This is a genomic window from Streptomyces sp. NPDC059851 (assembly GCF_042732005.1).
In the GTDB taxonomy this organism is placed as follows: Bacteria; Actinomycetota; Actinomycetes; order Streptomycetales; family Streptomycetaceae; genus Streptomyces.
The window spans coordinates 57,034-105,169 of record NZ_JBHWJJ010000013.1; the positions used below are offsets into that span (position 1 = coordinate 57,034).

The 48,136-nt window shown below is 73.7% G+C and carries 47 protein-coding genes and 1 riboswitch (1 of these 48 cut by a window edge); of the genes, 23 read left to right on the forward strand and 24 right to left on the reverse strand.

All coding sequences use genetic code 11. The features are described from left to right. Positions 1-512 carry the 5' portion of a DUF3027 domain-containing protein gene (locus ACFV7Q_RS06705; protein ID WP_385424405.1) on the reverse strand. The gene continues 400 nt to the left of window position 1, outside the view, so the window shows 512 of its 912 coding nt (coding positions 1-512); the start codon lies at positions 510-512; its stop codon lies off the left edge, out of view. Between the two features lie 381 nt (positions 513-893). On the opposite strand from ACFV7Q_RS06705, the gene ACFV7Q_RS06710 reads away from it, so the two are divergent. From ACFV7Q_RS06710 to ACFV7Q_RS06725, 4 genes are all read left to right on the forward strand, one after another. Beyond that, entirely contained in the window at positions 894-2,267 is a 1,374-nt protein-coding gene (locus tag ACFV7Q_RS06710) for an MFS transporter (RefSeq protein WP_385424408.1), read from the forward strand. A 272-nt stretch (positions 2,268-2,539) separates the two neighbouring features. Beyond that, positions 2,540-3,025 (forward strand): DUF2771 domain-containing protein, encoded by a 486-nt coding sequence (locus tag ACFV7Q_RS06715; protein WP_385424411.1) that lies wholly within the window; start codon positions 2,540-2,542, stop codon positions 3,023-3,025. A 16-nt stretch (positions 3,026-3,041) separates the two neighbouring features. Beyond that, the gene (locus ACFV7Q_RS06720) at positions 3,042-3,788 is read left to right on the forward strand and encodes a futalosine hydrolase (RefSeq protein ID WP_385424414.1); all 747 of its coding nucleotides are present in this window, start codon (positions 3,042-3,044) and stop codon (positions 3,786-3,788) included. Then, the gene (locus ACFV7Q_RS06725) at positions 3,754-4,635 is read left to right on the forward strand and encodes a 1,4-dihydroxy-6-naphthoate synthase (RefSeq protein WP_385424416.1); all 882 of its coding nucleotides are present in this window, start codon (positions 3,754-3,756) and stop codon (positions 4,633-4,635) included. The genes ACFV7Q_RS06720 and ACFV7Q_RS06725 overlap by 35 nt, the downstream gene beginning before the upstream one ends. Before the next feature lie 72 nt (positions 4,636-4,707). On the opposite strand, the gene ACFV7Q_RS06730 is transcribed toward ACFV7Q_RS06725, so the two are convergent. Next, complete coding sequence (locus ACFV7Q_RS06730) at positions 4,708-5,091, reverse strand: cold-shock protein (RefSeq protein WP_385424419.1); 384 nt, start codon at positions 5,089-5,091, stop codon at positions 4,708-4,710. Between the two features lie 187 nt (positions 5,092-5,278). Here ACFV7Q_RS06730 and ACFV7Q_RS06735 point away from each other — a divergent pair, with 187 nt between their 5' ends. Continuing rightward, positions 5,279-5,545 (forward strand): hypothetical protein, encoded by a 267-nt coding sequence (locus ACFV7Q_RS06735; protein WP_385424421.1) that lies wholly within the window; start codon positions 5,279-5,281, stop codon positions 5,543-5,545. Between the two features lie 57 nt (positions 5,546-5,602). Here the strand turns inward: ACFV7Q_RS06735 and ACFV7Q_RS06740 are convergent, their stop codons facing one another. Both ACFV7Q_RS06740 and ACFV7Q_RS06745 read right to left on the reverse strand, forming a co-directional pair. Then, complete coding sequence (locus ACFV7Q_RS06740) at positions 5,603-6,283, reverse strand: HAD family hydrolase (protein ID WP_385424423.1); 681 nt, start codon at positions 6,281-6,283, stop codon at positions 5,603-5,605. A gap of 617 nt (positions 6,284-6,900) precedes the next feature. Next, on the reverse strand, positions 6,901-7,863 hold the full coding sequence (locus tag ACFV7Q_RS06745) for a hypothetical protein (protein WP_385424426.1): 963 nt from the start codon (positions 7,861-7,863) through the stop codon (positions 6,901-6,903). A 96-nt stretch (positions 7,864-7,959) separates the two neighbouring features. On the opposite strand from ACFV7Q_RS06745, the gene ACFV7Q_RS06750 reads away from it, so the two are divergent. The 3 genes from ACFV7Q_RS06750 (at position 7,960) to ACFV7Q_RS06760 (ending at position 12,915) form a co-directional block, all read left to right on the forward strand. Further along, entirely contained in the window at positions 7,960-10,497 is a 2,538-nt protein-coding gene (locus ACFV7Q_RS06750) for a helicase C-terminal domain-containing protein (protein WP_385424429.1), read from the forward strand. A gap of 185 nt (positions 10,498-10,682) precedes the next feature. Next, positions 10,683-11,306, forward strand: coding sequence for a DUF4291 domain-containing protein (locus ACFV7Q_RS06755; protein ID WP_385424432.1), 624 nt, complete (start codon positions 10,683-10,685; stop codon positions 11,304-11,306). 328 nt (positions 11,307-11,634) lie between these two features. Beyond that, positions 11,635-12,915 carry an LPXTG cell wall anchor domain-containing protein gene (locus tag ACFV7Q_RS06760; protein WP_385424435.1) on the forward strand — a complete coding sequence of 427 codons (1,281 nt, stop codon included), beginning with the start codon at positions 11,635-11,637 and terminating at the stop codon, positions 12,913-12,915. 77 nt (positions 12,916-12,992) lie between these two features. On the opposite strand, the gene ACFV7Q_RS06765 is transcribed toward ACFV7Q_RS06760, so the two are convergent. After that, positions 12,993-13,460 carry an N-acetyltransferase gene (locus tag ACFV7Q_RS06765; RefSeq protein WP_385424438.1) on the reverse strand — a complete coding sequence of 156 codons (468 nt, stop codon included), beginning with the start codon at positions 13,458-13,460 and terminating at the stop codon, positions 12,993-12,995. A gap of 165 nt (positions 13,461-13,625) precedes the next feature. On the opposite strand from ACFV7Q_RS06765, the gene ACFV7Q_RS06770 reads away from it, so the two are divergent. Further along, entirely contained in the window at positions 13,626-15,269 is a 1,644-nt protein-coding gene (locus ACFV7Q_RS06770; RefSeq protein ID WP_385424441.1) for a DNA repair helicase XPB, read from the forward strand. Here ACFV7Q_RS06770 and ACFV7Q_RS06775 read toward each other — a convergent pair. Continuing rightward, positions 15,227-16,123 carry a glycosyltransferase 87 family protein gene (locus ACFV7Q_RS06775; protein ID WP_385424444.1) on the reverse strand — a complete coding sequence of 299 codons (897 nt, stop codon included), beginning with the start codon at positions 16,121-16,123 and terminating at the stop codon, positions 15,227-15,229. The genes ACFV7Q_RS06770 and ACFV7Q_RS06775 overlap by 43 nt on opposite strands. A 152-nt stretch (positions 16,124-16,275) precedes the next feature. After that, complete coding sequence (locus tag ACFV7Q_RS06780; protein WP_385424447.1) at positions 16,276-16,470, reverse strand: hypothetical protein; 195 nt, start codon at positions 16,468-16,470, stop codon at positions 16,276-16,278. A 345-nt stretch (positions 16,471-16,815) separates the two neighbouring features. On the opposite strand from ACFV7Q_RS06780, the gene ACFV7Q_RS06785 reads away from it, so the two are divergent. Next, the gene (locus ACFV7Q_RS06785; RefSeq protein WP_385424450.1) at positions 16,816-18,978 is read left to right on the forward strand and encodes a HelD family protein; all 2,163 of its coding nucleotides are present in this window, start codon (positions 16,816-16,818) and stop codon (positions 18,976-18,978) included. A 30-nt stretch (positions 18,979-19,008) separates the two neighbouring features. Here the strand turns inward: ACFV7Q_RS06785 and ACFV7Q_RS06790 are convergent, their stop codons facing one another. Then, positions 19,009-19,704 carry a copper homeostasis protein CutC gene (locus tag ACFV7Q_RS06790; protein WP_385424452.1) on the reverse strand — a complete coding sequence of 232 codons (696 nt, stop codon included), beginning with the start codon at positions 19,702-19,704 and terminating at the stop codon, positions 19,009-19,011. A 168-nt stretch (positions 19,705-19,872) separates the two neighbouring features. On the opposite strand from ACFV7Q_RS06790, the gene ACFV7Q_RS06795 reads away from it, so the two are divergent. Both ACFV7Q_RS06795 and ACFV7Q_RS06800 read left to right on the forward strand, forming a co-directional pair. Continuing rightward, on the forward strand, positions 19,873-20,571 hold the full coding sequence (locus ACFV7Q_RS06795; protein WP_385424526.1) for a hypothetical protein: 699 nt from the start codon (positions 19,873-19,875) through the stop codon (positions 20,569-20,571). A 160-nt stretch (positions 20,572-20,731) separates the two neighbouring features. Then, positions 20,732-21,970: a Cmx/CmrA family chloramphenicol efflux MFS transporter gene (locus ACFV7Q_RS06800; RefSeq protein ID WP_385424528.1), complete on the forward strand. Its 1,239-nt coding sequence runs from the start codon at positions 20,732-20,734 to the stop codon at positions 21,968-21,970. A 7-nt stretch (positions 21,971-21,977) separates the two neighbouring features. Here the strand turns inward: ACFV7Q_RS06800 and ACFV7Q_RS06805 are convergent, their stop codons facing one another. The 4 genes from ACFV7Q_RS06805 to ACFV7Q_RS06820 form a co-directional block, all read right to left on the reverse strand. Continuing rightward, positions 21,978-23,531, reverse strand: coding sequence for a caspase family protein (locus tag ACFV7Q_RS06805; RefSeq protein ID WP_385424455.1), 1,554 nt, complete (start codon positions 23,529-23,531; stop codon positions 21,978-21,980). 3 nt (positions 23,532-23,534) lie between these two features. Further along, on the reverse strand, positions 23,535-24,695 hold the full coding sequence (locus ACFV7Q_RS06810) for an esterase/lipase family protein (protein WP_385424457.1): 1,161 nt from the start codon (positions 24,693-24,695) through the stop codon (positions 23,535-23,537). Positions 24,696-24,886: 191 nt separating this feature from the next. Continuing rightward, positions 24,887-25,153 (reverse strand): DUF4031 domain-containing protein, encoded by a 267-nt coding sequence (locus ACFV7Q_RS06815; protein ID WP_385424460.1) that lies wholly within the window; start codon positions 25,151-25,153, stop codon positions 24,887-24,889. A gap of 7 nt (positions 25,154-25,160) precedes the next feature. Then, positions 25,161-25,553 carry a hypothetical protein gene (locus ACFV7Q_RS06820; RefSeq protein WP_385424462.1) on the reverse strand — a complete coding sequence of 131 codons (393 nt, stop codon included), beginning with the start codon at positions 25,551-25,553 and terminating at the stop codon, positions 25,161-25,163. Between the two features lie 517 nt (positions 25,554-26,070). On the opposite strand from ACFV7Q_RS06820, the gene murQ reads away from it, so the two are divergent. The 3 genes from murQ to ACFV7Q_RS06835 are packed head-to-tail and all read left to right on the forward strand — an operon-like array spanning position 26,071 to position 28,933. Continuing rightward, on the forward strand, positions 26,071-26,967 hold the full coding sequence (murQ, locus tag ACFV7Q_RS06825; protein WP_385424531.1) for an N-acetylmuramic acid 6-phosphate etherase: 897 nt from the start codon (positions 26,071-26,073) through the stop codon (positions 26,965-26,967). Positions 26,968-27,021: 54 nt separating this feature from the next. Beyond that, on the forward strand, positions 27,022-28,530 hold the full coding sequence (locus ACFV7Q_RS06830; RefSeq protein ID WP_385424465.1) for a PTS transporter subunit EIIC: 1,509 nt from the start codon (positions 27,022-27,024) through the stop codon (positions 28,528-28,530). A 28-nt stretch (positions 28,531-28,558) separates the two neighbouring features. Beyond that, entirely contained in the window at positions 28,559-28,933 is a 375-nt protein-coding gene (locus ACFV7Q_RS06835) for a hypothetical protein (RefSeq protein WP_385424468.1), read from the forward strand. 33 nt (positions 28,934-28,966) lie between these two features. Here the strand turns inward: ACFV7Q_RS06835 and ACFV7Q_RS06840 are convergent, their stop codons facing one another. Both ACFV7Q_RS06840 and ACFV7Q_RS06845 read right to left on the reverse strand, forming a co-directional pair. After that, complete coding sequence (locus tag ACFV7Q_RS06840; protein ID WP_385424471.1) at positions 28,967-29,674, reverse strand: hypothetical protein; 708 nt, start codon at positions 29,672-29,674, stop codon at positions 28,967-28,969. Continuing rightward, positions 29,671-29,892 carry a hypothetical protein gene (locus ACFV7Q_RS06845; RefSeq protein WP_385424473.1) on the reverse strand — a complete coding sequence of 74 codons (222 nt, stop codon included), beginning with the start codon at positions 29,890-29,892 and terminating at the stop codon, positions 29,671-29,673. Before ACFV7Q_RS06845 ends, ACFV7Q_RS06840 begins: the two co-directional genes overlap by 4 nt. Before the next feature lie 621 nt (positions 29,893-30,513). Between ACFV7Q_RS06845 and ACFV7Q_RS06850 the strand changes: the two genes are divergently transcribed. Continuing rightward, a complete protein-coding gene (locus tag ACFV7Q_RS06850; RefSeq protein WP_385424475.1) occupies positions 30,514-31,092 on the forward strand; it encodes a Uma2 family endonuclease in 579 nt (192 codons plus the stop codon). A gap of 19 nt (positions 31,093-31,111) precedes the next feature. Here ACFV7Q_RS06850 and ACFV7Q_RS06855 read toward each other — a convergent pair whose 3' ends face one another. The 3 genes from ACFV7Q_RS06855 to ACFV7Q_RS06865 are packed head-to-tail and all read right to left on the reverse strand — an operon-like array spanning position 31,112 to position 33,446. Continuing rightward, positions 31,112-32,557 carry a PQQ-binding-like beta-propeller repeat protein gene (locus tag ACFV7Q_RS06855; RefSeq protein ID WP_385424478.1) on the reverse strand — a complete coding sequence of 482 codons (1,446 nt, stop codon included), beginning with the start codon at positions 32,555-32,557 and terminating at the stop codon, positions 31,112-31,114. A 20-nt stretch (positions 32,558-32,577) separates the two neighbouring features. Beyond that, positions 32,578-32,823, reverse strand: a complete 246-nt coding sequence (locus ACFV7Q_RS06860) for a hypothetical protein (protein ID WP_385424480.1) — start codon at positions 32,821-32,823, stop codon at positions 32,578-32,580. A 20-nt stretch (positions 32,824-32,843) separates the two neighbouring features. Continuing rightward, positions 32,844-33,446 carry a phosphoribosylanthranilate isomerase gene (locus ACFV7Q_RS06865; protein ID WP_385424483.1) on the reverse strand — a complete coding sequence of 201 codons (603 nt, stop codon included), beginning with the start codon at positions 33,444-33,446 and terminating at the stop codon, positions 32,844-32,846. A gap of 59 nt (positions 33,447-33,505) precedes the next feature. Between ACFV7Q_RS06865 and ACFV7Q_RS06870 the strand changes: the two genes are divergently transcribed. After that, complete coding sequence (locus tag ACFV7Q_RS06870) at positions 33,506-33,937, forward strand: GNAT family N-acetyltransferase (RefSeq protein WP_385424486.1); 432 nt, start codon at positions 33,506-33,508, stop codon at positions 33,935-33,937. A gap of 149 nt (positions 33,938-34,086) precedes the next feature. Continuing rightward, complete coding sequence (locus ACFV7Q_RS06875) at positions 34,087-34,671, forward strand: Uma2 family endonuclease (protein ID WP_385424488.1); 585 nt, start codon at positions 34,087-34,089, stop codon at positions 34,669-34,671. 78 nt (positions 34,672-34,749) lie between these two features. Here the strand turns inward: ACFV7Q_RS06875 and groL are convergent, their stop codons facing one another. The 4 genes from groL to thrC all read right to left on the reverse strand — a co-directional run bounded on the left by groL (position 34,750) and on the right by thrC (position 38,958). Continuing rightward, positions 34,750-36,369 carry a chaperonin GroEL gene (gene groL, locus ACFV7Q_RS06880; protein WP_179175858.1) on the reverse strand — a complete coding sequence of 540 codons (1,620 nt, stop codon included), beginning with the start codon at positions 36,367-36,369 and terminating at the stop codon, positions 34,750-34,752. A 371-nt stretch (positions 36,370-36,740) separates the two neighbouring features. Continuing rightward, the gene (locus ACFV7Q_RS06885) at positions 36,741-36,944 is read right to left on the reverse strand and encodes a cold-shock protein (protein WP_005315736.1); all 204 of its coding nucleotides are present in this window, start codon (positions 36,942-36,944) and stop codon (positions 36,741-36,743) included. Positions 36,945-37,326: 382 nt separating this feature from the next. Next, positions 37,327-37,605, reverse strand: a complete 279-nt coding sequence (locus ACFV7Q_RS06890) for a MoaD/ThiS family protein (protein WP_385424491.1) — start codon at positions 37,603-37,605, stop codon at positions 37,327-37,329. A 33-nt stretch (positions 37,606-37,638) separates the two neighbouring features. Then, entirely contained in the window at positions 37,639-38,958 is a 1,320-nt protein-coding gene (gene thrC, locus ACFV7Q_RS06895; RefSeq protein ID WP_385424494.1) for a threonine synthase, read from the reverse strand. A gap of 17 nt (positions 38,959-38,975) precedes the next feature. Beyond that, a riboswitch (SAM riboswitch) is annotated at positions 38,976-39,129 on the reverse strand. A 196-nt stretch (positions 39,130-39,325) separates the two neighbouring features. Here thrC and ACFV7Q_RS06900 point away from each other — a divergent pair. Together ACFV7Q_RS06900 and ACFV7Q_RS06905 are read left to right on the forward strand one after the other, a co-directional pair. After that, complete coding sequence (locus ACFV7Q_RS06900) at positions 39,326-40,303, forward strand: glucosyl-3-phosphoglycerate synthase (RefSeq protein ID WP_385424534.1); 978 nt, start codon at positions 39,326-39,328, stop codon at positions 40,301-40,303. Between the two features lie 106 nt (positions 40,304-40,409). After that, positions 40,410-41,876 (forward strand): trehalose-6-phosphate synthase, encoded by a 1,467-nt coding sequence (locus tag ACFV7Q_RS06905; protein ID WP_385424497.1) that lies wholly within the window; start codon positions 40,410-40,412, stop codon positions 41,874-41,876. Positions 41,877-41,945: 69 nt separating this feature from the next. Here ACFV7Q_RS06905 and otsB read toward each other — a convergent pair whose 3' ends face one another. The 3 genes from otsB to ACFV7Q_RS06920 all read right to left on the reverse strand — a co-directional run bounded on the left by otsB (position 41,946) and on the right by ACFV7Q_RS06920 (position 44,634). Next, complete coding sequence (gene otsB / locus ACFV7Q_RS06910; RefSeq protein WP_385424500.1) at positions 41,946-42,794, reverse strand: trehalose-phosphatase; 849 nt, start codon at positions 42,792-42,794, stop codon at positions 41,946-41,948. Between the two features lie 92 nt (positions 42,795-42,886). Beyond that, positions 42,887-43,123 (reverse strand): DUF3263 domain-containing protein, encoded by a 237-nt coding sequence (locus ACFV7Q_RS06915; protein WP_385424503.1) that lies wholly within the window; start codon positions 43,121-43,123, stop codon positions 42,887-42,889. A 218-nt stretch (positions 43,124-43,341) separates the two neighbouring features. Beyond that, complete coding sequence (locus tag ACFV7Q_RS06920; protein WP_385424506.1) at positions 43,342-44,634, reverse strand: extracellular solute-binding protein; 1,293 nt, start codon at positions 44,632-44,634, stop codon at positions 43,342-43,344. 175 nt (positions 44,635-44,809) lie between these two features. Between ACFV7Q_RS06920 and ACFV7Q_RS06925 the strand changes: the two genes are divergently transcribed. The 3 genes from ACFV7Q_RS06925 to ACFV7Q_RS06935 all read left to right on the forward strand — a co-directional run bounded on the left by ACFV7Q_RS06925 (position 44,810) and on the right by ACFV7Q_RS06935 (position 47,964). Further along, entirely contained in the window at positions 44,810-45,742 is a 933-nt protein-coding gene (locus ACFV7Q_RS06925; protein WP_385424509.1) for an ROK family protein, read from the forward strand. Continuing rightward, complete coding sequence (nagA, locus tag ACFV7Q_RS06930; RefSeq protein ID WP_385424511.1) at positions 45,742-46,890, forward strand: N-acetylglucosamine-6-phosphate deacetylase; 1,149 nt, start codon at positions 45,742-45,744, stop codon at positions 46,888-46,890. The genes ACFV7Q_RS06925 and nagA overlap by 1 nt, the downstream gene beginning before the upstream one ends. 153 nt (positions 46,891-47,043) lie before the next feature. Beyond that, the gene (locus ACFV7Q_RS06935; protein WP_385424514.1) at positions 47,044-47,964 is read left to right on the forward strand and encodes a 1-phosphofructokinase family hexose kinase; all 921 of its coding nucleotides are present in this window, start codon (positions 47,044-47,046) and stop codon (positions 47,962-47,964) included. Positions 47,965-48,136: the final 172 nt, after the last annotated feature.

Here is a 48,136-nt window from a genome sequence, read left to right on the forward strand (position 1 = left end):
ACGGCGGCGATCGAGCCGCGGGCGGGGACGACGGTGCGGCGGTCGGTGACGTCGGCGTCCTCGGCCTCGACCAGTTCGGCCATCTCGTGGGAGACCGGGGAGTTCGGCGGCGGGACGTCCTCGCCGGAGTAGCCGGGCTCCAGCCGCAGGTCGTCGGCGTCGGTGGGCAGCAGGTCGCCGGGGCCCATGTCGCCGGGGCGCAGCCGCTCGCTCCACGGCACCCACTCGGGGGCTAGGAGGGCGTCGGAGCCGGGCAGGAGCACCGTTTCGTCGAGGGTGACGTTCTTCGCGCGGGAGGCACGGGTGACGGTGACGGCCCACCGCCAGCCCCGGTAGCCGGGGTCCCCGCACTCGAAGAAGTGGGTGACGACCCGGTCGCCCTCCGCGATCACGGACACGTGCTCGCCCACGACTCCGGGCGCGGCGATCTCCTCGGCCGCCGCACGGGCGAGGTCCACCGCCTCGGCGCACAGGCGGTCGGGGGTACGGCTTCGCGTCGTCGCAGCACTCACAGGTCTCGTTCTCTCCTACGCCGTCTCACGAGTGCGCCGTCCGTACTGTCGTCCACAACGACCCGTCGGTCCTGTCCGTACGTGGCGCGAGCGGAGCGGACCTGAGGGCCGCGTCGACGTCCGCACCCGATCGGCCTCGGGCACACCCACCTGCAATCCATTCTGCGGGATCGCGAAGAGGCGCGCGGCCAAGAGCAACCGCCGGTGGCGCGCTACGCACGCTACCTCCTTCGACGCCCGTGGCCCACATGCAAGGTCCGATTCGCGGACAACCCCGCTACGCGACCGTAACCGGAACGCGATTCCGGGCTCCTGCCGCCGGCGGCCGACCGCGGTTCCGGAGCGCGCCGGGACGGGACCGCGGCAGACCGGTGGGGCACTATGTCGAGTGTGGCACCCGCACGGTCGTCGCGTGAGGGCCCGGGACCGGTCAGACGGGCCGGCCGGGCGGTCGGGCGTGCCCTGCACCTCCCCGTCACCGGTACGGCCCGCGGGATCCGGCGGGCGACGCACGCGCACGGGGCGGGTGAATCGGGCCTCGGCAAGCTGATCGAGCTGCACGCCGTCAACGGCGCCGGCGATGTGATGATCACCGTGGCACTGGCGTCCACGGTGTTCTTCTCGGTCCCCACGGACGAGGCACGCGGGCGGGTCGCCCTCTACCTGGCCATCACGATGGCCCCGTTCGCCGTGCTGGCGCCGGTGATCGGGCCGCTGCTGGACCGGCTGCCGCACGGGCGGCGCGCGGCGATGGCCGCGGCGATGCTGGCGCGGGCGCTGCTCGCGCTGCTGATGTCGGGGGCGGTGGCCACGGGCGGCCTCCCGCTGTATCCCGAGGCGCTGGGCGTGCTGGTGGCGTCGAAGGCGTACGGGGTGGTGCGCAGCGCGGTGGTGCCGCGGCTGCTGCCGCCAAACTTCTCCCTGGTGAAGGCCAACTCGCGGGTCACGCTGGCGGGGCTGCTCGCGACGGGTGCGGCGGCGCCGGTCGCGGCCGGGCTGAACACGATCGGGCCGCAGTGGCCGCTGTACGGGGCCTGCGTGATCTTCCTCGGTGGTGCGTTCGCGGCGTTCACCCTGCCGCACAAGGTGGACGAGGCCAAAGGCGAGCGGCGGGCCCGGCTGTCCACGCACGAGCCGCACTCGAAGCGGCCGGGGCTGCGCACGGTCAGCCGGTCGGTGCTGTGCGGCCTGCTGGCCAACGCGTCGATGCGGGCCCTGTCCGGGTTCCTGATCTTCTTCCTGGCGTTCCTGCTGCGCGAGCAGCCGCTCGCCGGGCAGAGTGCCGCCGTGTCGCTGGGCATCGTCGGCGTCTGCGCGGGCGTCGGGAACGCAAGCGGAACGGCGGTGGGCGCGTGGCTGAAGGCGCGCGCCCCGGAGGGCATCATCGCGGCCGTGCTGGCGCTGACCCTCGTGGTCGCGATCCTCGCCGCGGTGCTCTTCAGCGGGCCGATGGTGGCGGTGCTGGGGGCGACGGCCGGGTTCTGCCAGGCGCTGGCGAAGCTGTCGCTGGACGCGACGATCCAGCGGGACGTGCCGGAGGCGGTGCGGACCTCGGCCTTCGCCCGGTCGGAGACGCTGCTGCAGATGGCGTGGGTGCTGGGCGGCGCGATCGGCATCGCGTTGCCGCTGAACGGGGCGCTGGGGATGGCGGTGGCCGCCGCGATCGTCGCCGCGGGCACCACGATGGCCGTACGCGGCCTGCTGTCGGCCCCCCGCCACCACCACACGGGCTCCCCCCGCCCCCGCGTGGCCTGACGGTGCCGGGCCGGGCCGGGGCGTCCTGGAACGGGGGGAGCCGGGAGCGGGCAGGAACGGGCCGGGGGCGGCCCGCAGCGGGCCGGGCACGGGCCGGGGGACGGTGCGGACGCACGGGGGTCGGCTGGGGTCGGGAGCGGGCCGGGCGGGGCGGGTCCGAGGGAGCACGGGTGGGGCGGGCGGGCCTGGCCGGGTGGGCCCGGGGCGGCGCGCCGCAGGTCGGCGGGACCCCGTGCGGCGGGGGAGCCCATGGGCCCGATAGCCTTCGGCTCATGACCGCACCGCTTATCTCGGGTAAGGGCCGCCGCAGCGTCGCGGCCCTCGGAGCCGTGTCCGCCGGCCTCCTCGTCCTCTCCGCCTGCGACAAGCCGACGCCGCTGGCGACCGTGACGGTCGGCACCTCGTCGGTGTCCGCCGAAGCCGTCTGCCGGGACAGCGCGGAGCTGTCCATCGAAAAGGTCCAGGAGTGCCTGACCGAGGCGAAGGACGCCAAGACCGTCGAGTACGGCCGCGGTGACACCCTGCGTCTGGGCGTCGAGCCCGAGATCGTCGAGGACGGCAACCGCTGGCAGGCGGTCCTGGACGGCCAGCCGATCACCGAGCCGTCCTCCAACACCTACCGCAGCTTCCCCGGCGCCGACATCTTCGCCACCGGCGGCCAGGGCGAGGCCCCGTCCTCGAAGAAGCTGAACATCGTCCAGGTCAGCGAGGACGGCAAGCCCCTCGCCGTCTGGGCCTACAACATCAAGCTCAAGTAACCCCGCGCAGGCGACCGTGCGCGCGCTCATCGTGACCGCGGTGGCGGCGGAGGCAGACTCCGTCGCCACCGGACTCACACCCCACCCGGACCCCGCCACGCCGGAGCCGCGCGCGCTCCCCGGGGGCTACCCCCTCACCCGCCGCGACCTGCCCGGCCTCGCCGCCGACGTGCTCGTCGCCGGTGTCGGCCCCGCCGCGGCCGCCGCCGCCACGGCCACGGCCCTCGCGCTGGCCGACTACGCGCTCGTCGTCTCCGCCGGCATCGGCGGGGGCTTCCAGCCCGCCGCACCGCCCGGCTCGCTCGTCGTCGCCGACGCGGTCGTCGCAGCCGACCTCGGGGCCGCGACCCCGGACGGCTTCCTGAGCGTGCAGGAGCTCGGCTTCGGCCGCAGCGCACACCTGCCGCCCGCCGAGCTCGCCGCCCGCGCAGCCGAGGCCACCGGGGCACTGCTCGCGCCCGTACTGACCGTCTCCACCGTCACCGGCAGCGCCGACCGGGCCGCCGAGCTCGCCGCCCGGCATCCACAGGCCGGGGCCGAGGCCATGGAGGGCTTCGGGGTCGCCGAGGCCGCCGCGGCGCACGGGCTGCCCGTCCTGGAGATCCGCGCCGTGTCCAATGCCGTCGGGCCGCGGGACCGGGCCGCCTGGCGCATCGAGGAAGCGCTGGCCGCCCTGACCGCGGGATTCCGCGCGCTGGGGCCCGTACTCGTCCACTGGGGAGAACGCCATGAGCACCGACCTGAGCACGGCCGCGCGTCCTGACGGGGCGCACCCGCTCAAGATCGCCTACTCGCCCTGCCCGAACGACACCTTCGTCTTCGACGCGTGGGCGCACGGACGGGTGCCGGGCGCGCCCGCCCTCGACGTCACCTTCGCCGACATCGACCTCACCAACGGCATGGCCGAGCGCGGCGAGCTGGACGTGCTGAAGGTGTCGTACGCCGTCCTGCCGTGGGTGTTGGAGGAGTACGCGCTGCTGCCGTGCGGCGGGGCACTGGGGCGGGGCTGCGGGCCGCTGGTCCTGGCCCGGGACCCCGGGCTGGACCTGGCCGGGCGGACGGTCGCGGTGCCGAGCGAGCGCTCCACCGCCTACCTGCTGTTCCGACTGTGGGCCGCCGACGTGCTGCCGGACGGCGTCGGGAAGGTCGTGGTGCTGCCGTTCCACGAGATCATGCCGGCGGTGCGGGACGGCCGGGTGGACGCGGGGCTCGTCATCCACGAGGCGCGGTTCACCTATCAGGACTACGGGCTCCACTGCCTGGCCGACATGGGCGAGCACTGGGAGAACGCCACCGGCCTGCCCATCCCGCTCGGCGCGATCATCGCCAAGCGGTCGCTGGGCGCCGAGACCCTGCGGGCGCTGGCCGAATCGGCCCGCACCTCGGTCCGGATGGCCTGGGACGACCCGGAGGCCTCCCGCCCGTACGTGCGTGCGCACGCGCAGGAGCTGGATCCGGCCGTCGCCGCCCAGCACATCGGGCTGTACGTGAACGAGTTCACCGCCGACCTCGGCGACGACGGCTACGCGGCGGTGCGCGGACTGCTCACCCGGGCTGCGGCGGAAGGGCTGGTCCCGGCCATCGCACCGGACGCGCTGGCCTTCCCGTAGACCGGGCCGTCGGGAACGACGGTGCCCCGCCACTCGCGGGAGCGGCGGGGCACGATCAGACGCGTCGGAGCGTCAGACGTCGAGCTGGTCGGCGACGGCGCGGAGCAGGTTGGCGATCTTCGTGCCGTGACCCTTGTCGGGGTAGCGGCCGCGCTCCAGCATCGGGGTGATGTTCTCCAGCAGGGTGGTGAGGTCCTGCACGATCGAGGCCAGCTCGTCCGGCTTGCGGCGCTGTGCGGCAGCCACCGACGGCGTCGGGTCGAGCACCGTCACGGACAGGGCCTGGTCCCCGCGCTGACCTGCGACGACGCCGAATTCGACGCGCTGGCCGGGCTTGAGTGCGTCGACCCCGGCCGGGAGTACCGACGAGTGGACGAAGACGTCCCCGCCGTCGTCTCGGGAGAGAAAGCCGAAGCCCTTCTCACTGTTGAACCACTTGACCTTGCCGGTGGGCACGTCTGTCCTCTGTCCTTGCTCGTCGGGTCCGGGCGGCCGCCGCGGCGGCTCCGGATAGCAGCGCAGCGGGCCATGGGTGACCCGCCGACTCCAGGCTAGTGGGCGATGGGCAGGTGACAAGACGTTCCCCGGTCCTTCGCCGGCTCTCCGCTGTCGGCTGCTCAGGCCAGGGAACTACCCTGGTCGGGTGACTGTTACTCCTCACACCGACGAACCGCGGCCCGGCGACGGCCTCGTGCGGGCCGGTGGCATCGTCTTCATCCTCGGCGCCGTGGCCACCCTGGCGACGATGGCCCCGCTGTTCCTCCACACCGAGCCGCTGCCGTCGTACGCGTGGGCCATGTGCATGCTGATGGGCGTCGGCTTCGCGATCTCCGCGGCCGGGGTGCTCCGCTCGGCGGCGGCCCAGCGGCGGGCCGCCCGCGCGGCGACAGCGGGCCCTGCGGAGGACTGAACCGCAGGCTCAACGCACGTGCGGCTCAGCCCGCTTGGGGCACAGCACGCTTGCGGCTCAGCCCGCTTGGGCCGGAACCGTGCGGCTGCTGCGGACGTACTCCGCCAGCCAGTCCGGCAGCGCGGTGAGGTCCGGCAGCACCACGTCCGCGCCCGCCTCCCGCAGCTGCGGCTCCGGACACGGTCCGGTGGGGACCGCCACCGACAGCGCGCCGGCGGTCCGGGCGCCGCGTACGTCCCCGACGTGGTCGCCCACGTAGACCTGCGCCCCGTACGCGCGCAGCGCCTCCGCCTTGGCCTCGGCCCACAGCCAGCCGACGACCGCGTCCGGGCGGATGCCGAGGTGGTCGAGGTGGAGGCGGGCGTTCGGCTCGTGCTTGGCCGTGACCACGATCGCCCGGCCGCCGAGCTCCTGCACGGCCGCGATCGCCTCCCGGGCACCGGGCATCGCCCGCGTCGGCTCGATGGCGTACGCCGGGTAGAGCTCCCGGTACCGGTCCGCCATGGCCTCGATCTCCGCCTCCGGGAACCAGTGGGCGAGCTCCTGGTCGAGCGGCGGCCCGAGCCGGGTGACCGCCTCGTCGGCGTCGATGAACGTCCCCGTCTCGGCGGAAAGCGCCTGGTAGGCGGCCTTGATGCCGGGACGCGAGTCGATGAGCGTCATGTCGAGGTCGAACCCGACGGTCAGCGGGACGGAGGCCACGGCGGGCGCGGAGGTCTGGGAGGTCATGCCGGCCATTCTGCCGACGGCGGCCCCCGCCGGAGCTGAACCCCCCGCGACCCCACCCCCAACCCGGGGCGAACACCCCGGACCCACCGGCCGGCCCACCCCGGGGCCGCCCGGGGGCTGGAGGGCCCGCAGCGCCGTGCTCGTGCCGCTGGGCGTTGCCGACCCGCTGCGGTAGCAGCGGTGTGCCGCTGCGCGGAGCCGCTCCCCGCCCCGCCCCTTCACCGATTCCCGGGGCTCCGCCCCGGACCCGTGCCGGGCCGCTCGGCGACGGCTGCCCCAACGGGGCCGTCGGTCGCTCCCCGGGGCTCCGCCCCGATGCTGTCGCGCCGCACGGCGCACGACCGGGCGCCATGCCCCACCGCCCCGGCCGTACGGCGGACGGCACGGCCGGCGCGGGGACCGGGGGCCGAGCCCCGGTAAACGGGGACGGACGGCGAGCAGCTCCGCGCAGCGGAGCCCGCCACGACCCGGTCGAGCGGCCGGGACCGGTCGGGGAGGGCCGAGCCCGGCACTGGGTCGGGTGCGGCCGGCCACGAAGGGCCGGGGCGGGCTCCGGAGGGACGGGGCGGGCTCCGGAGGGACGGACGTCCCGGTACGGCTCCCTCGGCGCGGCGGGCCCGGAGGGGTCAGCGGCGGCGGGAACGCCAGATCAGGTAGGCGGCCGAGGCCACGGCGGCGGCGCGGGCCAGCCAGGGCCACATGCCCTGGAAGACGCCGCCCAGCCCCTCGTCCGTCAGCGGCGCACCCCAGCGCCCCTCCAGCCGGCCCCACAGCCAGACCACCGCCCCGGCGAGCACCGCCCCCGGCACCCCGAAGACGACCGCCTTCCGCTCGGTCGGCCCGAGCACCCGCGACGCGTACGCCAGCGCCCACCCGCCGATCAGCAGCAACCACGAGCCGGCCACGGCTCCGGCCACCAGGACGGCCGCGGCCAGGAGGAGGAAGGCGTGCGGTTTCGGGCGTGGTGCCGGGCCCGCCGCCGGGGCCCCGGCAGGGGCCTCCTCCGCCGCCGGGGTGGACTTCTTCGCGCGCCACCGCTCCCTTAGGAACCGTACGAGCGTCTGCTCCGGTGCGGCCCCGGTGCCGCCCCCGGCCCCGGTCTCCTCGCCCCGCTGCTCCGTGCCCTTGAGGTCCTCCGGACGGGCGAACAGCTCCGGGATCTCGATCCCGCCCGTGAAGCCCTCCACCTGCGGCCCGCCGTCCCGCAGTCCGCCGCCGTACGGGCTCGCCGGGATCCGCCACCAGTCCGGCTCGTCCCCGCCCGCCGCGCCCTTCGCGGGCTGCGGCCGAGCGCGCGGGCCCCGCTGGGCCGGTACCGCCCCCGCCCCGGCTTCCGCCCGCGGCTCCGGCGCCTCGGCCGGGGGTGCGCCGGCACCGTCCAGGACGTCCTCCGGCGTGCCGATCCGGTCCAGGATGCCGCGGACCGCGTCCGGCGTCTCCGGCTCGTACTTGGCGCGCCGCCGGTCGATCTCGTCCCGCAGCCCCGCCACCAGCCGCATCCGGTCACCGGAGGGCATGTGCCGCTGCTGCGCCAAGTCTCCGACGCGGCTCAGATACGCGTAGACGAGGTGGTCGCTCTCGATCCCCATGCCCGGCTCCTCCCGTGCCGCCCCGTACCGCCCTTCCGAAAGGTAGCGCGTGCGGCCCGTGGAGCCGCCGAGGGCGCAGCGGATAACGTTGGCCGGATGGGGACCGGCCGACGCGACCAGGAGGCGACCGTGCGTGAGCCGAGCAGCGCCACAGCAAGCAGCAGCGCCCCGCGCTCCCTCGCCGAGGCGCTGCGCGCCCGCGACGACGCGGCGCTCGCCGCCCTGCTGCACGCCCGCCCGGACCTGCTGAGCCCGGTGCCGGGGGACGTGACGCAGCTGGCGACCCGGGCCGGGACCCGCGCCTCGGTGGTGCGCGCCCTGGACCGGCTCGACCGGTTCGCGCTGCAGACCGCCGAGGCCCTCGCGGTGGCCCCGGACCCGTGCCCGTACGAGGTACTGGAGTCGCTGCTGGCCGGCGCGCACACCCCGGAGGACACCCCCGCAGCCCCCGCAGCCCCCGCCGCGCCCGCCGCGCCCGCCGCGCCCGCCGACAACGGAGCCCGCGCCGAGCTCCCCCGCGCCCTGGCCACCCTGCGCGACCAGGCCCTCGTATGGGGCGACGACGACCGGCTGCGGCTGGTCCGCACGGCCCGCGAGCTCCTCGCGCCGTCCGCCGCCCGCCCCTCACCCACCGGTCTGGGCCCGACCGTCGCCGAGGCCACCGCGGGTATGTCCCCGACCCGGATCCAGGAGATCGTCGCGGCGGCCGGGCTGCCCGCCACCCACGACCCGGTGTCTGCGGTGGCGGCGCTGACCGGCCTGTTCACCGACCCGGCGCGGATGCCGGCCCTGCTGGAGGCGGCCCCGCCGGAGGCCCGGCAGGTGCTGGACCGGCTGGTGTGGGGGCCGCCGTACGGGGAGGTCACCCCGGATCCGGCGCCGCCCGTGCGCTGGCTGCGCGACCGCGGCCTGCTGCTGCCGGTGTCGCCGCGGACCGTGGTGCTGCCGCGCGAGGTGGCCCTGTACCTCCGGGGCGGTCTCGCGCACCGCACCCCGGAGCCGCTCGCGCCGCAGGTGGCGGCGCAGCACGAGCACCGTCCACAGCTCGTGGACGCCAATGCGGCCGGGCAGGCCCTGGCGGCCCTCGCCACCGTCGAGGAGCTGGTGAAGTCCTGGGAGCAGGCCGGCCCGCCGGTGCTGCGTTCGGGCGGGCTGTCCGTACGCGACCTCAAACGGACCGCGGCCGTCCTCGGCACCGACGAGCCGACCGCCGCGTTCTGGGTCGAACTCGCTCACGCGGCCGGGCTGCTGGCCAGCGACGGCGAGGCCGACGAGCGGTACGCGCCCACCCCCGCCTTCGACGACTGGCTGGAACTCCCGCCCGCCGAACGCTGGTCTGCCCTGGCCGCTGCCTGGCTGCCGGCCACCCGCACCGCCGGCATGGTCGGCGAGCAGGACCCTAAGGGCCGCGTGCTCGCCGCCCTGGGCCCCGGCCTGGACCGCTCCGGCGCCCCCGAGGTGCGCCGCCGGGTCCTGGAACTCCTCGCCGCCCTCCCCGAAGGCGGCTCCCCCGACCCGGAGGTCCTCCTCGACCGGCTGGCCTGGGAGCGGCCGGTCCGCGGGACCAGCGAACTGTGGGCCCGCCTCGCCCGGTTCGCGCTCATCGAGGCCGAGGCGCTCGGTGTGACCGGCCGCGGCGCGCTCTCCGCGCCCGGCCGCGCCCTGCTGGAGCACCGCGACCCGGCGCCGCTGCTGGCCCCGCTGCTGCCCGAGCCGGTGGACCACGTACTGCTGCAGGCCGACCTGACGGCGGTGGCGCCCGGGCCGCTGCGCCGGCCGCTCGGCGACGTGCTGGCGGTGCTGGCGGAGGTGGAGTCGAAGGGCGGGGCGACCGTCTACCGGTTCACGCCCGGCTCGGTCCGGCGGGCCCTGGACGCCGGGCGCACCGCGTCCGACCTGCACGCGTTCCTCGCCGAGCACAGCACCACCCCGGTCCCGCAGCCGCTGGCGTACCTGATCGACGACGTGGCCCGACGCCACGGGCACCTGCGCGTGGGGGCCGCGTCCTCGTACGTGCGCTGCGACGACGACGGCATGCTGAACGAGATCCTGGCCGACAAGCGGTCCGCCGGGCTGGGCCTGCGCCGCCTCGCCCCGACCGTGCTGGCCGCGCAGGCCGACCCCACCGCCCTGCTCGACGGCCTGCGGGCGATGGGCTACGCCCCGGCCGCGGAGTCCCACACCGGTGATGTGCTCGTGGCCCGGGCCGACGCCCGCCGCACCCCGCCGCGGGCACGGCCCGTACCGGTGCCGGAGGGGCCGCCGGTGCCGGACGAGACGCTGCTGGGGGCGGCCGTACGGGCCATCCGCGCCGGCGACCACGCGGCGACGGCGGTGCGCAAGGAGCCGGCGGGCGCCACGGCAGGCGGGTCCGCGGCGGCGCCGGCCCCCGGGGAACTCCCGCGCACCAGCGCCGCGGAGACCCTGGCCACGGTCCAGGCCGCCGCGCTGACGGGGTCGGCGGTGTGGATCGGCTACGTGAACGCGGACGGGGCGGCGAGCCAGCGCGTCATCGCCCCGGTGCGGGTGGAGGGCGGCTTCGTCACCGGCTACGACCACACGGCCGACGAGGTACGGACGTACGCCCTGCACCGCATCACCGGGGTCGCGGAGCTGGAGGAGGAACACCTCTGAGCCGCCGTGACGGAGTCGACTGCGGCTCGCCGGCGCTCTGAAGGGGCGCGGGGGACTGCGCGACCGGCCACACCGGGCCCGCAGACGATCACGGCCCGGCGCGACGCTTCCCGCGGAGCGCCCAGCGGTCGCGGGCGGCGAAAACCAGTGGCCGACGCTGGGGTCCACGGCCCAGGCTGACCCGTATGTCCGATCGCACGCCCCCGCGGGCCGCGCAGGTGCAGACGGCGCCCCACCGGCAGGTCCGCGCCGCCCACACCGACACCACCATCACCGTCTACCAGGCGTACGCGCCCCACCTCGGCCTGCCTGCGGCCCGCGACGGCCGCTTCCCGGCCGCTTGGAAGCGGGAGCGCATGACGTGGATCAAGCCGTCGTTCCTGTGGATGATGTACCGCTGCGGCTGGGCCACGAAGACCGACCAGGAGACCGTCCTGGCCGTCGAGATCACCCGCGAGGGCTTCGACGAGGCCCTGCGCCGCGCCTGCCTGTCGCACTACGAGCCCGGCACGCACCCCGACCGCGAGGCCTGGCAGCGGTCCCTGCGCGACTCCCCCGCCCGCGTCCAGTGGGACCCCGAGCGGGACCTGCACCTGAACCCGCTGCCGCACCGCTCGCTCCAGCTGGGCCTGTCCGGGCCGGCCTCGCGGGCGTATGCCGACGAGTGGACGGTCTCCATCCGCGACGTCACGCCGCTGGCGCGGGAGATCCACGCCCTCGTGCGGGCCGGCGACGAGGCCGCGGCGCGGGCCCTGCTGCCTGCGGAGACCCCCTATCCGGCGGGCTCGTTGGCGCACCTCGGGGCGTGACCGGACGGCCGTCGGGCAGGGCAGGAAGCGGAGCCTCTCATACCTGTTAGCGCAGGCCGGGGGGGATGGGAATGGCTCCCGAGGTTCTGTTGCAGAGCAGTGACACATGAGGGATGCATCGCCCGTACGGCTTGTGTGAAGATCAGTACTTCGTAGTAGCAGTAGCGGCCCGCACACGAGACCGCGTACACCCGCACCACCCGCACCGCCTCACCGGCCGGCCCGGCACTCTGCCGCGGCCGTTGCGCGCACTTCGCCGTCGCCTTCCCGCCGGCGCCCGTTCCACACGGAGCGCCTGCCCGTTTGGTTCCTTGGGGGGAATCCGCACATGCCCGCTCGCACCGCCGCCCGCCGCCGCGTCCGCGCCGCTGCCGCCACCGCCGTCGTCGCCGCAGTCGCCGGCACCGCCCTCATGCCGCTGTCGGCGTACGCCGCTACGGCCGAGGACAACGGCGCACTGAAGATCACGATGAGCGTCCCGGAGGTACCGAGCGGCCCGCTGAAGCGCGGCGGCGCGACGGAGGCCTTCGAGCTGACGGTGACCAACCCGTCGAACGAGGCGCGCGCCTTCCACCCGTGGATCGACGGTCTGGCCGCCGGCCCCGGCCTGCTGCAGAAGAGCGACGTGACCTTCAAGATCGAGCCGATCGACGCCCCGCCGACGGAGTCCTCCATCGGCCAGCAGAACGGCGGCTGGCAGGCCACGTTCTACCCGGCCGACAAGAGCAAGGACGGCTTCGAAGTGCCGGCCGGCCGCAAGCTGACGTGGAGGGTCACCGTCGGCCTCGGCGCGAGCTACCCGACCAACAAGGGCGAGCTCACGCTGGACGCCTCGTCGTACAAGGACGAGGTGCCGGCAGCCGGCAAGGCCTCGCGCACCTTCAAGACCGATACGCCCGCCCACGTCGGCAAGTTCACGACCGCGATCAGCGGCATCGGCCCCTGCCAGGGCAGCACGGCGCCCGACTGCCGCGAGCTGAACGTCAAGTACCGCGTCACCGGCGGCGGCGAGTTCAACACCGCGCTCGCCACCAAGCTGACGCTGCACACCCCCGACGGCGCCACCCCCGACGTCCAGGTGCGGGCTGCCCAGGCCGGCACCGCTTGGCAGGACGTCAAGCCCGGTGCCGGAAACAACGGCTTCACGCTTCCCGAAATCACGAAGAGCTTCAGTGCGGCCTCGGGCGAGCACACCACCCGTCTGCAGATCAAGCTCGGCCCGAAGGCGAAGCTGACCAAGGCCACCCAGATCAACGCGATCGCCGAGGTGGGGTTCGCCCAGGGCAACACCTGGGCGTTCGACCGCGTCGACACGAAGATCGAGCTGGCTCCGCCCACCACGACCTCCCCGTCGCCGTCGCCGAGCGGCTCCGCCTCCCCGTCCCCGTCCGCCTCGACTTCCCCGTCCCCGTCGGCGTCCGCCTCGACGACCGCGGCGACCACGGGCACCACCACCACGACCACCACCGGTTCCTCCGGAACCCTCGCGAACACCGGCGCCAGCTCCAACACCGGCCTGTACTCCGCCCTGGCCGCGGCCCTGGTCGCCACCGGTGGCGCCGCGGTCTGGCTCGGCGCCCGCCGCCGCAAGGCCGCGTGCCGGGCCTGATCCCGGCATCCGCACCGCGCAGGGGCCCGGCACGCTGGCGCGTGCCGGGCCCCTGCGGTCGTACCGCGCCCCTGCTCTCAGCGGGCCGCGTACACCACCCGCCCCGGCTCGAACGGCCAGACCTCCGCGAGCCAGCGGGAGACGGCCTCGTACAGCGGCTCGTCCAGCGCCGCCCGGTCGGCCCGCACCCAGGAGCTGACGTGCACCGGCCTCGGGCTGCCGCCCTCCTTCGCCGGGTAGACGTACACGCAGCCGATCACGTCGTCGCCGTCCAGGACGCTGTACGTGAACCCGGTTCGGGCCGCGAAGTCCCCCGCGTGCCGGGCCAGGTCGCGCCGGTTGTCCTCGGCGGACATCCCCTCCTCCGGCGGCCACTTGCTCCCCCCGAACCCGGGCGTGGCCCGCACGTGCGCGATGCTGCCGCCCCAGGCGGCCAGATCCCGCTCGTTGTGCTGCTCGCCGAGCGGCTCCAGTCGGAACCCCTCCCCGGCCAACTCCAGGGGCACGTCGAAGTCATCGGGCACGAAAGCCGCTTGATCGCTCATGCCCCGACCCTAGGCACCGGCCCGCCGCAGCCCGCCACCGAATTTCCGACCGGCGCCCCGGCGGCCCTGTGGCCCGTGGACCGCCACCACCGCGCGGTGATGCGGCAGACTGGAGGTTTGGCCGCCCGCGCCCGGGCGGCCACCCGACGCCGGAAAGGGACGTCTGTGAACGGGCCTCTCATCGTCCAGAGCGACAAGACCCTCCTCCTGGAGGTCGACCACGAGCTCGCCGGGGCGGCGCGCCGTGCCATCGCGCCCTTCGCCGAGCTGGAGCGGGCGCCCGAGCACATCCACACCTACCGGATCACCCCGCTCGGCCTGTGGAACGCCCGCGCCGCGGGGCACGACGCCGAGCAGGTCGTCGACGCGCTCGTCGAGTACTCCCGCTACCCCGTCCCGCACGCCCTGCTCGTCGACGTCGCCGAGACCATGGCGCGCTACGGCCGTCTCACCCTCTCCAAGCACCCCGTGCACGGGCTGGTGCTGACCAGCACCGACCGGCCGGTGCTGGAGGAGGTCCTGAAGTCCAAGCGGATCACCCCGCTCGTCGGCGCCCGCATCGACGCCGACACCGTGGTCGTGCACCCGTCCGAGCGCGGCCAGATCAAGCAGACCCTGCTCAAGCTGGGCTGGCCGGCCGAGGACCTCGCCGGGTACGTCGACGGCGAGGCGCACCCCATCGAGCTGGAGGAGGACGGCTGGGCCCTGCGCCCCTACCAGCAGCAGGCCGTGGAGGGCTTCTGGCACGGCGGCTCGGGCGTGGTCGTGCTGCCCTGCGGCGCCGGCAAGACCCTGGTCGGCGCGGGGGCCATGGCCATGGCCAAGGCGACCACGCTGATCCTGGTCACCAACACGGTCTCGGCCCGGCAGTGGAAGCACGAGCTGGTCCGCCGGACCTCGCTCACCGAGGACGAGATCGGCGAGTACTCCGGCACCCGCAAGGAGATCCGGCCCGTCACCATCGCCACCTACCAGGTGCTCACCACCAAGCGGAAGGGCGTCTACCCGCACCTGGAGCTGTTCGACTCCCGCGACTGGGGCCTGATCCTCTACGACGAGGTGCACCTGCTGCCGGCGCCGGTGTTCAAGTTCACCGCCGACCTGCAGGCCCGCCGCCGGCTCGGCCTGACCGCCACCCTGGTCCGTGAGGACGGGCGGGAATCCGACGTGTTCTCGCTGATCGGGCCGAAGCGGTTCGACGCCCCGTGGAAGGAGATCGAGGCGCAGGGCTACATCGCCCCGGCGGACTGCGTCGAGGTCCGGGTGAACCTCACCGAGTCGGAGCGGCTCGCGTACGCGACCGCCGAGACGGAGGAGAAGTACCGCTTCTGTGCGACGACGGCGACCAAGCGGAAGGTGACGGAGGCCCTGGTGCGCCGGCACCGCGGCGAGCAGACCCTCGTCATCGGCCAGTACATCGACCAGCTCGACGAGCTCGGCGCGCACCTGGACGCGCCCGTCATCAAGGGCGAGACCTCCAATGCGCAGCGGGAGAAGCTCTTCGACGCCTTCCGGGAGGGCGAGATCAGCGTGCTGGTGGTGTCGAAGGTCGCGAACTTCTCCATCGACCTGCCCGAGGCGACCGTCGCCATCCAGGTGTCCGGCACCTTCGGCTCCCGCCAGGAGGAGGCCCAGCGCCTGGGCCGCGTGCTGCGCCCGAAGGCGGACGGCCACGAGGCCCGGTTCTACTCGGTCGTCGCGCGCGACACCATCGACCAGGACTTCGCCGCGCACCGGCAGCGGTTCCTGGCCGAGCAGGGCTACGCCTACCGGATCATGGACGCGGACGAGATCCTCGCCGGCGACTGACCTTGCGGCCGGACACCGCCGGGTGCTGGTCCGCCCGGCGGAACGGGGACGGCCGGCGGTACGGGGACGGCCGGCAACACGGGGACGGCCGGCAGCACGGGTACGGGCCCGGGCGCGCGGCTCAGGCGGGCCAGGAAGGCGAGCAGGGGAACGGCCCAGACCCACAGGTGTGGCCAGTACAGCAGCAGGGCCGGGCCGGCCGCGCTCAGCAGGTGGTCCCAGAACACGGCGGATTCCTGCGGCAGGACCAGCAGCCCCAGCAGCCCGGTGCCGGTGAACGCTGCCAGCGCCGTCAGCCCCGCCCGGATCCGCCCGGTCAGCAGCAGGTACGGGACGAACACCGCCGGGGTCAGGATGATCCCGGCGGCCGTGCCCAGGGCGAAGCCCTTGCCGAGGGCGGCCTCACGGCGGCCCAGGTCCCACAGGACCAGGCAGGCGAGGGCAAGGTTGACCTGCCCGGGCAGCAGCCCCTGGAACAGCGGCTCGGCCCACAGCCCGGCGGTGGTGGCGGCCAGGACCGCGCCCGGCCGGGCCCGCAGGCCCACGAGGCGGCAGGACAGCAGGACCAGCAGGGCGAGCAGGCCGGCGTTGCCGAGCACGAAGACGGCCTTCAGCACACCGGGCGGCAGCCAGACGGCCGGCGTGAACAGGATCGCGGCGAACGGCGGGTAGGCGGCGGGCGGGTGCCACTCCGTTCCCGGCACCCCGGCGACGGCGTCGACTAGGGCGTCGGCAACCGGAATGCGCAGGACGATGCACAGCACGCCCAGGGCGAGCAGCGGACCCGTGACCAGCACGCCGGCCAGGGGCGACGGCAGGGGGAGGGGAGGGAGGGGGTGGAGGCGCCGGATCACGGGCGTGACCCTAATCGATCATCGATGGGAGCCCGCCGGTATCCGGCCAGCGGGGCGGCCTCTCGGGGCTGCCGGGCCCGGAAGCCGGGATGCGCCGAAGCGGAACCAGCCGGAACGGCGGACGGCGGCGGGCAGGGCCGGCCGCCGTCCGGTCAGCGGCGTATGACGCCCGGGTCCTCGCCGTACTCGCCGTACTCACCGAAGACGACGACGCTCACGGCCGCCGCGGCGAAGACCTTCGCGGCACGCAGGACGTTGCCGACGAGGTGGCGGTGACGGTTGTCGGAAGTGGCAGTGGCGCCGCTCGGGCGGCCACCGTGGACCGGAGTGAAGGTTGCGGTGCTCATGAGTCCATGGTGCGCGCAGGGGCCCACCCCGCGCATCGCTCCTGGGACGGAACCGCCGGAGGCCCCGCCTACGCCTGTCGTCCAATGCCGCCCCTGGGGGCCCACTCTGAGGTTTGACGCACCTGGGTACGACACCCGGACGGACGACGGCCCGCCCGGAACCTCCGGCCCGGAAAAACCGTTCGCGTCGCGCTGGTGCCCTGACTACAATCTCCGCTCTTGCCGCCTCCCGCCGCCGTTTCGGGGAGAGCGCCCACCGGCCGGAACCGGCGGGCACGCGGGGCCGCACCGGCCGCGCAACCGATCACGCCACCGATCCGCAGACCCGCCGCTGGAGGCAGTCCCGTGCCCGCGCACGCCCCCGAGCCCGCCGCACCCGCCCTCGCACCCGCACCGGGCCCGGGCCCGGCCCCGACCGCGTTCCCCGCCCCCGCCCCCGCACCCGCACCCGCACCCGCCGAGGGGAACCCCCTCGCCCGTGAGCAGGCCCACCTCGCCGCCTCCCGGGCCGCCCTCCGCGCCATGCGCGCGGACGTCGAGGCCCTCGACATCCGCGACGTCACCGCGAACTGGGTCAACGCGCTCGTCCTCCAGGCCCAGATCGACGACCGCATCAAGGCCCTCGCCGACCTCGCCCACACGCCCCTCTTCTTCGGCCGCCTCGACTACCTGCACGCCCCGGGCGCGGAGCTCGCCGAGGGCGCCGAGGGCGAGCAGTTCTACATCGGCCGCCGCCACGTCCACGACGCCGACGGCGACCCCATGGTCATCGACTGGCGCGCGCCCGTGTCCCAACCGTTCTACCGGGCCTCCAAAAAGGACCCGCAGGACGTCGCCCTGCGCCGCCGCTTCGGCTACACGGGCGGCGAGCTCACCGCGTACGAGGACGAACACCTCTCCGACCCCGCCGAGGCGGCCGCGGTCAGCAAACTGCTCCAGCAGGAGATCGAGCGGCCGCGCGTCGGCCCGATGCGCGACATCGTCGCCACGATCCAGCCCGAGCAGGACGAGATCGTCCGCTCCGGGCTGTCCGGGTCCGTCTGTGTCCAGGGAGGTCCCGGCACCGGGAAGACCGCCGTCGGCCTGCACCGCGTCGCCTACCTGCTGTACGCGCACCGCGAGCGGCTCGCCCGCACGGGCACCCTCGTCATCGGCCCGAACCGGTCCTTCCTCCAGTACATCGAGCAGGTCCTGCCCGCGCTGGGCGAGCTGGAGGTCAAGCAGGCCACCGTGGAGGACCTGGTCACCCGCGACGGCCTGGAGGTCCGCGGCGCCGACGCCGCCGCCACCGCCGTCGTCAAGGGCGACGCCCGCATGGCCGAGGTGCTGCGCCGCGCGGTCCGCTCGCACGTGACCGAGCCCGCCGAGGCCCTGATGGTGGTCCGCGGCTCGCGCCGGTGGCGCGTCCCGGCGTACGAGCTGCAGGAGATCGTGGCGGAGCTCCAGCAGCGGGACATGCGCTACGGGGCCGCCCGCGACGCGCTGCCACAGCGCGTCGCGCACTCCGTGCTCGTACGGATGGAACAGGCGGGCGAGGCGCCCGACGACCGGGTGCAGGACTCGGTCGCGCGGAACGCCGCAGTGAAGGCCCTGGTCAAGGCCGTCTGGCCGGCCGTGGACCCGGCGAAGTTGGTCCTGCGGTTGCTGTCCGACGCGGCGTTCCTGGCCGCACAGGCGGACGGGATCCTGTCCGAGGAGGAGCAGCAGCTCCTGCTGTGGGCCAAGCCGGCGCGCAGCGTGAAGTCGGCGAAGTGGTCGCCCGCGGACCTCGTCCTGATCGACGAGGCGGCCGACCTGGTGGAGCGCACGCCGTCGCTCGGCCATGTCGTCCTCGACGAGGCGCAGGACCTGTCCCCCATGCAGTACCGGGCGGTCGGCCGCCGCTGCACCACCGGCTCCGCCACCGTCCTGGGCGACCTCGCGCAGGGCACCACGCCGTGGGCGACCCGCGACTGGGCCGAGGCCCTCGGACACCTGGGCAAGCCGGAGGCGGCGCTGGAGGAGCTGACGGCGGGCTTCCGCGTGCCGCGCGAGGTGATCGCGTACGCCTCCCGCTTGCTACCGTCGATCTCCCCGGGGCTGGCGGCGGTCTCGTCCGTCCGTGAGACCCCGGGCTCGCTGGCGGTGACGCCGGTCGCGCAGGCCGCGGAGCTGACCGACGCGGTGGTGGACGCCTGCCGGGAATCGTTGCAGCGGGAGGGCTCGATCGGCCTGATCGCGGCCGACGCCCGGATCCCGGAACTGGCCTCGGCCCTGGAGGCGGCCGGCCTGGCCTGGCTGTCACCGGGCGAGGAGACCACCGCCCGGACCAGGCTGACGCTGGTGCCGGCGTCGCTCGCGAAGGGCCTGGAGTACGACTACGTCGTGCTGGACGAGCCCGCCGCGATCGTCGACGGCGAACCGGACGAGCGGACCGGCCTGCGCCGCCTGTACGTGTGCCTCACGCGCGCCGTCTCCGGCCTGACCGCCCTCCACGCCGCGCCGCTGCCGCCGGCCCTGGCCGCCTGAACCGGGCCGCGCGGCGCGGCCGCACCGCCCTCAGGAGAGGGCGGTGCGCCACTCCTCGACCGCGGCCGCCGAGACCGGGTGGGCCCACCCGGCCGGCCGTGCCGCACCACCGATGTGGAAGCCGTCGATCCCGGCCCCGCGCAGCACCGGCAGGTGCTCCAGCACCAGCCCGCCGCCGACCAGCAGCTGCGCCCCGTACCCCGGCTCGCCCCGCCGCGCCGCCTCGGCCAGCAGCACCGGCAGGCCCTCCTCGACGCCCGCCGCCGACCCGGCCGTCAGGTAGGTGTCCAGCCCGGGCAGGTCCGCGAGCGCCTTGCGCAGCTGGTCGCGGTCGACGGCCCGGTCGACGGCCCGGTGGAAGGTCCACCGGCAGCCGGCCAGCTCCGCCGTGACCGCCTCGATGGCGGCCAGGTCCGGGCCGCCGTCCGGGGCCAGGAACCCGAGGACGAACTCCTCGGCCCCCTCCGCCCGCAGCGCCCGGGCCTGCGCGGCCAGCCGGTCCACGTCCTCCGCCGATCCCGCCGAGAAGCCGTCCGCCGCCCGGAGCATCACGCGCAGGGGGATGTCGACCGCCGCCCTGATCGCCGCGAAGGTCTCGCGCGACGGGGTCAGCCCGTCGGCGGCCATGTCGCTGACCAGTTCCAGTCGGTCCGCCCCACCGGCCTGGGCCGCGACCGCGTCCTCCGCGTCGAGGGCGATCACCTCCAGGACTGCACGGTTGCTCATTGGGCCACTCCTCGGGAAAGCTGCTGATAGGAAAAATAGGTCTAGTCCAATATCAAGGGTACGGTCCTCCCCCCACCCTTCACCAGCACCTTCACGCCACCCCACAATGTCCGCATGGACACGGACACGGACACGGACACGGACACAGACACGGGCATGGGCGAGGACATGGGCACGGACACGGAAGCCGTTGCCGCCGTTGCCGCCGCCGCGGCCTCCACCGCCCGGCTGCGCGACCGCTGGCGGGCGACCGCCGCCTCGGCCGGCGCCCCCGCCGACCGGGACCCCGCCCCCTACGCCGACCGCCTCCTCGCCGCCTGGGCGGAACCGCAGCGCCGGCACCACACCACCGCGCACCTGGCCGACGTACTCGAACGGATCGACGTCCTCGCCGCGCACGCCGCCGACCCCGCCGCCGTCGAGCTCGCCGCCTGGTTCCACGACGCCGTCTACCGCCCCGACCGCTCCGAGAACGAGGAGCGCAGCGCCGCCCTCGCCGAGCGCGCCCTGCGCGAACTTGGCGTACCCGAGTCCCTCACCGCCGAGGTGACCCGCCTGGTCCGGCTCACCGTCACCCACGACCCGGCCCCAGGCGACACCAACGGCGAGGTGCTCTGCGACGCCGACCTGGCCGTCCTCGCCGGCGACCCGGACGCGTACGCCGCCTACGTCACCGCCGTCCGCGAGGAGTACGGCTTCGTCCCCGAGGACGCCTTCCGCGCCGGCCGGGCCGCCGTCCTGCGCCAACTGCTGGACCTGCCCCGGCTCTTCCGGACCCCGCACGGCACCGCTCACTGGGAGGCCCGGGCCCGCCGCAACCTGGCCGCCGAACTCGCCGACCTGACCGCTCCGGAAGCCGGGTCCTGAGCCACGGGGGAACCGGCTGCCACCACCCCCGGGAATGAGATCCACTTCGGGCCGGTTCGTGAAGGACATGCCCGAAGCCGCCGAAGTCACCGAAGCCCCCGACGTCCCCGAAGCCCCCGACGTCCCCGAAGCCCCCGAATCCGCCCGCATGCGCACCCGCATGCCCGTCGCCGTGTACGTCCTCGGCCTGTCCGTCTTCTCCCTCGGGACCAGCGAGTTCATGCTCTCGGGGCTCCTGCCGCCCATCGCCGACGACATGGGCGTGAGCATCCCGCAAGCCGGCCTGCTCATCTCCGCCTTCGCGATCGGCATGGTCGTCGGCGCACCGCTGCTGGCCGTGGCCACCCTGCGGCTGCCCCGCCGCACCACCCTGATCTCGCTCATCAGCCTCTTCGGGCTCGGTCAGGTCGCGGGCGCGCTCGCACCCACGTACGAGCTGCTCTTCGCCTCCCGCGTCGTCTCCGCCCTCGCCTGCGCCGGCTTCTGGGCGGTCGGCGCGGCCGTCGCCATCGCGATGGTCCGGCAGGACCAGCGGGCCCGCGCCATGGCCGTGATGATCGGCGGGCTGTCCATCGCCAACGTCCTCGGCGTCCCGCTGGGCGCCTTCCTCGGCGAGCACCTCGGCTGGCGCTCCGCGTTCTGGGCGGTCGGCGCGGCCTCCGCGGTCGCCCTGGCCGGCATCCTGGCCCTCGTCCCGAAGATCCCGCTGCCCGCCGAACGGCCCACCCTCCGGCGGGAGCTGCGCATCTACCGCGACCAGCAGGTGTGGCTCGCCATCGGCATCACCGCCCTGGCCGCGGGCGGCGTCTTCTGCACCTTCAGCTACCTGTCGCCGTTGCTCACCGATGTCGCCGGGCTCGACTCCGGCTGGGTGCCGTGGGTGCTCGTCCTGTTCGGGCTGGGCGCGCTGGCCGGGACCACGGCCGGGGGCCGGTACGCCGACGCGCGCCTCTTCGGGGTGATGCTGTGGGGCATCACGGCCTCGACCGTCTTCCTCGTCCTGCTGGCGCTGCTGGCGTCGGTGGCCGCGGCGGCCGTGGCCCTGTCCTTCCTGATCGGGTTCTCGACCTTCTTCACCGCCCCCGCGCTCAACGCCCGCATGTTCAACGTCGCCGGCGCCGCCCCGACCCTGGCCGGGGCGACCACCACCGCCGCGTTCAACCTCGGCAACACGGGCGGCCCGTGGCTCGGCGGCACCGTCATCGACGCCGGCCACGACTTCGCCACCACCGCCTGGGCGGGCGCCGCCATGACGGTCACCGCGATCGCCCTCGGCCTGATCGCCCTGCGCCTGGACCGCCGCACGCCGCCCCGCGCCACCCGTGTGGTCGCCTCGTCGGCAACGGCCCGGCCGGCCGGGGCCCCGGCCGCGGCGGATCGCACGCCGACCGCGGGTTAGCCGTCCGTCAGGGGTACCGGAACCACTGCGAAGTCCCTGTCACGTCCCGGTTCGTCACGGCCTTCGGCGGGTTGTCGCCCTTGCGGGTGACGAAGACGTGCACGGCGTAGGAGGTGCCGGACGTCAGCGGCATGTCGACCTGCTCCGTCAGCCGTTGCGCCGTCGGGTCCGCTTTGAACGACCAGTTCACCGGTTTGCCCGCGGGATACAGGTACTTGTTGTCGGCCTTGGTGCTGAGCCAGAGGTACACGGTCACGTCCGTCGGGACCGTGGCGGCGACCTCGGCGACCATGGTGACCTTCGTCCCGTCGAGGACGTAGCAGGGGGTCGCGGTGACGTGCGGGCCGGCATACGTGCCCTGCGCGCTCGCGCAGGCAGGCGCAGCGGCCTGTACCGAGGAAGGCGGCGTACCGGGCGCCGCCGAAGGGCTGCCGGATCCTGCCGTGCTCGGCGGCGGCGACGCCGATGCGGATACCGCCGGGGGCGCGGAAGCGTACCCGGAAGCCCCCGCCGCAGCCCCGGAGGCGGCGGCCGCGGGCTTCCCGTCCTCACCGCCGCCGCCACCGCCCGGCAGCCCCTTGAGCGCCACGGCCGCCACCGCGGCGACCACCACCGCCGCAGCGGCGATCCCGCCCCGGGCCAGGGCCCGCCGGCGGCCCACCGACCGGCTCGCGGCCACGACCGCGGCCGTGGCAGGAGCCTGCGTCCCCGGGCCCGGACCTTCCCCGGCCGGGCCGGGGGCGATCTCCTCCGTGTCGCCGCCGAAGGACCGGACCACCCAGGTCACCGGCGTCTGGACGGGCCGGCGGCCCAGCCCGCGCCCGGCGAAGTGCTCCTTGACGTGCGCCACCAGGGCCCCGAGGTCGGGGTCCAGGCTCGGCGAGTGCCGCTCCAGCCAGTCCAGGACGGCAGCCGAGAAGACGCCCGCCCGGTCCTTCCTGCTCTGCACGGTCGCCTGCCCGGCTGCGGCGGCCAGCAGCATGAACTGCTCCACCGCCGCGCGCTGCCCCGCCGGGAAGGAGGCGACGGTCGGCGCCGCCACCTGCTTGCGGTTCTCGATGAACGTCGCGCACGCGTCCACGAGGAACATCTGCCGCCGGTACCCCGCGACGTCGGGCCGGCTCAGGTGCTCGCGCAGGTCGGTCAGGTCGATGCAGCGCGGGTCCTGGTTGGTGGCGTCAGGGCAGAGCAGCAGGCGGCGCTCGCCGCGCCCCAGCACGCCGTGTCCGCCCCAGTAGACGTACAGGACGTCACCCTCGGGCACGTCCGCGCGGCTCTTCGGCGCCAGCGAATTCATGATCACGTCGCGGGACCCGGCGAACGTGATGGCGAGGTCCAGTTGCCCCGCCTGCTCGTTGAGCGCTGCCCACGACTCACCGAGCGGCGTCAGCAGCAGCGTGATGTTCTCCTTCGGCACCCCGCGCATGCGCAGCCAGCGGGCGAACCGCATCGCGTCGGCGGCCGCACCCGGCAGGTCGAGGCCCTCGACGTGTTTGAAGTGCTCGATGCCGACCACGACGGCGTGCACGCGGGCCGGGTCGGGGGCGATCGGGTCAGTCATGTCTCAGCTCAGCCACGTCTCGACCGCGTCCCAGACCTCGGGGTTGGACCAGTACGTCGTATGCGCCCACGGGAAGGGCTGCCGGTTGTTGACCCGGTGGTCGCTCGCCCGGCCCGGGAACACCTTCCCGGCCTGGTAGGAGAGGAAGTCGCGTTCGTCGTAGACGTTCAGCCACTTCGCCGGGAAGTGCGGCGGCAGGGTCTCGGGGTGTTCGAGCGAGACGAGGGCGCCGATCTCGTAGAAGTACGGCGCCTGCGAGCCCACCGTGATCAGCTGGTCCACCCGTTCCAGCCGCTCCTGCACCAGCAGGTCGACGCAGGCGATACCGCCGAGGCTGTGCGCGATCAGGGTGATCCGGTCTCCCGGCGTGTTCTCCACCGTCCGGCGGATCTGGTCCCGCACCCCCTGGCCGCGGGCCTGGTACCGCAGGATGTCCCCCAGCGCCGGGAGGGCCGCGTCGCCCCACGCCCCGCGCCGCCGGCGGCCCCGCCAGCCCACGGGCGCGAGCATCGCCTTCCCCAGCAGCCCCTTGAGGGACCGGCCTTCCGTGTACAGGTCGTCGCCGAGCGAGGCGAGCAGGGCGTCGCGCACGATGCCGGAGACCTCCACCCCGCGGTCGGACGCCAGCGTGTGGGTCATGGCCATGACGGCACGGGCCACGGCGCGCCGGTGCTCGAACCCGTCCTCGTCGACGGTCGCGGCCGCGTCCTGCAGCTCGGGCGCCCGCACCACCGCCCGCAACGCCTCCGCGAGGTCCTTCTCCAGGCCGCGCGCCGCGAAGGCGTCCACCACCTCCGGGGACGGCTCGTACTCGGTGATGTCGGCGAGGAACAGCTCGGACGGCGGCAGACCGACCCCCAGGCCCGCCTCGGTCGCGGACTGGAGGCCCAGCAGACGCAGCTCGTACCAGGGGTCCCCGTACAGGACGTCCCAGACGGCGATCTCGTCCTCGTCCTCGCGCGACCCGCCCCGCGACTGCCGGTAGCGGGGTACGGAGTCCCCGTCGAGCGCCATCGCCGCGCCCTGCTCCCGGCCCCAGAAGCAGCCGCGGACCTCCAGCCCCGGCCGGATCCGGTCGAGGTTGTCCCGGACGGCGGCGAAGCTCTCCTTGTACGAGACCTCCCGCACCCCCGTGCCGTGTACGAACAGCACTGACCGACGCACGATCCCCCTCAGGCCGCAGCGAGTCGACGGACAGACGAAACGGCGGTCATCCTAATGCAGCAAATCCTTTTGGCCGCACGGCATATGACAGATCATCACATGAGTTGGTCGGGGCCGGCGGCTCACTGCAGCCGGGGACGGGCCGCGGCCGCAGGGGATCCGGCGGGCGGGGGCTCCGTCCGGCAGTGGGGCTAAGCGGGGCGACCCTTCGGGCGGCGGAGGCCGGCCTTCACCAGCAGGCGGACGATCTCCTTGCTGCCGACCTCCACCGCGCCCGCCCGGACGGCGTCCGCGTACCGGGACTCGGGCACGTCGTAGTGGTCCCCGTCGAAGGCCTTCGGCGGGGAGCCGATCGACGCCGCGAAGGCGTGCAGTTCCTCGTACGAGACGTCGCTGATCAGGTGCGACCACATGCGGCCGTGGCCCGGCCAGGTCGGCGGGTCGATGTAGAGCGTCACCGGCGGCTCACAGGCCGCCGCCGAAGCCGCCCGGGCCGATGACCGGCCCGAGGCCGCCCACCGCGGCGACCTTCACACCCGCCTTGGCGCACACCCAGTGCGCATCGGGCCCCAACTCCGGCTCCACGTCCAGCGCGTGCGGATCGCCGTGCGAGCAGACCGGGCACAGCGGCCAGCGGCCGTACTTCTCCAGCAGCGCGTCCTGCACGTCCTGGGCGACGAGACCGGCCAGGTAGTCGACCCCCTCGGGCCACTGCTCCACCCACCACCGGCGGTGCGTGACCGAGTCCTCGACGAGGGAGACGACATCAGCCTCGGCGACCTGGCCCGCGACGAGATCGGCGAGGACGAGGGCACGGGCGGCGTGCAACGCCTGTTCCAGGGGGGTTGCATGGTCCATGCGCCCATTGTGAACCCGTACCGGCCATCTGGCGAAGAACTCTTTTATTCTGGATTGTTTGGTTTTCCACCGATTCAGGAGCCTTATGGCGTATTGACCCTGTTCCGGACACGAAAATACATTTCGGGCATGAGCGAGGCCGCGAAGGAACCCTCAGCCCGTCCGCGTCGCCACCCCTCCGGGCGCGCCTGCGCGGCCCCGCCACCACCCTGACCCGCTCCGCGCGGGCCACCGGCGAAGCCGCCGGAGCCGCCGGCCCCGCAGATGCCGCCGACCACCCCGCCGCGGTACGTGCCGCGCCCCGGCTTCCCCCACTGCCCGACGCCGTCGCACAGCCGACCCGCGGCGAGGCGCACACCCCCGCCGCCGCCACCGTCCGCGAGACCTGCCCGCACCCCACCCGCCAGGAGACCGGCCCGTGACCGCCGACGCCGCCACCGACGCTGCCCACGCCACCGACGCCGACGCCACCACCACCGACCACACCCGCACCGTGCTGCGGGCCCAGCTCGACGGGATGACCACCGAGGCCTTCCGTCCCGAGCTCGCCCAGATCGACCGCCGGACCACCCTCGAAATCGCCCGCACCATGAACGACGGGGACGCCGCCGTCCCGGCCGCCGTCGCCGCCCAGCTGCCGCGCATCGCCGCCGCGATCGACGCCATCGCCGCGCGCATGGGGCGCGGCGGCCGGCTCGTCTACGCCGGCGCCGGAACCGCCGGCCGGATCGGCGTCCTGGACGCCAGCGAGTGCCCGCCCACCTTCAACACCGCCCCCGGCCAGGTCGTCGGGCTGATCGCGGGAGGCCCCTCCGCCCTGCTGCGGTCCGTCGAGGGCGCCGAGGACTCCGCCGAGCTCGCCGCCGCCGACCTCATCGCCCTCTCGTTGACCAGGGACGACACCGTGGTCGGCATCTCCGCCTCCGGCCGCACCCCGTACGCGGTCGGCGCCGTCGAGTTCGCCCGCGCCCGCGGCGCCCTCACCGTCGGCCTGTCCTGCAACGCCGGCTCCGCACTCGCCGCGGCCGCCGAGCACGGCATCGAGGTCGTGGTCGGGCCGGAGATGCTCACCGGCTCGACCCGGCTGAAGGCCGGCACCGCGCAAAAGCTCGTCCTGAACCTCATCTCGACCATCACGATGATCCGGCTCGGGAAGACGTACGGGAACCTGATGGTCGACCTGCGCGCCTCCAACGAGAAGCTGCGCGCCCGCTCCCGCCGCATCGTGGCCCTGGCCACCGGAGCCGGCGACGAGGAGATCGAGGCCGCGCTCACCGCCGCCGGCGGCGAGGTGAAGGCCGCGATCCTCGTCATCCTCGGCGGCGTCGACGGCCCGGCCGCGGCCGGCCTGCTGTCCGCCGCGCGCGGCCACCTGCGCGTCGCACTCGCCGAAGCCGCCGCCACCGCTCACTGACGCCGCCACCCCCTGACGCCACCGCCCACCCCGACGACGCAAGGCGACCGCCGTATGACCGAAGACAAGAACCGCGCCACAGCCGCCGCGATCCTCCCGCTGGTCGGCGGCCCGGACAACATCACCTCGATCGCGCACTGCATGACCCGCCTGCGCATCGGCCTGCGCGACCGCTCCCTCGTCGACGACGACGCCCTGAAGGCGCTGCCCGCCGTGCTCGGCGTCGTCGAGGACGACACCTACCAGATCGTGCTGGGGCCGGGGGCCGTCGCCCGTGTCACCCCCGAGTTCGAGGCGCTCGTCGCCCGAGCCCGTCAAGCGGCCCCCGCGGCGGCCGCCCCCGCCCCGCCGGCGGCGGGAAGCGCGGTCGTCGTCACCGCCGAGCAGCTCGCCGACCGGGGGGCGGCCCTCAAGGAGGCCCAGAAGGCCAGGAACAGCACCCCCGTCAAACTGGCCCTGCGCCGCCTCGCGAACATCTTCGTCCCGCTGATCCCGGCCCTCATCGGCTGCGGCATCATCGCCGGCTTGAACGGCCTGCTCACCAACACCGGCTGGCTGCCCGGCGCCGTCCCGGCCCTCGCCGCGATCGCCTCCGGCTTCATGTCCCTGATCGCCGTGTTCGTCGGCCACAACACGGCCAAGGAGTTCGGCGGGACGCCCGTCCTGGGCGGCGCCGTCGCCGCGATCATCGTCTTCCCCGGTGTCGCGAAGATCGACGCCTTCGGCCACCACCTCTCCCCCGGCCAGGGCGGCGTCCTCGGCGCGCTGGCCGCCGCCCTCCTCGCCGTCCAGGTGGAGAAGTGGTGCCGCACCTGGGTGCCGGAGGCCCTCGACAACCTGGTCACGCCGACGCTGACCGTCCTCGTCGCCGGACTGGTCGCCCTGTTCGGCCTGATGTTCGTCGCCGGCGAGGTCTCCGCCGCCATCGGCACCTTCGCCACCTGGCTCCTGCGCACCGGCGGCTCCTTCGCCGGGCTCGTCCTGGGCGGCCTCTTCCTCCCCCTGGTGATGCTGGGCCTGCACCAGGCCCTGATCCCCATCCACACCACCCTCATCGAGCAGACCGGCCACACCGTCCTCCTGCCCATCCTCGCGATGGCCGGCGCGGGCCAGGTCGGCGCCGCCGTCGCCGTCTACTGCCGTCTCCCGCACAACCGCAGCCTCCGTACGACGATCAAGTCCGCGCTGCCGGCCGGTTTCCTCGGGGTCGGCGAGCCGCTGATCTACGGGGTCTCACTGCCGCTGGGCCGCCCCTTCGTCACCGCCTGCGTCGGCGGAGCGGCCGGCGGTGCGTTCATCGGCCTGTGCAACCAGCTCGGTGTCGCCTTCGGCTCCACCGCCATCGGGCCGTCCGGGTGGGCCCTGTTCCCGCTGCTCGACGGCCGTGCCGGGATGGGGCTCACCATCGCCATCTACGCGGGCGGCCTCGCCGTCGGCTACCTCGTCGGATTCCTCGCCACGTACTTCTTCGGCTTCACCCGACGGATGTTGACGGACTTGAACGCCGACCCGGGTGCGATTCCGGCCACAGCCCCACCAGCCACCCAGCCCGCTATGGCGTAAATGTGGATCCGGCGGAGAAACTGCCCCCATGCAGCTCCCCGCCGAAGCCGTCGCCGCCACCGCCGTCGTAGAAGTCGTACGCCTCACCAGTCGACCCGAGCACTACGGCGATCCCATGAGCGGCCCCGTCGTCACCCGCTGGGCCGGCCGACAGGCAGCCGAATCCCTTGAGTTGATCTCGTCCATGCCGCCCGGCGACCCCCGCCTGTGCTTCGCGCCGGGTTGGGGCCTGCGGGCGTACGGCGCCGCCCACGAGCCCCTGTTCGAGCTGATCTTCTGTTTCAGCTGCCACCACGGCTGGCTGTGGGGCGCGGCCGTCCCGGAAGACCTGGCCTTCGACACCATCTCGGGCAACACCGCCGAGGCGGACGCCCTGCTGGCCCACTTCCGCGACGCCGCCTGACGATCGGCCGGCCGACCGAACGCCGTCCTCCCCTCACCCCTCCCCGGCCGCAGCCTGCAGGAACCCGACGAGGTCCCCGGGCCCGTACCCCAGCCTGGGACCGCGCTCGGCGGCCATCAGCAGCAGCTGGCCCACGATCTCCGCTCCCCACCCGTCGGGCCCGTCCTCGGACCACTCGCCGACCTTCTCGATCCCCAGGTCGGACAGGAACAACCCGTAACGGGCCCGCACCTCCCCGCACAGCGCCGCCACCGCGTCCAGCAGCCGCGCCCCGGGCCGCTCGCAGCGCAGCGCGAAGCGGCCGTCGATCTCCTCGACCGCGCATCCGGTCGGCGGGTCCGCCTTGATCGGCGCGTACCTCGGATCGTCGAATTCCAGCCAGTCACCGACCGGCGCGTGAACGAGCGTGAACCTGTGCCATCCGGGTGGCGGAGGCGGCTGCGGCCTCCAGCCCGTCAGCCCGAACGCCTCGTGCACCAGGGCGGTGGCCTCGTCCGCCGTGTCCGCCGTCTGGCGCACGCGGCGCGACCCGTCGTCCCCGACGGCCGTCCACGGCCCGCTCGCCCCTTCCCGCGCCACCCGCACCTGGAGCCCCGTGCCCCGCCTCCTCCAGCCGGGGCCGACCAGCTCCTGCTCCACCCGGCCCAGCTTCCAGGCGAGTTCGGACTCCCACGACCGGGACACCTCGAACAATCCCTGCAGCACGGCCTCGATCCGCCGCCGCTCGGCGTCCCCGCTCACTCCGGGTGCGCCTTCCCGTGGAGGACGGCCGCCAGCCGGAGGGCGGTGTCGAGGTTGCAGCGCCCGAGCTCGACCAGCGGCAGCCCGTACGTCCCCGCGGCCGAGACGACGTCCACGCCGAGCGAGGGGAGCACCACCCCCACCCCATCGAGTGCTTCTCTCAACTGCGCGACGGCCTCCTCGGCCGCCTGCATCCGCCCCTGGGGAGAGAGCAGCATGACTGTCACCTTTCTACTCTGGGTAGTCGCCTCCTCCACTCAGAGTGGCGACCACGCGGCTAGCCTTTCAACGACGGCCGGTCAACAACCGCACCCGTCGATCCGGGAGTTGCCCGTGCCGAGCAGGAACCTCGACCCGTCGCCGTCCCCCCGCGCCGTGCTCGGCTCCGTACTCCGAACTCCGCGTCACCGCCGCCCGTGCGGGCAAGACCCCGCCCAGTCCAAGTACCTGGACCACTTCGCGGCCGTGGCCGAAACGGAGGCGCCGGCGAAGACCATCCGGGAGTACGCGCCGCAGATCGTCACCGTGCTGGCAGCCACATGGCACGAGTCCAGCCACAGCGGCGGCAACGTCGAAACTGCGTCGGGGTGGCCGACGCCCACCCCGACGTGGTCCCCGTCCGCGACTCGACGACGCGCACCTAGCCTTCGGCACGGCCGCCCGGGTCGTCTTCGTCAGCGCCCTCTGAGCCCATTCACCCAACTGGGCTAACCCTGGATCGCGTCCCGTCATATGCCCCTAACGTATGCCCCCATCCGCACCCAACGGAGCCGCGTATGACCATTCAGGCGATCCGAAAGTGGGCTCACGGGGCACCATGGTGTCGAGGAGGCGACGCCATGACCCCCAGCTCCGCCGAGCACCAGCAAATGACGGTCGAGGAGTTAGAGCAGATCGCCCGGGCGGCTCCGGAGACGGTGACCCTGGAGTTCATCCAGGGAAAGCTTGAGGTCAAGCCCGTGCCCGAAGGCGACCACGACGAGATCATCATGTGGGTATTGCGGCAGTGCATGCAGCAGCGCCCGGAACTGGCGCTGTACCCGGAGCGCGGGCTGAAGGTGGAGCAGTACCGCGCCGGCCGGGCCCGTGTGGACGGAGCGCTCGCGCCCGTCGGCAGCTTTGCCGGTGCCGGCGAGTGGGCCGACCCGGCACGCGTCCTCATGGTGCTGGAAGTGACCTCCCACGACAGCGACACCGACCGGCGGGACCACACCGAGAAGCGCGACGGGTACGCGTCGGCCGGCATCCCCGTCCACGTCTTCATCGACCGGCAGAACTGCACCGTGACGGTCCACAGTGACCCCGGGGGCGGTTCTTACCTCCGCAGCCCGTCCTTCCCGTACGGGGAAACCATCAAGATCCCGGCCCCTGTAGCCGTCGTCCTCAACACCGAGCCCCTGAAGGACTTCGCCAACTGACGTACGGCAGGGCCTTTCGTCACCAGCCGAAGGCCGGGGCCACGTCGAAGATCGGCGGCAGGCTCCCGCCCGGGTCCAGGTTGACGAACGTCCTGCCGTACAGGGCGATCGCGTCGCCCATCGGAAGGTCGCGCAGCACCGTCGACTCCCCCGACGGCCCGCCCGTGTGCGGGTCCAGGTGCCAGAGGTGGGTGAACGCGCCCTGGGTCACCACCGCGATCCGGCCGGCGGTCCGGTCAACGCCGCCCAGGGCGCGGACCGACCAGTCGGGGTCGAAGGCGCGCCGCCACAGCCGACGGCCGTCCGTCAGGGAGTACGCCTCCAGTACCTCCCTCTTCTCCCGCTCCGGGACCGCCACGACCAGCACGTCGCCGAAGACCCGCCGCTTCCCGTCGTCCGTCGGGGCGTACGGGGCCTCCGCCGCGTTCCCGCGGGGGCGCCCCGCGTCGTCGAACAGCAGCAGCCGGTCGTCCGCGATGACCGCGGCCGGGCCCGCCGACACGATGCGCGGGCGTCCGGGTCCGGCGGGGAGCGGGGCCTGCCAGGCGACGGCGCCCGTGCGGACGTCCAGCGCGAGCAGTTCGCCGCCGCCCTCCTTCCACGCCAGCGTGACCAGGACCCGGTCCTGGCCGGCGGCGGTCTCCTGGACGGTGGCACCGGGGCGGGGCAGCGGAGCCCGCCAGCGTTCGGCGCCCGTCTGGAGGTCGTGGGCGAGGACCGCCCCCGCCGTGGCCGACACGGCGAGCGAGCCGCCCGCCGTGACGGTCCCCACCGGGTCCGGGACCTCCTTCGACCAGCGCTCCTTGCCCTCCGCGAGGTCAACCGCCACGAGCCGGGTCCCGCAGGGCCCGCTACCCGCGGCCGCGCCCGTGGCCGCGCCCGTGGCCGCGGTCCCGGCGTAGGCGAGCACGCCGGTGCCGGACGGGGTGTCCGTGCTCATCCCGCACACCTTGGTGCCCTCGGGCGCGCTGTGGCCCCAGCCGCGCCGGCCTTCCCCGTCGTAGGCGGTCACGCCGTCCTCACGGATGCGGACCACGAGCCCGGAGACGGGATGACCGGCCCAGGAGCCGAGCGGCTTTCCTGACGCGGACCCCTCGGGGACCTGGTAGCCGAAGAGGTCCATGTGCGGGCCGCGCATCCACGAGAAGCCGTTCCAGCCCGGCCACAGCGCGGTCAGCGCGACGGCGACCGCCAGCATCCAGCCCACCGCGGACCGCCAGGGGCGGCCGCGCCGGGCGGCCACCCACAGGAGGCAGGTGCCGATCACGGCGAGCGGCGTGAACAGCATGAGCCAGCCCATGCCGCGCGGCACGTACACACTGCTCCACGCTCCGTCGGCCATGTCGACGGCCGCCAGCTTCGTGAGCAGGACGGCGTACAGCACGGTGACGGCGGTGGCCGCGCAGGCAGCGGCCAGCACGGCGTGGTCCCGGAGCCGCTTCGCGAGCGGCGGCCTGTCGTCCATGATCCCCCCTGGCCCGCAGCCTAACCCCCGGCCCGGCGGGGGGCCGGGGGCCGCCACGCCCACGGGGCGGGAAAGCCGGCGGTGTCCAGCGTCAGCGCGAACGGCTGGGGAAGCTCCAGCTCCTCGCCGAACGCCACGCGGTCGGCGTGCCGGTACGCGCCGTTCTGCGGTCCTGTGAACAGGGTGCTGGTCGGCCCGTGCTGGTCGAAGCCGTCGATCAGGAGACGGACCGGCACCGGCGCGTGGGCGTACGCCCAGAGTTTCATGGACGCCGCCGTTGAGGTCGTCAACGCCCCCGGGCCGCGGCCACGAAGGCGCGGATCAGGTCCGGGGACTTCACGCCGCGCTGCCGCTCGACACCGCTGGACACGTCCACGCCCCATGCGCCCGTGGTCTCCACGGCCCCGCGGACGTTGTCCGGGTGGAGGCCGCCGGCCAGCAGCCAGTGGCCGCGGGGGGCGGTGAACTCCGCGGCGGCCCAGTTCCACGGCGTGCCGGAGCCGGGGTCGGGGGCGTCGATCAGGAGCAGGTCCTCGCCGTACTCCCCGCACCGCTCCACGCGCCGCGCGGTGGCCCGCAGCAGGGTGCGCCCCTCGGCGCGCAGGGCCGCGTAGTACTCCGGGCCCTCGTCCCCGTGCAGCTGCACGCCCCGGACCCCGCTCTCCTCCGTGAGCCGCCGGACCTCCTCGACCGGCTGCCCGCGGAACACGCCGACCGTGAGGACGCCGGCCGGGACCCGCGCGGCCAGCTCCCGCGCCTCGGCGGCGCCGATCGTACGGGGGCTGCCCGCGGCGAAGACGAAGCCGACGGCATCGGCGCCGGCGGCCACGGCCGCGTCGACGTCGTGCGCGGTCTTCAGACCGCAGATCTTCACGAAGAGGTCGCTCATGCCCCCCAGTGAAACAAATGGTGGCGCCCCGACCGTCGTGATCTTGAAGACTGGGTGCCATGACCGACACGACGCACACCCTCACCACCGGCGGCCCAGACTCCGGCCTCGACGAACGGCTCAGCAAGGAGCTGGACGCCTTCAACAAGGAGGCGGCCGGAGGCATCGCCCCCGCCGAGTTCACGGTGCGCGTGAACGACGCGGACGGCGGGCTCGTCGCCGGGCTCAGCGGCTGGAGCTGGGGCGACCGGGCGGGCATCGCGATGGTGTGGGTGCGGGAGGACAGCCGCCGCGACGGCTGGGGCGGCAAGCTCCTGGCCGCGGCGGAGGCGGAGGCCGCGGCCCGCGGCTGCCGCACGATCATGGTGTCCTCGTTCACCTTCCAGGCGCCGGCCTTCTACGCCCGCCACGGCTACCAGGAGACCGCCCGTGTCCCCGGCTTCCCCGGCGGCCACGAGGACGTCTACTTCCTGAAGGCCCTCCCCGCCTGAGCCGCCACCGCACCGCAGCTTCCGGAGCGCCGCCCCCAGGGGTGGCGCTCCGCCCGTATCCGGGCACTGGGGCTGCTCCGCCCCTAGCCTGGAACGTGCACGCCCCAGGGCACGACCACCCCGATCCCGGGAGGACAACGGTGACGATCATGATCGAGCGTGACACCACGATGGAGACCCCGTCACCGCCGGCGTTCGAGCACCTTTTGCGAACCGTCGAGGAGATGCACACGCCAGACGGCTTCAAGGCCGAGCTCATCCGGGGGAAGATCGTCGTGTCACCGTGGTCCAAGCTGCGTTACTACCGCCCCATGCGGGTACTGCGCGAGCAGCTCGGGGCCCACGCTCCCGACGGGCACGTGGCGGACATCGCCCCCTTCCTCTTCCGGTTCCCGGCAGCCGCACGGGCTTACGGACCTGATCTCTTCGTGGCCGACGAGTCCGCCTTCGAGGAGGACGGCCGTCACGCCGACGCCGCCGCCCTCTCCCTGGTCGCGGAGTTCACCTCCGTCTCGACCAGGGATGCGGACTGGGCCGAGAAGCTGGAGGTGTACGGCCGCCTGGTGCCCGTCTACCTCGTCGTCGACATGCAGGAGTCGGAGATCACCTGCTTCTCCGACCCCTCACCGCACGGCTACCGCTCCCGGCAGACGGTGCCCTTCGGGAAGCCCCTGACCGTCGCGGAGCCCTTCGGCTTCGAGTTCGACACGGCCGGGTTCCAGTCCGCGTCCTGAAACGCCCGAGGGCGGCACCCCCTCCGGATGGAAGGGGTGCCGCCCTCGGTCGCGAACAGCCGATCAGCGCGGGGCCGATCAGAAGTCCATGTCACCGCCCGGCATGCCGCCCGGAGCGGCGGCGGCCTTCTCCGGCTTGTCGGCGATGACGGCCTCGGTGGTCAGGAACAGCGCGGCGATCGACGCGGCGTTCTGCAGGGCGGAGCGGGTGACCTTCGCCGGGTCGATGATGCCCTCGGCGATCATGTCGACGTACTCGCCGGTCGCGGCGTTCAGGCCGTGGCCCGGGGTCAGGTTGCGCACCTTCTCCACCACGACGCCACCCTCAAGGCCGGCGTTGACGGAGATCTGCTTCAGCGGGGCCTCGAGGGCCAGCTTGACGGCGGCGGCACCGGTGGCCTCGTCGCCCTCCAGCTCCAGCTTCTCGAAGACCGAGGAGGCCTGCAGCAGGGCCACGCCACCACCGGCGACGATGCCCTCCTCGACGGCGGCCTTCGCGTTGCGGACGGCGTCCTCGATGCGGTGCTTGCGCTCCTTGAGCTCCACCTCGGTCGCGGCACCGGCCTTGATGACGGCCACGCCGCCGGCCAGCTTCGCGAGGCGCTCCTGGAGCTTCTCGCGGTCGTAGTCCGAGTCGGAGTTCTCGATCTCGGCGCGGATCTGGTTCACGCGACCGGCGACCTGGTCGCTGTCACCGGCACCGTCGACGATGGTGGTCTCGTCCTTGGTGATGACGACCTTGCGGGCGCGGCCCAGCAGGTCCAGGCCGGCGTTCTCCAGCTTGAGGCCGACCTCCTCGGAGATGACCGTGCCGCCCGTGAGGATGGCGATGTCGCCGAGCATGGCCTTGCGGCGGTCGCCGAAGCCCGGGGCCTTGACGGCGACGGACTTGAAGGTGCCGCGGATCTTGTTGACGACCAGGGTCGACAGGGCCTCGCCCTCGACGTCCTCGGCGATGATCAGCAGCGGCTTGCCGGACTGCATGACCTTCTCCAGCAGCGGAAGGAGGTCCTTCACGTTGCTGACCTTGGAGTTGACGATCAGGATGTACGGGTCGTCGAGGGACGCCTCCATACGCTCCATGTCGGTGGCGAAGTACGCCGAGATGTAGCCCTTGTCGAAGCGCATGCCCTCGGTGAGCTCCAGCTCCAGACCGAAGGTCTGGGACTCCTCGACGGTGATGACGCCTTCCTTGCCGACCTTGTCCATGGCCTCGGCGATCAGCTCGCCGATCTGGGTGTCAGCGGCGGAGATGGAGGCCGTGGAAGCGATCTGCTCCTTGGTCTCGACATCCTTCGCCTGCTCCAGCAGGGCGCCGGAGACGGCCTCGACGGCCTTCTCGATGCCACGCTTGAGGGCCATCGGGTTGGCGCCGGCGGCCACGTTGCGCAGACCCTCGCGGACGAGCGCCTGGGCCAGGACGGTGGCGGTGGTCGTACCGTCGCCCGCGACGTCGTCCGTCTTCTTGGCGACTTCCTTGACCAGCTCGGCGCCGATCTTCTCGTACGGGTCCTCGAGCTCGATCTCCTTGGCGATGGAAACACCATCGTTGGTGATCGTGGGGGCGCCCCACTTCTTCTCAAGGACGACGTTGCGACCCTTGGGGCCAAGGGTGACCTTGACGGCGTCGGCGAGCTGGTTCATGCCGCGCTCGAGACCGCGCCGGGCCTCCTCGTCGAACGCAATGATCTTGGCCATCTGAAGTGGTCCTCCAGGACTGGGGTTCCCCCTGCGCCGGGCAGGCGCGCGGGGAGGGTGGATTGCTCCGGACCGCGCCTGCGCCCGCGACGGACGGCCTGCGTGCCCGGCGGTTCCTTCCCGCCGGACGCTGCGGGCCTCACCGACCCGGTCCCGTGTAGTAGCACTCTCCGCGGGAGAGTGCTAACGCCAATGATTAGCACTCGACCCCCGCGAGTGCAAGCGGCTTCGGACATCCCCGGCCATGCCGCCGGACGCCGCCGCCCGACGCCGACCGCTCCCCGCCCGGGACGCACGAAGGGCCCGCACCCCTCCTCAGGATGCGGACCCTCGTGTACGCGTCGGTGGCCGGTCGCGCCGGTCGCGCGGTCTCAGACGGCGAGCTTGACCATGTCCGCCTGCGGGCCCTTCTGGCCCTGCGAGATCTCGAACTCGACCCGCTGACCCTCTTCAAGGGTGCGGTACCCGTCCATCTGGATGGCGCTGTAGTGGACGAACACATCCGCACCACCGTCGACCGCGATGAAGCCGTAGCCCTTCTCCGCGTTGAACCACTTGACGGTGCCCTGAGCCATGCCTAACTCCCCTATTACTGGCCCTTGCGCGGGACCGCACTTCGCGGTCCCGGGTCAGAACTTGCGCCGGAACGCCTCGACCGCGGCTGAATGTATCTGCACCGGTGCTGTCTGCAACAGGTCAATCCGACGAGAATTCTGGACACACCGAAAGGGCCAAATAGGCCGAAAATTTATCGTATTCCCGGGCAACTCGGACCCGGCATATCGCGCCAAAGCCCCATACCGCACGTGCACATTGACTCAATGTCACCCCTCGCAGGGCCCGTTCATATGCAGCGGGCAAGAACAACGGAGGGGGCTTCCCCAACTCTACCGCGGCCAACCAAGCAGAATTACCCCCTCCGCTTAATGCCGGAGGGGGTAATCCTCGGAGGACGAATCAGCAGCCGCCGGCAACGGCCGGGATGATCGAAACGCCCGCGCCGTCCGGGGTCGCCGCCTGCAGGCCGCCCTCGAAGCGCACGTCGTCGTCGTTGACGTAGACGTTGACGAAGCGGCGCAGCTTGCCCTGGTCGTCCAGGACGCGCGCGGCGATGCCGGGGTGGTTCTGCTCCAGCGACGCGATGACCTCGGCGAGGGTCGCGCCCTCGGCCGGGACCTCGGCCCGGCCGCCGGTGTAGGTGCGCAGGATGGTGGGGATGCGGACGTTGACGCTCATGGCGCTACTGCCTTTCCGGTAGGGCGGGGATGGTCAGGCCAGGCCGGCGGCGCGGAACGCGTCCAGGCTGGGGCGGATGGTGGCGGTCTGCCCGCTGTCCGCGGCCACCGCCTCCAGGGTCTTCAGGCCGTCACCGGTGTTGAGGACCACCGTGGTCAGCGCGGGGTCGAGCCGCCCGCTCTCGATGAGCTTCTTCGTCACGCCGACGGTCACGCCGCCCGCCGTCTCGGCGAAGATTCCCTCGGTCCGGGCCAGGATCCCGATGGCCTCGACGACCTGCTCGTCCGTCACGTCCTCGACGTAGCCGCCGGTACGGCGCGCGATGTCCAGGACGTAGGGGCCGTCGGCGGGGTTGCCGATGGCGAGGGACTTGGCGATCGTGTTCGGCTTCTGCGGGCGGACGACGTCGTGGCCGGCCTTGAACGCGGTCGACACCGGGGAGCAGCCCTCGGCCTGGGCGCCGAAGATCTTGTACGGCTTGTCCTCGACCAGGCCCAGCCCGATCAGCTCCTGCAGACCCTTGTCGATCTTCGTCAGCTGGGAGCCGGAGGCGATCGGGATGACGATCTGGTCGGGCAGCTGCCAGCCGAGCTGCTCGCAGATCTCGTACGCCAGCGTCTTGGAGCCCTCGCCGTAGTACGGGCGCAGGTTCACGTTGACGAAGCCCCAGCCCTCGCCCAGCGGGTCGCCGATGAGCTCCGAGCAGAAGCGGTTCACGTCGTCGTAGTTGCCCTCGATGCCGACCAGGTCGCCGCCGTACACACCGGCCATGACGACCTTGCCCTGCTCCAGGTCGTGCGGGATGAACACGCAGGAGCGGAAGCCCGCCCGGGCGGCCGCGGCCCCGACCGCGCCGGCCAGGTTGCCGGTGGAGGAGCAGGAGAGCGTGGTGAAGCCGAAGGCGCGGGCGGCCTCGACGGCGATCGCGACGACGCGGTCCTTGAAGGAGTGCGTCGGGTTGCCGGAATCGTCCTTGACGTACAGCTTGCCGGTGACGCCGAGCTCCTTGGCCAGGTTCTCGGCGTCGACGAGCTTGGTGAAGCCCGGGTTCAGGCTGGGCTTGGCGGCCACGTCGGCGGGGACGGGCAGCAGCGGGGCGTACCGCCAGATGTTGTTCGGACCGGCCTCGATCGCGGCGCGCAGGGCCTCCGCGCCTTCGGGCGACCCGGTGCCGGCCGGGAACGCGTACGCGACCTCCAGCGGGCCGAAGCACTCGACGCAGGCGAAGATCGGGCCGAGCTCGAAGCGGGTACCGCACTCGCGACAGGAAAGGCCCGCGGCGGGGCCGAGATCGACGGCGGGCGCGGCGGCGGAGGCTCCGGCGGCAGGGGTGGCAACGGTCTGTGCAGCCATGATGGCGAGGCCCTTTCTCCTCATCTTCCCCATGGCGCATTTCGCCATGAGACGGAATTGGCACCTTCCCTAGCCGGGGACCTCGCTGCTGCTGCACGCAGTCGCGGGAAACCGACTGGAGGGTTGCCGGGGCTTCAACGGGCCGTGTCCCTCTGCCCCTCTGGATGAGCGGTATGGCGCCGGTCCGCGCGCTCGTGGCGCGCCGACGCGTTTGTTCGCGGGACCCCCGGCATGCGGCGGTCCATCGCGTTGTTCAAGACTGTAACCGAAGGCTCGGGTGGCTGAGACGGCTGTCCGATGCGCGAGATGGAGCGCTTTTCGGCCGGAACGGCCGGGCGGGTAGCAGAGGAAACAGGGAGTGCCGAACGTGCTGGAAGAGGTGGAGCGCTGGCTCGCGGACCGCTCCTGGTCCGTTGCCGACCGACCGCTCGACCAGCTCCTCGCCGCGAAACGGGCGTCGGGCACCACGGTCAGCGTCGTCCTGCCCGCGCTCGACGAGGAGGCGACGGTCGGCGCGATCGTCGAGGTCATCCGGCGCGATCTCGTCGACGGGCCCGCCTTCCCGCTCGTCGACGAGCTGGTGGTGGTCGATTCCGGTTCCACCGACCGGACCGCCGAGGTCGCCGCGAAGGCCGGCGCCCACGTGGTGCACCGCGACGAGATCCTGCCCCGCATCCCGGCCGTGCGCGGCAAGGGCGAGGTGCTGTGGCGTTCGCTGCTGGCCACCACCGGCGACATCGTCTGTTTCGTCGACGCGGACCTGCGGGACTTCTCGGCGTCCTTCGTCACCGGCATCGTCGGCCCGCTCCTCACCGAGCCGGACGTGCAGTTCGTCAAGGCGATGTACGACCGCCCCCTCGGCGACGCCCCCGGTCAGGGCGGACGGGTGACCGAGCTCGTCGCCCGGCCCCTGCTCAACCTGCACTGGCCCCAGCTGGCGGGCTTCGTCCAGCCACTGGGCGGCGAGTACGCCGTACGCCGCTCGCTGCTGGAGCGGCTGCCCTTCCCCGTCGGCTACGGCGTCGAGCTGGGCCTCCTGGTGGACGCGCTGCACACGGTCGGGCTCGACGCCCTCGCCCAGGTGGACGTCGGTGTGCGGCTCCACCGCCACCAGGACGGGCAGGCGCTCGGCCGGATGGCCGCGGCGATCTACCGGACGGCGCAGCTGCGGCTCTCGCGCGGACACTCCCCCGGCCACCGCTGGGGACACCCCCACGTGCGGCCGGTGCTGACGCAGTTCGAGCGCGGTCCGGAGGGGTTCGAGCCGCGCACGCACGCCGTGGACACGGAAGAGCGGCCGCCGATGGTGGAGATCGCGGAGTACGCGGTCCGCCGCGTCGCATGACGGCGGGCGTCAAAACGGTGTCAGGGGCGCGTCACGGGCGCGCCAGGGGCACATCGGGGGCGAGAACGGACGTTTGAGGCGGGGCGGGTCGGGCTAGGTTCGCCGCATGGCTTCCCACGTTCTCGTCGCAGCCAACCGCGGTCCGCTCTCCTACGTCCTCGGCCCCGACGGCACCCTCGACGCGCGCCGCGGCGGGGGCGGTCTCGTCTCCGGCCTGTCGGCCGCGCTCGCCGAGCAGCCGGACGCCCTGTGGATCTGCGCCGCCCTGTCGGACGCGGACCGCGAGGCCGTCCGCCGGGGCGTCGCCGAGCCAGGGGTGCGGATGCTGGACATCGACCCGGCCGTGTACGACGCCGCCTACAACGGCATCGCGAACTCGGTGCTCTGGTTCACCCACCACCACCTGTACGACACCCCGCGCACCCCCGTCTTCGACGCGGCCTTCCGGCGCCAGTGGGAGGCGTACACCGCCTACAACCGGTCCTTCGCGCGGGCACTGGCCGAGGAGGCGGCCCCGAACGCCTGCGTGCTCGTCCAGGACTACCACTTGGCACTGGTCCCGGGGCTGCTGCGCGAGCTGCGGCCCGACCTGCGGATCGCACACTTCACGCACACGCCGTGGGCCTCGTGGGACTTCCTGGCCATGTTGCCCGACGACGTCCGGCACGAGCTCATGTGGGGCATGCTCGGGGCCGACCTGCTGGGCTTCCACACCTGGGCCTGGGCCCACGCCTTCCTCGACTGCGCCCGCCTGGACGACGAGCGCGGCACGGCCGAGCCGCTCGTCACGGAGGCTGGCGGCGAGCGGTACGTCCGGAAGGCGATGCTCGGTCCGGTGCGGCACCCGCGCACCGACGTCGCCGTCTACCCGCTGGGCGTGGACGGCGACGAACTGCGCCGTCTCGCACTCCGGCCGGAGGTCGCGGACCGGTTGGCGGGGCTGCGCGCCGAGATCGGGGACCGCAGGACCATCGTCCGGGTGGACCGGACCGAGCTGTCGAAGAACATCGTCCGGGGACTGCTCGCCTACCGGGAGCTGCTCACCGCGCACCCGGAGTGGCGCGGGCGGGTGGTCCACCTGGCCTCCGCCTACCCCTCGCGCCAGGACCTGGAGGTCTACCGGTCGTACACGACCGCCGTGCGGGACCTGGCCGCGGAGATCAACGCGGAATTCGGCACGAAGACGTGGCAGCCGGTGCTGCTGTCGGTGCAGGACGACTTCGCCCGGTCCCTCGCGGCGTACCGGCTGGCGGACGTGGCGCTGGTCAACCCTGTGCGGGACGGGATGAACCTCGTCGCCAAGGAGATCCCGGTCGTGTCGGAGCAGGGCTGCGCGCTGGTGCTGTCCACGGGGGCGGGGGCGTACGGGGAGCTGCGGGACGATGCGGTGACGGTGAACGCGTACGACGTGACGGAGACTGCGGAGGCGTTGCACGCCGCGCTGTCCATGCCGGAGGGGGAGCGGTGGGAGCGGACGAAGCGGTTGGCCGTGGCCGCGACCGCCCTCCCGCCGGCGCAGTGGTTCACGGCCCAGCTGGCCGCCCTCCGGGCCGCCGCCGACCCGCGCTCCTGACCCGGCGCACGCTCGGACCGCGGCCGCGCCCGTCTCACTGACCCGGGCCGGTCCCGGTCTCCCCCTGTGTCAGGCGTGGAGGGAGGCGGCCAGGGCCGACAGGAAGGTGGTGATGGCGGCGGGGCCGGGGAGGACGAGGTCCGCGCGGGACGCCAGTTCCGGGACTTCCTCCGAGCCGCTGCACACCAGAAGGCCCGGCAGGCCCTCGGCCCTGCGCTTTTCCACGGCGGCGTACGCCGCGAGGTCGCCGAGGTCGTCCCCTGCGTAGAGGACCGCTTCGGCGTCCGTCTCCTCCAGGTACTCGCTCAGGGCGACGCCCTTGTCCATGCCCGGCGGCCGCAGCTCCAGCACGGCCCGCCCCGGCTCCACGATCAGCCCGTGCCGGGCGGCCAGCTCGGCCAGCGGCTCGCGCAGTACCGCGAAGGCGGCGGCCGGGTCCTCGGCGCGGCGGGTGTGGACGGCGAGGGCGCGGCCCTTCTCCTCGATCCAAGTGCCCTGCCAGGCGCCGATGGAGTCCAGGAACCCGGGCAGCTCGGCCCGTACGGCCGCCACCCCGGGGTGTTCGGCGGGCGCGTGCACGATGCCGGTGACGGCGTCCCAGCGTTCGGCTCCGTAGTGGCCGAGCACGACGAGGTGTTCCAGGCCCGGCACCCCGGCGAAGCCCCCGAGGCGGACGGCGACGCCCGCCGGCCGGCCGGTGATCACGGCGACGGAGGCGACCTCGGGGGCGAGGGCGGCGAGGGCGGGGACGGCGGCGGGGTGGGCGCGCGCCTGGTCGGGGTCGGGGACGATCTCGGCGACGGTGCCGTCGAAGTCGAGGGCGACGACGCTGCGGCGCGGTGCGCGCAGGAGGGCCGCGAGTCCCTCGCGGCCGGCGGCGGTGACGGGCATCGGCAGGTCGTGCGGACGGCTCCCCATGGGGACGACCCTAACGGCCCGGGCGGGCCACGGCTACGGCGCACGGGGACGTGTACCGGTACCGGTGGTGTGCGGGCCTCGGGCGCGGGTCTTCAGCGGCGGGCGCGCTGGGCCTCGCGGATGCGGCGGAGCCGGTTGACGGTGCCCGGGGAGTGGGCGAGGGCCCGCGGGTCGTCCATCAGCGCGTTGAGCAGCTGGTAGTAACGGACCGGGGTCATTCCCAGCCCTTCGCGTATCGCCCGCTCCTTGGCCCCGGGGCCGGGCCAGGTGCGTCCCTCGTACGCGAGCACCGCGGCCTCGGTGGCCGTGAGCTGCCCGTCGTCCGTCATACGGCCAGATTAACGCCGCCCACCGACACCCACGGGGCCGCCAAGCTCGGGTGGGTGTCGGTGGGCGGGGGTCAGGGGCCGCAGGCCGGGGGTTGCGGCCGGCGGCACCGTCCGGCGGTCAGGGGTTAGCCGTCGCCGGGGGCCTGGTCGCTGGGCCCCCGGTAACCGGGCTCCGGTCGCCGGTCGCCGGTCGCCGGTCAGGGGTTGTCGGTCGCCGGTCAGGGGTTGTCGGCCGTGCGGGCCTGGGAGGCGATGTCCTCCAGGACCCGCTTGGGGTCGCCGTTCGGCTGCACGGCCCGGCCGATGTTCTGCTTGATGTTCTCGCTCACCCCGGCCCAGGACTTCTTGCCGACCGGGTACAGCCGCGAGTTGGGCAGCGCGGTGAGGAAGGTCTTCATCTGCGCCGAGGAGCCCCCGGTGCTCGCCTCCATCGCCCGGTAGCCGCTCGTGGTGACCGGCAGCAGGTCGTACTTCTTGGTGAAGGCCGTCTGGTTCTTCGACTCGTAGAGGTAGTCGAGGAACTTCCCGGTCTGCGCGCGGTGCCCGTTCTTGAAGGCCATCACCCAGTCCGCGACGCCCATCGTCGGCTGGTCGGTGCCGTCGGCGGTCGGCAGGGGCACCATGCCGAACTTCACGCCCTTGGCCCCGGCCTGCTTCATCAGGGTCGGGTGGCCGTTGAGCATGCCGACCTCGCCGCGGGCGAAGGCGTCGAAGGCGGTCTGCCGGTCGGTCTTGCCGGGCTCGGTCGGCCCGGTCAGGCCCTGGCCGACCAGCTTGTCGCGCAGGAACTCGAAGGTCTTGACGTTGGCCTGGGCGTCGATCGCGTACGCCTCCTCGTTGTCGGTGTAGCCGCCACCGCCCGCGAGGAGCCACTGCATCGTCTCGGCCTGCGCCTCCTCGCGGCCCAGGGGCAGCGCGAAGGGGGTGGCGACGCCCGCGCCCTTGAGCTTCTTCGCGGCGGCCTCCAGGTCGGCCCAGCTCTTGGGCTGCCAGGCGCCCTTGGAGTCCTTGGGGACGATCCCGGCGTCCGCGAACAGCTTCTCGTTGTAGAAGAGCAGGCGGGTGCTGGAGACGAACGGCATGCCGTACTGGGTGCGGCGGATCTTGCCGGCGTCCGCGAGCGGCGCGAGGAAGTCGGCCTCGGTCTTCACCGACAGCAGCTCCTCGGCCGTGTACAGCTTGCCGGCGGCCGCGTAGTCGGCGTAGGCGCCGATCTGGGCGATGTCGGGGGCCTTCCCGGCCTTGACCATCGCGGCGACCTTGGCGTCGACCTCGGACCAGTTGTAGACGCTGACCTCGACCTTGACCTCGGGGTGGTCCTTCTCGAAGCCGGCCGCGAGGTCCTTCCACCAGGACTCCGAGGAGTTCTGCGGATTGTCCCCGTAGTCGGCCGCCACGACCCGGAGGGTCACCTCGTTGTCCCCGGTGACGCTTCCGCATCCGGTCAGTGCCGCCGCGGCCAGGCTCAGTGCGGCTCCGGTTGCGGCCAGGCGCAGGTAACGGCCCTTCACAGTTCTCGATCCATCCCAAGTTGTACGTACGATCCACGTAAGGTCTACACCACTTTGGCCTCTCCTCCCTATTCGGAGCCGATCCGGGCCGGAATTTGTATGGCAGCTCAACAATCCCCTCCAATGGACTAGACCTTTCCCGACCGAGCGAGCGAGACTGTCGACTGTGAAACCCGTGAAACACGTCATCGCCCTCGATGTGGGCGGCACCGGGATCAAGGCCGCCCTCATCGCCGAGGACGGCACCCTGCTCCACGAAGCGCGCCGCGCCACCGGCCGCGACCGGGGTCCCGACGCCGTCGTCGAGACGGTCCTGGACTTCGCCGCCGAGCTGTACGCGCTTGGCCGCGAACGCTTCGGGGCGGCCGCGTCCGCGGCCGGCGTCGCCGTGCCCGGCATCGTCGACGCCGAGGGCGGGACCGCCGTCTACGCGGCCAACCTCGGCTGGCGCGACGTGCCGATGCGCGAGCTGCTCAGCCGCCGGCTCGGCTCCCTTCCCGTGGCCCTCGGCCACGACGTCCGCACGGGCGGACTCGCCGAGGGCCGGATCGGCGCCGGCCGGGGCACCGACCGCTTCCTGTTCGTCCCGCTCGGCACCGGCATCGCCGGCGCCATCGGCATCGCCGGCCGCATCGAGGCCGGCGCCCACGGCTGCGCCGGCGAGATCGGCCACGTCGTGGTCCGCCCCGGCGGCCCGCCCTGCGGCTGCGGACAGCGCGGCTGCCTGGAGACCCTGGCCTCCGCCTCCGCCGTCAGCCGCGCCTGGGCGGCGGCCAGCGGCGCCCCCGACGCGGACGCCGCGGACTGCGCCGAGGCCGTGGCGTCCGGCGACGCGGCGGCCCGGGAGGTGTGGCTCACGGCCGTCGACGCGCTCGCCGACGGCCTGGTCACGGCGATCACCCTGCTGGACCCGAGCACGCTGATCATCGGTGGCGGGCTCGCCGAGGCGGGGGAAACCTTGTTCACACCGCTCAGGGCGGCCGTCGAGGAGCGCGTGACGTTCCAGCGGCTTCCCGACATCGTCCCGGCGGCCCTCGGGGACACCGCCGGATGCCTGGGCGCAGGGCTGCTCGCCTGGGACCTACTCGCCACGGAGGTACCTGCCTGATGGCCGGAAGCGCACACAGCACCGTTCTCTCCGGCGCCCGGGTGGTGCTGCCGACCGGGATCGTGGCAGGCGGGCGCGTCATCGTCGAGGGCGACCGGATCGCCGGCAGCGCCCACGAGAACGCGACCCTCGTCGACCTGTCCGGGCACTGGCTCGTCCCCGGCTTCGTGGACATGCACAACCACGGGGGCGGCGGCGCCTCCTTCACCTCCGGCACCGCCGAGGAGGTGCTGAGGGGCGTACGGACGCACCGCGAGCACGGCACCACCACCCTGGTCGCCTCCACCGTCACCGGCGACCTGGACGAACTGGCGCGGCGCGCCGGTCTGCTCGCCGAGCTGACCCAGCAGGGCGAGATCGCGGGCATCCACTTCGAGGGCCCGTTCATCAACCCCTGCCGCAAGGGCGCGCACAAGGAGGAGCTGCTGCGCGACCCCGACCCGGCGGAGGTCCGCAAGCTCGTCGACGCCGCCCACGGGGCCGCCCGCATGTTCACCCTCGCCACCGAGCTGCCGGGCGGGCTGGACTCCGTACGGCTGCTGGCCGAGCACGGAGTGATCGCCGCGATCGGGCACACCGACTCCACGTACGACCAGACCCGCCAGGCCATCGACGCGGGCGCCACGGTGGCCACCCACCTGTACAACGCGATGCCCGCGATGGAGCACCGGGCCCCGGGACCGATCGCCGCGCTACTGGAGGACGAGCGGGTCACCGTCGAGCTGATCAACGACGGCACCCACCTGCACCCCGCGATGCTGGAGCTGGCCTTCCACCACGCCGGCGCCCACCGCGTCGCACTGATCACCGACGCGATGGACGCGGCCGGCTTCGGTGACGGGACCTACCACCTCGGACCGCTGGAGGTGGAGGTGAAGCAGGGCGTGGCCCGGCTCGTCGAGGGCGGCTCGATCGCGGGCTCCACGCTGACCCTGGACACCGCGTTCAAGCGCTCGGTGACCCTGGACCGGCTGCCCGTCGAGTCCGTGGTCCAGGCGATCTCCGCCAACCCGGCCAAACTGCTCGGCCTGTACGACCAGGTGGGCTCGCTGGAGCCGGGCAAGTACGCCGACCTGGTGGTCCTCGACGCCGCGTTCGAGCTGAAGGGGGTCATGCGGCGCGGCGAATGGATCGTCAACCCGCTGTAGGAGACGGCGCGGCACGGCAGCGAACACGGCGGTTGGCCGCCGATCGGGGGTACCGGGCGGCGGAGGTGGGGGCGCACGGCCCGCAGGACTGGGCCGCCCGCTCCGTCTTTGACATGATCCCGGCACACACCGAGACCGGGACCTGAAAAGACCATGATCCTGACCGTGACGCTCAACACCGCACTCGACGTCACCCACCGCGTACCGAGGTTGGTTCCCCACACCACGCACCGGGTCACCGCCGTGACCGAGCGCCCCGGAGGCAAGGGCCTCAACGTGGCCCGCGTGCTGGCCGCGCTGGGCCGGCCGGTGACGGCGACCGGCTTCGCGGGCGGCCGCACGGGCGCGGCCGTACGCGAACTGCTCGCCGGCTGCCCCGGTGTGACCGACGCTCTGGTCCCCTGCGCGGGCACCACCCGGCGCACCCTGGCCCTGGTCGACGAGGCCTCGGGCGACACCACGCAGTTCAACGAGCCGGGCCCGCTGATCGGTTCCGGGGAGTGGGCGGAGTTCCTGGACCGGTACGGGGCCCTGCTCGCCGGCGCCGAGGCGGTGGCCCTGTGCGGCAGCCTGCCGCCGGGCGTGCCGGTGGGCGCGTACGCCGTCCTGGTCCGCGCGGCCCGCGCGGCCGGCGTTCCGGTGCTCCTGGACACCAGCGGCGAGGCGCTGCGCCGCGGGATCGCCGCCCGTCCCGAGATGGTCAAGCCGAACGCCGCCGAACTCGCCGAACTGACCGGCTCCCGCGAGCCGGTGCAGGCCAGCCGCGATGCCCGGCGCCGGGGCGCGCACGCCGTGGTCACCTCGCTCGGCCCGGAGGGCATGCTGGCCGCCACCGCTGAGGGCGCCTGGCGGGCGGCCCCGCCCCGGGCCCTGTCCGGCAACCCGACCGGCGCCGGGGATTCCGCCGTGGCGGGCCTGCTGTCGGGCCTGGTCGAGGGCCTGGACTGGCCGTCCCGCCTGGCCCGCGCGGTGGCCCTCTCCGCAGCCACGGTCCTCGCCCCGACGGCGGGGGAATTCGACGCCTGCACCTACGAGCAGCTACGGAAGACGGTCTGCGTCACCGGCAGCGACTGACGTCCCGCGGGCCGACTGAGAGCCGGTCAGCAGAGGCCGAAACCGGGGAACTTGGGTCCTCCCCGGCTCGTCGCGCCCGAGCCGCTCGGGATCGCGGAGCGAATCGATCTTCAACGGGGGGGGGGGGGGGGGGGGACAAAAAGGCCCCCCCCACCCCCTGGCAATAAAAAAA

Coding starts and splice junctions, on each gene's coding strand:
- ACFV7Q_RS06790 (WP_385424452.1), bottom strand. CDS start 19,704: ATGAGCAACCGTGCAGTCCTGGAGGTGATCGCCCTCGACGCGGAGGAC.
- ACFV7Q_RS06765 (WP_385424438.1), bottom strand. CDS start 13,460: ATGAGCGATCAAGCGGCTTTCGTGCCCGATGACTTCGACGTGCCCCTG.
- ACFV7Q_RS06935 (WP_385424514.1), top strand. CDS start 47,044: ATGATCCTGACCGTGACGCTCAACACCGCACTCGACGTCACCCACCGC.
- ACFV7Q_RS06780 (WP_385424447.1), bottom strand. CDS start 16,470: ATGAGCACCGCAACCTTCACTCCGGTCCACGGTGGCCGCCCGAGCGGC.
- nagA (WP_385424511.1), top strand. CDS start 45,742: ATGGCCGGAAGCGCACACAGCACCGTTCTCTCCGGCGCCCGGGTGGTG.
- ACFV7Q_RS06890 (WP_385424491.1), bottom strand. CDS start 37,605: ATGAGCGTCAACGTCCGCATCCCCACCATCCTGCGCACCTACACCGGC.
- ACFV7Q_RS06715 (WP_385424411.1), top strand. CDS start 2,540: ATGACCGCACCGCTTATCTCGGGTAAGGGCCGCCGCAGCGTCGCGGCC.
- ACFV7Q_RS06855 (WP_385424478.1), bottom strand. CDS start 32,557: ATGGACGACAGGCCGCCGCTCGCGAAGCGGCTCCGGGACCACGCCGTG.
- ACFV7Q_RS06740 (WP_385424423.1), bottom strand. CDS start 6,283: ATGGCCGGCATGACCTCCCAGACCTCCGCGCCCGCCGTGGCCTCCGTC.
- ACFV7Q_RS06710 (WP_385424408.1), top strand. CDS start 894: ATGTCGAGTGTGGCACCCGCACGGTCGTCGCGTGAGGGCCCGGGACCG.
- ACFV7Q_RS06885 (WP_005315736.1), bottom strand. CDS start 36,944: ATGGCTCAGGGCACCGTCAAGTGGTTCAACGCGGAGAAGGGCTACGGC.
- murQ (WP_385424531.1), top strand. CDS start 26,071: ATGACCACCGAGGCCTTCCGTCCCGAGCTCGCCCAGATCGACCGCCGG.
- ACFV7Q_RS06755 (WP_385424432.1), top strand. CDS start 10,683: ATGTCCGATCGCACGCCCCCGCGGGCCGCGCAGGTGCAGACGGCGCCC.
- ACFV7Q_RS06875 (WP_385424488.1), top strand. CDS start 34,087: ATGATCGAGCGTGACACCACGATGGAGACCCCGTCACCGCCGGCGTTC.
- ACFV7Q_RS06865 (WP_385424483.1), bottom strand. CDS start 33,446: ATGAGCGACCTCTTCGTGAAGATCTGCGGTCTGAAGACCGCGCACGAC.
- ACFV7Q_RS06725 (WP_385424416.1), top strand. CDS start 3,754: ATGAGCACCGACCTGAGCACGGCCGCGCGTCCTGACGGGGCGCACCCG.
- ACFV7Q_RS06805 (WP_385424455.1), bottom strand. CDS start 23,531: ATGACTGACCCGATCGCCCCCGACCCGGCCCGCGTGCACGCCGTCGTG.
- thrC (WP_385424494.1), bottom strand. CDS start 38,958: ATGGCTGCACAGACCGTTGCCACCCCTGCCGCCGGAGCCTCCGCCGCC.
- ACFV7Q_RS06845 (WP_385424473.1), bottom strand. CDS start 29,892: ATGCTGCTCTCTCCCCAGGGGCGGATGCAGGCGGCCGAGGAGGCCGTC.
- ACFV7Q_RS06850 (WP_385424475.1), top strand. CDS start 30,514: ATGACCCCCAGCTCCGCCGAGCACCAGCAAATGACGGTCGAGGAGTTA.
- ACFV7Q_RS06905 (WP_385424497.1), top strand. CDS start 40,410: ATGGCTTCCCACGTTCTCGTCGCAGCCAACCGCGGTCCGCTCTCCTAC.
- ACFV7Q_RS06820 (WP_385424462.1), bottom strand. CDS start 25,553: ATGGACCATGCAACCCCCCTGGAACAGGCGTTGCACGCCGCCCGTGCC.
- ACFV7Q_RS06870 (WP_385424486.1), top strand. CDS start 33,506: ATGACCGACACGACGCACACCCTCACCACCGGCGGCCCAGACTCCGGC.
- ACFV7Q_RS06860 (WP_385424480.1), bottom strand. CDS start 32,823: ATGAAACTCTGGGCGTACGCCCACGCGCCGGTGCCGGTCCGTCTCCTG.
- ACFV7Q_RS06915 (WP_385424503.1), bottom strand. CDS start 43,123: ATGACGGACGACGGGCAGCTCACGGCCACCGAGGCCGCGGTGCTCGCG.
- ACFV7Q_RS06760 (WP_385424435.1), top strand. CDS start 11,635: ATGCCCGCTCGCACCGCCGCCCGCCGCCGCGTCCGCGCCGCTGCCGCC.
- ACFV7Q_RS06750 (WP_385424429.1), top strand. CDS start 7,960: ATGGGGACCGGCCGACGCGACCAGGAGGCGACCGTGCGTGAGCCGAGC.
- groL (WP_179175858.1), bottom strand. CDS start 36,369: ATGGCCAAGATCATTGCGTTCGACGAGGAGGCCCGGCGCGGTCTCGAG.
- ACFV7Q_RS06800 (WP_385424528.1), top strand. CDS start 20,732: ATGCCCGTCGCCGTGTACGTCCTCGGCCTGTCCGTCTTCTCCCTCGGG.
- ACFV7Q_RS06795 (WP_385424526.1), top strand. CDS start 19,873: ATGGGCACGGACACGGAAGCCGTTGCCGCCGTTGCCGCCGCCGCGGCC.
- ACFV7Q_RS06745 (WP_385424426.1), bottom strand. CDS start 7,863: ATGGGGATCGAGAGCGACCACCTCGTCTACGCGTATCTGAGCCGCGTC.
- ACFV7Q_RS06830 (WP_385424465.1), top strand. CDS start 27,022: ATGACCGAAGACAAGAACCGCGCCACAGCCGCCGCGATCCTCCCGCTG.
- ACFV7Q_RS06835 (WP_385424468.1), top strand. CDS start 28,559: ATGCAGCTCCCCGCCGAAGCCGTCGCCGCCACCGCCGTCGTAGAAGTC.
- otsB (WP_385424500.1), bottom strand. CDS start 42,794: ATGGGGAGCCGTCCGCACGACCTGCCGATGCCCGTCACCGCCGCCGGC.